Origin of the sequence: Neobacillus sp. NPDC097160, assembly GCF_044762155.1 — a bacterium.
Taxonomy (GTDB): domain Bacteria; phylum Bacillota; class Bacilli; order Bacillales; family Cytobacillaceae; genus Neobacillus.
Map to the genome: position 1 here is coordinate 1 of NZ_JBIWDU010000002.1, position 57,671 is coordinate 57,671.

55 protein-coding genes, 1 rRNA gene and 1 riboswitch are annotated in these 57,671 nt (G+C 39.8%); of the genes, 10 read left to right on the forward strand and 46 right to left on the reverse strand.

Going from position 1 to position 57,671, the window contains the following annotated elements:
• Together ACIQXV_RS01950 and ACIQXV_RS01955 are read right to left on the reverse strand one after the other, a co-directional pair.
• Positions 1 to 294, reverse strand: a 16S ribosomal RNA gene (locus tag ACIQXV_RS01950); the annotation flags it as partial.
• A gap of 267 nt (positions 295 to 561) precedes the next feature.
• Positions 562 to 1,437, reverse strand: a complete 876-nt coding sequence (locus ACIQXV_RS01955; RefSeq protein WP_402955268.1) for a nucleotidyltransferase-like protein — start codon at positions 1,435 to 1,437, stop codon at positions 562 to 564.
• 151 nt (positions 1,438 to 1,588) lie between these two features.
• Between ACIQXV_RS01955 and ACIQXV_RS01960 the strand changes: the two genes are divergently transcribed.
• On the forward strand, positions 1,589 to 1,942 hold the full coding sequence (locus ACIQXV_RS01960; RefSeq protein WP_402955271.1) for a YgzB family protein: 354 nt from the start codon (positions 1,589 to 1,591) through the stop codon (positions 1,940 to 1,942).
• A 107-nt stretch (positions 1,943 to 2,049) separates the two neighbouring features.
• Here ACIQXV_RS01960 and perR read toward each other — a convergent pair whose 3' ends face one another.
• The 7 genes from perR to ACIQXV_RS01995 form a co-directional block, all read right to left on the reverse strand.
• The gene (gene perR, locus ACIQXV_RS01965) at positions 2,050 to 2,487 is read right to left on the reverse strand and encodes a peroxide-responsive transcriptional repressor PerR (protein WP_402955274.1); all 438 of its coding nucleotides are present in this window, start codon (positions 2,485 to 2,487) and stop codon (positions 2,050 to 2,052) included.
• A gap of 102 nt (positions 2,488 to 2,589) precedes the next feature.
• Positions 2,590 to 3,144 carry a cob(I)yrinic acid a,c-diamide adenosyltransferase gene (locus tag ACIQXV_RS01970; RefSeq protein WP_402955277.1) on the reverse strand — a complete coding sequence of 185 codons (555 nt, stop codon included), beginning with the start codon at positions 3,142 to 3,144 and terminating at the stop codon, positions 2,590 to 2,592.
• A gap of 300 nt (positions 3,145 to 3,444) precedes the next feature.
• Positions 3,445 to 3,915, reverse strand: a complete 471-nt coding sequence (gene bcp / locus ACIQXV_RS01975) for a thioredoxin-dependent thiol peroxidase (protein WP_402955280.1) — start codon at positions 3,913 to 3,915, stop codon at positions 3,445 to 3,447.
• Positions 3,916 to 4,001: 86 nt separating this feature from the next.
• Complete coding sequence (locus ACIQXV_RS01980) at positions 4,002 to 4,304, reverse strand: ion channel (protein WP_402955283.1); 303 nt, start codon at positions 4,302 to 4,304, stop codon at positions 4,002 to 4,004.
• 166 nt (positions 4,305 to 4,470) lie between these two features.
• Positions 4,471 to 5,256 (reverse strand): ABC transporter permease, encoded by a 786-nt coding sequence (locus ACIQXV_RS01985; RefSeq protein WP_402955286.1) that lies wholly within the window; start codon positions 5,254 to 5,256, stop codon positions 4,471 to 4,473.
• Positions 5,257 to 5,259: 3 nt separating this feature from the next.
• Positions 5,260 to 6,051, reverse strand: a complete 792-nt coding sequence (locus ACIQXV_RS01990) for an ABC transporter permease (protein ID WP_402955289.1) — start codon at positions 6,049 to 6,051, stop codon at positions 5,260 to 5,262.
• Positions 6,044 to 7,060, reverse strand: coding sequence for an ABC transporter ATP-binding protein (locus ACIQXV_RS01995; protein WP_402955292.1), 1,017 nt, complete (start codon positions 7,058 to 7,060; stop codon positions 6,044 to 6,046). Before ACIQXV_RS01995 ends, ACIQXV_RS01990 begins: the two co-directional genes overlap by 8 nt.
• A 163-nt stretch (positions 7,061 to 7,223) precedes the next feature.
• Here ACIQXV_RS01995 and ACIQXV_RS02000 point away from each other — a divergent pair, with 163 nt between their 5' ends.
• The 3 genes from ACIQXV_RS02000 to ACIQXV_RS02010 all read left to right on the forward strand — a co-directional run bounded on the left by ACIQXV_RS02000 (position 7,224) and on the right by ACIQXV_RS02010 (position 14,747).
• Positions 7,224 to 8,519 carry a glutamate-1-semialdehyde 2,1-aminomutase gene (locus tag ACIQXV_RS02000; protein WP_402955295.1) on the forward strand — a complete coding sequence of 432 codons (1,296 nt, stop codon included), beginning with the start codon at positions 7,224 to 7,226 and terminating at the stop codon, positions 8,517 to 8,519.
• A gap of 315 nt (positions 8,520 to 8,834) precedes the next feature.
• Positions 8,835 to 13,304: a glutamate synthase-related protein gene (locus tag ACIQXV_RS02005; protein ID WP_402955298.1), complete on the forward strand. Its 4,470-nt coding sequence runs from the start codon at positions 8,835 to 8,837 to the stop codon at positions 13,302 to 13,304.
• A gap of 366 nt (positions 13,305 to 13,670) precedes the next feature.
• On the forward strand, positions 13,671 to 14,747 hold the full coding sequence (locus ACIQXV_RS02010) for an FUSC family protein (protein WP_402955301.1): 1,077 nt from the start codon (positions 13,671 to 13,673) through the stop codon (positions 14,745 to 14,747).
• Between the two features lie 209 nt (positions 14,748 to 14,956).
• Here ACIQXV_RS02010 and ACIQXV_RS02015 read toward each other — a convergent pair whose 3' ends face one another.
• The 5 genes from ACIQXV_RS02015 to fabL form a co-directional block, all read right to left on the reverse strand.
• Entirely contained in the window at positions 14,957 to 16,723 is a 1,767-nt protein-coding gene (locus tag ACIQXV_RS02015; RefSeq protein ID WP_402955304.1) for an ABC transporter ATP-binding protein, read from the reverse strand.
• Positions 16,724 to 16,800: 77 nt separating this feature from the next.
• Positions 16,801 to 17,331 (reverse strand): nucleoside tri-diphosphate phosphatase, encoded by a 531-nt coding sequence (gene ntdP, locus ACIQXV_RS02020; protein ID WP_335521962.1) that lies wholly within the window; start codon positions 17,329 to 17,331, stop codon positions 16,801 to 16,803.
• Between the two features lie 198 nt (positions 17,332 to 17,529).
• A complete protein-coding gene (locus ACIQXV_RS02025; RefSeq protein ID WP_402955308.1) occupies positions 17,530 to 17,787 on the reverse strand; it encodes a YgaB family protein in 258 nt (85 codons plus the stop codon).
• A gap of 222 nt (positions 17,788 to 18,009) precedes the next feature.
• Positions 18,010 to 18,237, reverse strand: a complete 228-nt coding sequence (locus tag ACIQXV_RS02030) for a gamma-type small acid-soluble spore protein (RefSeq protein ID WP_402955311.1) — start codon at positions 18,235 to 18,237, stop codon at positions 18,010 to 18,012.
• Between the two features lie 76 nt (positions 18,238 to 18,313).
• On the reverse strand, positions 18,314 to 19,063 hold the full coding sequence (gene fabL / locus ACIQXV_RS02035) for an enoyl-[acyl-carrier-protein] reductase FabL (protein ID WP_402955314.1): 750 nt from the start codon (positions 19,061 to 19,063) through the stop codon (positions 18,314 to 18,316).
• 116 nt (positions 19,064 to 19,179) lie between these two features.
• Here fabL and ACIQXV_RS02040 point away from each other — a divergent pair, with 116 nt between their 5' ends.
• Positions 19,180 to 19,365, forward strand: coding sequence for a hypothetical protein (locus ACIQXV_RS02040; protein ID WP_402955316.1), 186 nt, complete (start codon positions 19,180 to 19,182; stop codon positions 19,363 to 19,365).
• Between the two features lie 37 nt (positions 19,366 to 19,402).
• On the opposite strand, the gene mutY is transcribed toward ACIQXV_RS02040, so the two are convergent.
• Positions 19,403 to 20,494: an A/G-specific adenine glycosylase gene (gene mutY, locus ACIQXV_RS02045; RefSeq protein WP_402955319.1), complete on the reverse strand. Its 1,092-nt coding sequence runs from the start codon at positions 20,492 to 20,494 to the stop codon at positions 19,403 to 19,405.
• Between the two features lie 124 nt (positions 20,495 to 20,618).
• On the opposite strand from mutY, the gene ACIQXV_RS02050 reads away from it, so the two are divergent.
• The gene (locus ACIQXV_RS02050) at positions 20,619 to 21,599 is read left to right on the forward strand and encodes a metal-dependent hydrolase (protein WP_402955321.1); all 981 of its coding nucleotides are present in this window, start codon (positions 20,619 to 20,621) and stop codon (positions 21,597 to 21,599) included.
• Positions 21,600 to 21,931: 332 nt separating this feature from the next.
• Positions 21,932 to 22,102: a small, acid-soluble spore protein K gene (locus tag ACIQXV_RS02055; RefSeq protein WP_149869100.1), complete on the forward strand. Its 171-nt coding sequence runs from the start codon at positions 21,932 to 21,934 to the stop codon at positions 22,100 to 22,102.
• 286 nt (positions 22,103 to 22,388) lie between these two features.
• Here ACIQXV_RS02055 and ACIQXV_RS02060 read toward each other — a convergent pair whose 3' ends face one another.
• Positions 22,389 to 22,712: a YfhH family protein gene (locus ACIQXV_RS02060; RefSeq protein ID WP_402955326.1), complete on the reverse strand. Its 324-nt coding sequence runs from the start codon at positions 22,710 to 22,712 to the stop codon at positions 22,389 to 22,391.
• An 88-nt stretch (positions 22,713 to 22,800) separates the two neighbouring features.
• Here ACIQXV_RS02060 and ACIQXV_RS02065 point away from each other — a divergent pair, with 88 nt between their 5' ends.
• The gene (locus ACIQXV_RS02065; protein ID WP_402955329.1) at positions 22,801 to 23,478 is read left to right on the forward strand and encodes an SDR family NAD(P)-dependent oxidoreductase; all 678 of its coding nucleotides are present in this window, start codon (positions 22,801 to 22,803) and stop codon (positions 23,476 to 23,478) included.
• A 9-nt stretch (positions 23,479 to 23,487) separates the two neighbouring features.
• Here the strand turns inward: ACIQXV_RS02065 and recX are convergent, their stop codons facing one another.
• On the reverse strand, positions 23,488 to 24,297 hold the full coding sequence (gene recX / locus ACIQXV_RS02070; RefSeq protein WP_402955332.1) for a recombination regulator RecX: 810 nt from the start codon (positions 24,295 to 24,297) through the stop codon (positions 23,488 to 23,490).
• Between the two features lie 187 nt (positions 24,298 to 24,484).
• Here recX and ACIQXV_RS02075 point away from each other — a divergent pair, with 187 nt between their 5' ends.
• Both ACIQXV_RS02075 and ACIQXV_RS02080 read left to right on the forward strand, forming a co-directional pair.
• Complete coding sequence (locus ACIQXV_RS02075; RefSeq protein ID WP_402955335.1) at positions 24,485 to 24,619, forward strand: YfhE family protein; 135 nt, start codon at positions 24,485 to 24,487, stop codon at positions 24,617 to 24,619.
• A 108-nt stretch (positions 24,620 to 24,727) separates the two neighbouring features.
• The gene (locus tag ACIQXV_RS02080; protein WP_402955338.1) at positions 24,728 to 24,907 is read left to right on the forward strand and encodes a YfhD family protein; all 180 of its coding nucleotides are present in this window, start codon (positions 24,728 to 24,730) and stop codon (positions 24,905 to 24,907) included.
• A gap of 108 nt (positions 24,908 to 25,015) precedes the next feature.
• Here ACIQXV_RS02080 and ACIQXV_RS02085 read toward each other — a convergent pair whose 3' ends face one another.
• From ACIQXV_RS02085 to ACIQXV_RS02225, 29 genes are all read right to left on the reverse strand, one after another.
• On the reverse strand, positions 25,016 to 25,519 hold the full coding sequence (locus ACIQXV_RS02085) for a DoxX family protein (RefSeq protein WP_402955341.1): 504 nt from the start codon (positions 25,517 to 25,519) through the stop codon (positions 25,016 to 25,018).
• 329 nt (positions 25,520 to 25,848) lie between these two features.
• Entirely contained in the window at positions 25,849 to 26,535 is a 687-nt protein-coding gene (locus ACIQXV_RS02090) for a glycosyltransferase family 2 protein (RefSeq protein ID WP_402955344.1), read from the reverse strand.
• Positions 26,536 to 26,554: 19 nt separating this feature from the next.
• On the reverse strand, positions 26,555 to 27,844 hold the full coding sequence (locus ACIQXV_RS02095; protein WP_402955347.1) for a glycosyltransferase family 2 protein: 1,290 nt from the start codon (positions 27,842 to 27,844) through the stop codon (positions 26,555 to 26,557).
• Between the two features lie 181 nt (positions 27,845 to 28,025).
• Positions 28,026 to 29,021, reverse strand: a complete 996-nt coding sequence (locus tag ACIQXV_RS02100; RefSeq protein ID WP_402955350.1) for a homoserine dehydrogenase — start codon at positions 29,019 to 29,021, stop codon at positions 28,026 to 28,028.
• Positions 29,022 to 29,096: 75 nt separating this feature from the next.
• A riboswitch (SAM riboswitch) is annotated at positions 29,097 to 29,208 on the reverse strand.
• A gap of 75 nt (positions 29,209 to 29,283) precedes the next feature.
• Positions 29,284 to 29,955, reverse strand: coding sequence for a GNAT family N-acetyltransferase (locus ACIQXV_RS02105; protein ID WP_402955353.1), 672 nt, complete (start codon positions 29,953 to 29,955; stop codon positions 29,284 to 29,286).
• 4 nt (positions 29,956 to 29,959) lie between these two features.
• Positions 29,960 to 30,640 carry a GNAT family N-acetyltransferase gene (locus ACIQXV_RS02110; RefSeq protein WP_402955356.1) on the reverse strand — a complete coding sequence of 227 codons (681 nt, stop codon included), beginning with the start codon at positions 30,638 to 30,640 and terminating at the stop codon, positions 29,960 to 29,962.
• Between the two features lie 87 nt (positions 30,641 to 30,727).
• The gene (locus ACIQXV_RS02115) at positions 30,728 to 31,582 is read right to left on the reverse strand and encodes a carbon-nitrogen hydrolase family protein (protein ID WP_402955359.1); all 855 of its coding nucleotides are present in this window, start codon (positions 31,580 to 31,582) and stop codon (positions 30,728 to 30,730) included.
• Positions 31,583 to 31,700: 118 nt separating this feature from the next.
• The gene (argH, locus tag ACIQXV_RS02120) at positions 31,701 to 33,077 is read right to left on the reverse strand and encodes an argininosuccinate lyase (RefSeq protein ID WP_402955362.1); all 1,377 of its coding nucleotides are present in this window, start codon (positions 33,075 to 33,077) and stop codon (positions 31,701 to 31,703) included.
• Positions 33,078 to 33,283: 206 nt separating this feature from the next.
• Entirely contained in the window at positions 33,284 to 34,495 is a 1,212-nt protein-coding gene (locus tag ACIQXV_RS02125) for an argininosuccinate synthase (RefSeq protein ID WP_402955365.1), read from the reverse strand.
• A gap of 82 nt (positions 34,496 to 34,577) precedes the next feature.
• Complete coding sequence (gene argF, locus ACIQXV_RS02130) at positions 34,578 to 35,546, reverse strand: ornithine carbamoyltransferase (RefSeq protein ID WP_402955368.1); 969 nt, start codon at positions 35,544 to 35,546, stop codon at positions 34,578 to 34,580.
• Positions 35,540 to 38,767, reverse strand: a complete 3,228-nt coding sequence (carB, locus tag ACIQXV_RS02135) for a carbamoyl-phosphate synthase (glutamine-hydrolyzing) large subunit (RefSeq protein ID WP_402955371.1) — start codon at positions 38,765 to 38,767, stop codon at positions 35,540 to 35,542. The genes argF and carB overlap by 7 nt, the downstream gene beginning before the upstream one ends.
• Positions 38,754 to 39,830 (reverse strand): carbamoyl phosphate synthase small subunit, encoded by a 1,077-nt coding sequence (locus ACIQXV_RS02140; RefSeq protein WP_402956304.1) that lies wholly within the window; start codon positions 39,828 to 39,830, stop codon positions 38,754 to 38,756. Before ACIQXV_RS02140 ends, carB begins: the two co-directional genes overlap by 14 nt.
• A gap of 5 nt (positions 39,831 to 39,835) precedes the next feature.
• Entirely contained in the window at positions 39,836 to 41,035 is a 1,200-nt protein-coding gene (locus ACIQXV_RS02145) for an acetylornithine transaminase (protein WP_402955374.1), read from the reverse strand.
• Positions 41,035 to 41,832, reverse strand: coding sequence for an acetylglutamate kinase (argB, locus tag ACIQXV_RS02150; RefSeq protein ID WP_402955377.1), 798 nt, complete (start codon positions 41,830 to 41,832; stop codon positions 41,035 to 41,037). Before argB ends, ACIQXV_RS02145 begins: the two co-directional genes overlap by 1 nt.
• A gap of 12 nt (positions 41,833 to 41,844) precedes the next feature.
• Positions 41,845 to 43,074, reverse strand: coding sequence for a bifunctional ornithine acetyltransferase/N-acetylglutamate synthase (gene argJ / locus ACIQXV_RS02155; RefSeq protein ID WP_402955380.1), 1,230 nt, complete (start codon positions 43,072 to 43,074; stop codon positions 41,845 to 41,847).
• Positions 43,075 to 43,134: 60 nt separating this feature from the next.
• Positions 43,135 to 44,172, reverse strand: a complete 1,038-nt coding sequence (gene argC / locus ACIQXV_RS02160) for an N-acetyl-gamma-glutamyl-phosphate reductase (protein ID WP_402955383.1) — start codon at positions 44,170 to 44,172, stop codon at positions 43,135 to 43,137.
• A gap of 204 nt (positions 44,173 to 44,376) precedes the next feature.
• The gene (locus ACIQXV_RS02165) at positions 44,377 to 45,006 is read right to left on the reverse strand and encodes a response regulator transcription factor (protein ID WP_402955386.1); all 630 of its coding nucleotides are present in this window, start codon (positions 45,004 to 45,006) and stop codon (positions 44,377 to 44,379) included.
• Positions 44,978 to 46,075 (reverse strand): sensor histidine kinase, encoded by a 1,098-nt coding sequence (locus ACIQXV_RS02170; RefSeq protein WP_402955390.1) that lies wholly within the window; start codon positions 46,073 to 46,075, stop codon positions 44,978 to 44,980. Before ACIQXV_RS02170 ends, ACIQXV_RS02165 begins: the two co-directional genes overlap by 29 nt.
• 37 nt (positions 46,076 to 46,112) lie before the next feature.
• Entirely contained in the window at positions 46,113 to 47,210 is a 1,098-nt protein-coding gene (locus ACIQXV_RS02175; protein ID WP_402955393.1) for an ABC transporter permease, read from the reverse strand.
• A complete protein-coding gene (locus tag ACIQXV_RS02180) occupies positions 47,207 to 48,325 on the reverse strand; it encodes an ABC transporter permease (protein ID WP_402955396.1) in 1,119 nt (372 codons plus the stop codon). The genes ACIQXV_RS02175 and ACIQXV_RS02180 overlap by 4 nt, the downstream gene beginning before the upstream one ends.
• 21 nt (positions 48,326 to 48,346) lie before the next feature.
• Complete coding sequence (locus ACIQXV_RS02185) at positions 48,347 to 49,279, reverse strand: ABC transporter ATP-binding protein (protein WP_402955399.1); 933 nt, start codon at positions 49,277 to 49,279, stop codon at positions 48,347 to 48,349.
• A gap of 140 nt (positions 49,280 to 49,419) precedes the next feature.
• Positions 49,420 to 50,184, reverse strand: coding sequence for a type I 3-dehydroquinate dehydratase (aroD, locus tag ACIQXV_RS02190; RefSeq protein WP_402955402.1), 765 nt, complete (start codon positions 50,182 to 50,184; stop codon positions 49,420 to 49,422).
• Between the two features lie 3 nt (positions 50,185 to 50,187).
• Positions 50,188 to 50,703 carry a shikimate kinase gene (locus ACIQXV_RS02195; protein ID WP_402955405.1) on the reverse strand — a complete coding sequence of 172 codons (516 nt, stop codon included), beginning with the start codon at positions 50,701 to 50,703 and terminating at the stop codon, positions 50,188 to 50,190.
• A gap of 153 nt (positions 50,704 to 50,856) precedes the next feature.
• The gene (nikC, locus tag ACIQXV_RS02200; RefSeq protein ID WP_402955408.1) at positions 50,857 to 51,756 is read right to left on the reverse strand and encodes a nickel transporter permease; all 900 of its coding nucleotides are present in this window, start codon (positions 51,754 to 51,756) and stop codon (positions 50,857 to 50,859) included.
• 14 nt (positions 51,757 to 51,770) lie between these two features.
• Entirely contained in the window at positions 51,771 to 52,778 is a 1,008-nt protein-coding gene (locus tag ACIQXV_RS02205) for an ABC transporter permease (protein WP_402955411.1), read from the reverse strand.
• A gap of 158 nt (positions 52,779 to 52,936) precedes the next feature.
• Positions 52,937 to 54,553 carry an ABC transporter substrate-binding protein gene (locus ACIQXV_RS02210; protein WP_402955414.1) on the reverse strand — a complete coding sequence of 539 codons (1,617 nt, stop codon included), beginning with the start codon at positions 54,551 to 54,553 and terminating at the stop codon, positions 52,937 to 52,939.
• A gap of 49 nt (positions 54,554 to 54,602) precedes the next feature.
• The gene (locus ACIQXV_RS02215) at positions 54,603 to 55,571 is read right to left on the reverse strand and encodes an ABC transporter ATP-binding protein (protein ID WP_402955417.1); all 969 of its coding nucleotides are present in this window, start codon (positions 55,569 to 55,571) and stop codon (positions 54,603 to 54,605) included.
• Positions 55,552 to 56,565, reverse strand: coding sequence for an ABC transporter ATP-binding protein (locus ACIQXV_RS02220; protein ID WP_402955420.1), 1,014 nt, complete (start codon positions 56,563 to 56,565; stop codon positions 55,552 to 55,554). The genes ACIQXV_RS02215 and ACIQXV_RS02220 overlap by 20 nt, the downstream gene beginning before the upstream one ends.
• Before the next feature lie 193 nt (positions 56,566 to 56,758).
• Complete coding sequence (locus tag ACIQXV_RS02225; RefSeq protein WP_402955423.1) at positions 56,759 to 57,523, reverse strand: MerR family transcriptional regulator; 765 nt, start codon at positions 57,521 to 57,523, stop codon at positions 56,759 to 56,761.
• Positions 57,524 to 57,671: the final 148 nt, after the last annotated feature.

Below are 57,671 nucleotides of genomic sequence, written 5' to 3' on the forward strand. Positions count from 1 at the left end.
TACGCATCGTCGCCTTGGTGAGCCGTTACCTCACCAACTAGCTAATGCGCCGCGGGCCCATCTGTAAGTGTCAGCCGAAACCGACTTTCAGCTTTTCCTCATGTGAGGAAAAGAATTATCCGGTATTAGCTCCGGTTTCCCGAAGTTATCCCAGTCTTACAGGCAGGTTGCCCACGTGTTACTCACCCGTCCGCCGCTAACCAATGGGAGCAAGCTCCCAAAGATTCGCTCGACTTGCATGTATTAGGCACGCCGCCAGCGTTCGTCCTGAGCCAGGATCAAACTCTCCAAGAAAGTTGATTAGCTCAAAAAAGTTACGTTGGCTTAGCTTCATAAGAAGCTAATAATTTATTGTTTGTTGACGTTTTTGTTTGTTTAGTTTTCAAAGAACAATTTTTATCACATGTCGTAAGCGACTTTATTAATATAACACAAAGCTTTTTACATTGTCAATAACTTTTTTAAAACCGCCACTCGCGAAAGTTTTTTGAGATTGTTTCGCAGCGACGGTTATTAATATACCAAGTAATCTATAAAAGGTCAATACGTTTTATTGTTTTTTTAAGATAATTTTTTATTCACCTGATAACAACGGTGAAAAACCCCGTGCCCCTTTGTTTCCACATTAACAACATCTAATAAATGTTTTTCAATCAAATACTCGAGCAGTACTGCCATATCAACAGAGTAAGGAATTAATTCTATTTCGTTCATGATCTCATTAAACAACCAATATTCCTTACGACTTAGAACATCCAATAAATGCGCAGTTCCGATATTTGTTCTGGAATGAATCATAAACTCACTTGCAAGGAACAGAAGTTCAAGTCTTTTCTCAAGCGTTTCTTCGCTATTCACGAGTTCTTCATATAACTTAAAGATTTCCGGTTCTATTTGCTTTACTTGATGCCAAACAGTAAGTTCAGGATGAAGACCATTTTCTATCACGGCTAATCTTGCAAGATGGTGTAAAGAATGTACAACATGATTATACGCATCTAAAAATTGTTTACCTTCAAATAGCGCTTTTCCATCTACATAACGACGAATTAGTTTTGCAAATTCTAATCCCATTTTGATCTTTCGTCCATTAAAAGGAAATTCCCGCAGTTCCGTTTTTAAATTGGCAACATATTCGTTCCGATCAAAAAGGATTTTGGCCTCATGAATCCATTCAAATATTTTTCGATTCGTGCCAAGTAATAGCCATTCCTGGAGCTGTGATTCTGCAATGACGTGCATGGCAGCCTTCTTATTGCTATACGTATAGTGTTTAATAAATAATGGACGGTCTGCCTCTTTAACGATGATTAATAATATGACATCAAATGTATCTGTAATTTGACTTGATTTTTGCTTTTTTTCAATCACCATGACTCCAAGTGTATTTGATTGACTCGCCCTTTCTTGGTAAATGGGCCGAAGGATGTCTTCCATTCATCATTCCTCCAATTTTTTCAGGTAGCTTTATATGTTCGACATTGAAACCTAATTTCCTTCTTTCATCTAAGACAAATTTCGACATTCTTTGCGTAGTGTTTTTTCTTAGAATATAAATTATGGTATAGTTTCTCTAGGAGGGAGTTATATGGCAAAATATTCGAGTAAAATAAATAAAATCCGTACCTTTGCATTATCTTTAATTTTTGTTGGGTTTATAGTTATGTATGTTGGAATCTATTTTCGTACTTCACCAATTATCATGACCATCTTCATGCTTTTTGGTCTACTTTTTATTATTGCGAGTACAGCCGTCTATTTTTGGATTGGAATGTTATCAACTAAAACGATCCAAGTAAAGTGTCCAAACTGTGGGAAACACACAAAAATGCTTGGCAGGGTGGATATGTGTATGCATTGTCGTGAACCATTGACCCTAGACGCTAAACTTGAAGGACATCAATTTGATGAATCGTACAATAGTAAAAACACAGGAAAATAAAATGAGGATGACCAAGACCCTATCGGCTTTTAGCCTTAAAGGTTTGTGTCACCCTCATTTTTTTCTTATCCAAAAAGGAATTTTCATTTGGCCATTGACCCAACGAATTAATGCACTTCTTTACTTGCACATTCTGGACAGGAACCGTAAATTTCCATACGGTGATTTTCAATTTTAAAGCCCGTCACATGCGAAGCAAGGTGTTCCACTTCATCAAGGCCCGGATAATGAAAATCAACAATTTTGCCGCACTTTTCACAAATAACATGATAATGGTGCGAGGTGACAAAATCAAAACGGGCTGATGCATCACCATAGGTTAATTCCTTTACAAGACCTACTTCACGAAATACTCGTAAATTATTGTAAACTGTTGCCACGCTCATATTAGGGAATTTCCCTTCAAGGGCTTTATAGATTTCATCTGCTGTAGGATGTGACATCGAGTTTATTAAATATTCAAGTATCGCATGACGTTGCGGAGTAATTCGCACCCCAGTATCTTTCAAGGTATCCAACGCTTCTTTTAACTGATTCATCGTCATGCACCTTCTTTCTAAAAAATATTCTTAGATTATAATTGTTATAATTAATTTTACTAAGTTATTTATACTTTTGTCAATATTGTAATCTCATATAAGAATAAATTAACTTTTTGAATGCAAGGCATGTTCGCTTGCCCCTAATTTCTGATTAACATAACGTGCAGTTACAAACAATAAATCCGAAAGTCGATTTAAATAGGCCAATACTAATGGATTCGCATCTTCACCCAACGAAACCGCACATCTTTCTGCCCTCCTTGCAATTGTTCTTGCTACATGAAAAGCGGCACCTGCTGGATGACCGCCTGGCAGGATGAAATTGGTTAATGCTGAAAGTTCTGTGTCCCATTCATCAATGTGGTTTTCTAATTCCTCAATATCCGTAGCAGCAAGTGACCACTTCACTTCTTTTCCTTTTGGCGTAGCCAATTCCGCTCCCACATGAAAAAGATTTGTTTGTATTTTATGATATACATTTTCAATTATTTCTTTCCCTTGAAATTTTTCCTTATATAAGTGACTCAATGCAAGGCCAATCATTGAATTAGTTTCATCACAGGTTCCATATGCTTCTACCCGCAAATCGTCCTTTGCCACCCTGGTTCCATATATAAGGGAAGTTGTTCCCTTATCACCCGTCTTTGTATAGATTTTCATTTTTATTCCCCCTTTAAAAATAATAACGTTGTTAACATAGCTTTTATACTTATGTATTCAAAGTCCTACTTCTAATATGTTTTTATCCTTTTATTATAAAAAGTATTTATTATCTTCATCATAACACCTGAATTTATATTTATATAACTCGAAATTGTGAAAATCCTCTTTCCACAAAAAAAAGGGTCACGATGGACCCAAAAAGTTTATCTGAGGAGGTATGCCCTAATAAAATGATATTCAATTTGCCGGTTCTTGCATTGGACAAATGCCTTTGCTAAAGAAAATGGGCCCTAAAAATTAACTTAGATTTTCACGTATGTATGTTAACGCTTCCTCAACATGCCCTTTCACTTTGACCTTTCTCCATTCTTTTACCAGTCTGCCCTCTTTATCAATAATAAAGGTAGATCTTTCGATACCCATATATTCTTTACCGAAGTTCTTTTTTAACTTCCAAACACCATAGCTTTCAGCAACTTGATGATCAATATCAGCCAGAAGTAAGAATGGCAAACAATATTTATCAATAAATTTTTGATGGCTTGACACTGGATCTGGACTTACTCCCAGTACTACTGCATTCACATCAGTAAATTGTTGAATCTGGTCACGAAAATCACATGCTTCAGTTGTACAGCCAGGAGTCATGTCCTTTGGATAAAAGTAAAGTACAACGTTTGTGCCACGGAAATTCGCTAAATTTATTGTCTCTCCATTATTCGCTTCTAACTCAAAATTAGGAGCTTCCATCCCTATTTCAACTGTCAATTTTTATCACTCCAATTGTAAAATATTCCTTTCTACTAGCGTAACCAATCTTTTCAGATAAAACAAATATATTGCAAAGAAATGGTTTATTTTTCCCTGTTTAACATGACTCTAGCAACAAATGCCGCGGGCAGTGTATAACCAATTAATGCCTCGATCACGGCAATAAATCTTCCGATTCCTTGTGGTAGCACATCTCCATTGCCTACAGAAAAAAGTGTCATAGCGCTAAAATAAAAACTTGTTTCAAAGATGTTATTAAGATGATGGGCGTTCACTTCTTTAAGCAGTGGCATCCCGATTAAATTAAATAGAAGATAAATTAATCCAAAACCAATGATAATGGTTAGATAGACTGTTCCTAAATAAAGAAAATTTTCAACCGACACAAATTTCCCTCTAACCGTGTTAGGAATAAATAACGTTCGTAAGCTCATAAAGATGCAAAAGATAACGATAGGAAGCAAAAAATAGAACACTTAAGACCACCTCTTATTCAGCGTAAGTTATTCTATTTCTATGCTTGCTTGGACAATAAAATATCCAGGTATCTTGTTAATTCCCTGCCCCCCTGTATTTCTTTACCCCTTGATTCCACAGGAGTACCGACAGGATAAAAAAGATGACTCCGATTACCGGTGTTAAAAACGAATACCAATACCACTCCTTTTTTTCAAGAAAAAAGGCAGCAGGGTACACACCAACAAAGGCAAACGGCAAAACCCAGGTTAATACAAACCGAATGACATTATTATAAATATTCACCGGATATCTGCCATAATTGCTAATATTATACATCATCGGCATAAGGGATGTCCGTGCATCAGCCCAAAAGCTAATGCAAGCAAGCATAATGAAAATCCCGCCATAAACCAGCGCCCCGCCAATGACGAAAATAACGAATAAAAAAGGATCATACCAATCCACCTTCAGTCCAAGCCGATAACCGGCATAAACCATGATGGCCAGTCCCGTAATCGACCCTAATAATGACTCCAATTCCAGTCGTTCTAGGATGATTTGAAAAAGACTATGGATCGGCCTTGTTAAAATCCGGTCCAATTCGCCCCGCACGATATAACGTTCATTAAAATCCCAAATATTAAAAAAGGCAGAAAAAACGGCAAATGGAACAAGAAAAAATCCATATATAAAAATAATTTCATCCCTGCTCCATCCATGCAGCAAATTAGTGTGCCCAAAAACGACAAGAATGAAGATAAGATTAATTGCCTGTGAAAGCAAATCAGAAAAGAACTCGACGAACAAATCTGCACGATATTGAAATCTTGTTTTTAAATATTGCGACATATATTGAAAAAACATCGAAATGTAAAACATGGCTTAACCCCCTTGAATAATCAGCTGTTTTTTTGCCGAACGCCAAAGCAGATAAATCGGCAAAGTGAGAATGATCACCCAAATAAATTGCTGTCCAATTGCGGCAATTGCCTGCGGATGTGAAAAGCCTTTGGTAAAGATCATACTTGGGGTATAACTGATCCCTTGAAAGGGTAAATATTTCATGATATTTTGTGCCCATCCCGGAAAAAAGCTGATAGGAAGAAGTAGTCCGGAAAACAAATCAATAACCACTCGCTTCGCCCGGATTAGACCTGAATTATTATATAAGAAGAAAGTGGTAATTCCCGTTAATAAGTTTAGCTCTGTATTAATGAAAAAACTTAACAGTGTAGAGACAACGAATAAACCCCAAACACTTGGTTCCCCCGTAAATTGGATTGGAAAGACAAAATACACAATGATAAGCCCTGGAGCCGAAAAAAAGAATAGTCTAAAAATACCTTCCCCTAACCCTTGCATTGTTTTCATTCCAAGATAGTTATAGGGTCTAATTAATTCAATGGCTACTTTACCTTCCATTATCTCTTGTGCCATTTCACGATCAAGGTTGTTGAAATAAAAGGCTCTTGCCATCCAGGATACTGCCACATAGGAGGTCATTTGAACAACCGTAAGCCCCTCTATTTGCTCCTTCCCCCCATAAATGGCGGTCCATAAAAAATAATAGGCGCCAATATTAATGCTATAAATAAGAATCCCTGTATAATAATTTGTCCTGTAAGCAAGCATCATGAGAAAACGGATTCTAATCATTTCTAAATATTTATCCAACTTCCACAGCACCCTTTTCATAAATATTACGAATGATTTCTTCTGTCGAAGTTTCATTTATTTTTACGTCTTTAACTGTAAAAGCTGCGACGACCTTCGCAATAACCTGTGAAATAAGTTCATCGTTATCATCCAAGGCCGCTGAATAAATTTGCTCCTTTTCGTCCAAATTCCATTCAAGCGGCAGACCAACAGTAAGCTTCTTGAGCGCCTCGAAATTAACGTTCTCCAAAAATTGAAATTGGAGTTCCTTTCGATCTCCCCATTTCTCCTTTAATTCCCTAAGTGCGCCGTCATAGATTACCTTGCCTTCATCAAGCATAACAACCCGCTCACACAATGCCTCTATATCGGAAAGGTCATGGGTTGTCAGTAGGATCGTAGTATTGTATTTCTCGTTAATTTCCTTTAAAAATTCACGAATTTTTAACTTCACTAATACATCAAGGCCGATGGTTGGTTCATCTAAAAAAAGCAAGGGTGGGTTATGAATTAATGCAGCTGCAAGCTCACAGCGCATGCGCTGGCCAAGAGACAATTTACGAACCGGCTTATCAAGCAGCGGTTCTATGTCTAATGTTTTAATCACGTGGTTCATATGGTCATCATACTGTTCATCGGATACCTTATACACCTTTTTTAAGAGGCGAAACGATTCCTGAACTGCAATGTCCCACCATAATTGGGAGCGTTGGCCAAACACCACTCCTATTGTCTGGACAAATCTTTCTCGCTCTTTATGAGGATTCATTCCATTCACGATGATTTCCCCGGAAGTAGGAGTTAAAATCCCGGTCAGCATTTTAATTGTAGTTGATTTTCCTGCGCCATTCTCACCGATATAACCTACCATCTCGCCTTTTCCTACGGAAAAATTTATATCGTTTACCGCTGGCACTACTTTATAATTCCGCGTTAACAAGTCTCTAAAAGCACCTTTTAAGCCAGTCCGGCTGGAATAGGCTTTAAACTCTTTTCGTAATTTTTTTACTTCAATCACATTTTCCATTGTTTTTTCCTCCTGAAGCATTGCCCTAATTAATTAGTTTAGCCAAATCGTGATGGCAACACAACTTTCCCGTATTCAGCAAATTTTCGAAAATATAAAACACATAGAAGTCAAAAAAAATAGTGCTAAAATAAGAAAGAAAACATTTAAGGAGGAAACCCCAGTGCATTTTACAAAGTCAGAACAAATACATAATGAAGCAATAGAACATATTGTCGGTGGAGTTAACAGCCCATCAAGATCCTTCAAAGCGGTTGGCGGCGGTGCTCCTGTTGTAATGGAGCGTGGACAAGGAGCTTACTTTTGGGATGTCGACGGTAACCAATATATCGATTACCTTGCAGCATATGGGCCAATTATTACCGGCCATGCCCACCCACATATTACGGAAGCAATAAAACGTGCCGCAGAAACCGGCGTCCTTTACGGAACTCCAACACCACATGAAGTAAAATTCGCTAAAATGATAAAAGAGGCCATTCCGTCTCTGGATAAAGTTCGTTTTGTTAACTCTGGGACAGAAGCGGTAATGACCACAATCCGTGTTGCCAGAGCCTATACCGGCCGTGATAAAATTATCAAGTTTGCCGGTTGTTATCATGGTCACTCTGATCTCGTCCTTGTTGCTGCGGGTTCTGGTCCTTCAACACTTGGAACACCAGATTCCGCCGGAGTTCCAAAAAGCATTGCCCAAGAGGTGATTACGGTACCATTCAATGATATCGAACCACTTAAAGAGGCGTTAGAAAAGTGGGGCGACCAAATTGCCGCTGTTTTAGTGGAGCCGATTGTCGGAAACTTTGGGATTGTCGAGCCTAAACCCGGCTTCTTACAGCAAGTCAATGACCTTACCCATGCGGCAGGTGCACTAGTCATTTATGATGAAGTGATAACAGCTTTCCGTTTTATGTATGGCGGTGCCCAAGATTTATTAGGCATTTATCCGGACTTAACTGCGCTTGGAAAAATAATTGGCGGCGGCCTTCCAATAGGCGCTTACGGTGGACGTAAGGAAATTATGGAAACAGTTGCACCACTTGGGCCAGCCTATCAAGCCGGAACAATGGCCGGTAACCCCGCTTCCATGCTTTCCGGTATCGCTTGCCTTGAAGTGCTAAAACAAGAAGGAATATATGATTATTTAGATCGATTAGGTGCGATGCTGGAAGATGGAATCTTAGCGGCAGCCAAGGAATATGATATCCAGATTACCATTAACCGATTGAAGGGTGCCTTCACCGTTTATTTTACAAATGAAACGATTGAAAACTACGAGCAGGCTGAAAACACTGATGGTGAAATGTTTGCAAAGTTCTTTAAGCTGATGCTAAAGCAAGGAATTAATCTTGCACCATCAAAATACGAAGCATGGTTCCTGACCATCGCTCATACAGAAGAGGATGTTGAAGCAACATTACACGCAGTAAGAAATGCATTTTCTTCGCTAAAGTCCGAATAAATATGCATTTTTTATGCACACAAGGGAGTGGAAATCACTTCCTTTTATTTTTAACTTTGATTGAAAACGGTTACATAGACAACTTTATCCCGTGAAACCGTCAGTTTTTTTTTCATTTCCCCTATCCAAAATAATGTATATTTATTTGATTTCTGAAAATTCTTATGATATTATTAGATTATTATTTTTCTTTTAGCCCTTTACTATAATACCTCGTTAAAGTAACAAATTTTTTACACTAAAAAAGTATTTCTATTCTAATAGTTTCATAGGAGGTGAAGCGGCTTTAGCGGTGAACCGATGAAGCCCAACTGAATGACACAAAAATGGACCCCTTCCCTATTTAAAGACTTCCATAAACATGAACACGATGCATGTGGAATAGTAGCTTGCCTTGAAAAGAGCAAAATCCCGACAAGAAAGAATATTTTTGACTGTATTGATGCTCTTGTGACCATGAATCATCGCGCCGGCTTTATTAACGGTGAAGGTGATGGTGTGGGAATCCACATGGATATTCCAACCGATCTTTGGAAGGAAAAGCTTTCCAAGAAAGGCCTCGATCCGCAGCTTGCTGAAAAAGAAGAATTTGCTGTCGGCCATGTCTTTATCAGCCAAAAGGTTAACTGGGAAGCAACGAAACAAGAATTAGTAGAAAAGTTAGCCTATCATGATTTAGAGTTAGTTTTTGAAACCATTGATGTTACTGACTCTTCCGCCCTTGGTCCAATCGCCATCCAGGAAAACCCTGTTTTTTGGCAATTTGCTTGTCTTTCACCTAGAAAAAACCGAGAATTAACGAAGATTCTTTTCGATACTTTAATTGATTTTGAAATCAATGAACATGTCCATGTAGCCTCACTAAGCCAAAATCATGTTGTCTATAAAGTAATGGGTGCCGGAGATATTCTTCCCCGTTACTATCTTGACTTAGCAAATCCACTAGTTGCATCAACCATGACATTAGGTCATAATCGTTATTCTACGAACACTCTATCAAGCTTTTTCCGGGTACAGCCGTTCAGTGTCCTTGGGCATAACGGAGAAATCAATACCATTTCAAAACTGCGCGATGAAGCGCGAATGATAAGGGTACCGCTTGTAAAGGACGGTAGTGACTCACAGGATTTAAGCCGAACCATGGAAACATTAATTTGCCGTGAAGGATATACTTTATTTGAAGCAATGGACCTCTTGTTTCCGCCAATTATTAATGAAATTAAAGCCTACCCTGAACACCTGCAAGATTTATATACGTATCTTCGTGAAGCATGGGGACACTTTGCCCAAGGACCAGCAGGAATTATCTCGCGTTTCGGAGATGAAGCAGTATTTAGTGTTGATGCACTTGGCCTCCGTCCTCTTTGGATGCTGGAAACAGAAAGCTCATACTTATTTTCCTCTGAACCTGGGATCATTCCTTCCTCAGAGTATGTAAACGATCCAAAGCCATTGGCACCCGGTGAGAAGGTTGGGTTTAAGTGGAACGATAAAAAATTAGAGGTTTACGAGCAAAATCGTTATCAAGAAGAAGTATACCAGCGCTTTTCTGTGCGCTTAACTATTGGCGAATCAAGGTTCCGTTTACAGCCGCCATCCTTAACTAAAACCGTTACAATGAATTATCCTGACAAAATCCATAATGGACAATATAAGGCCTTTGGATGGGAACGGGATCATATTCAGTTAATCGAGCAAATGGCTGAAAAAGGTGTGGAACCAATTCGTTCCCTAGGTCATGACGCTCCACTCGCAGCCCTAAACCCTGAACGAGTGAATATCGCTGATTATATTAAAGAAAGTGTTGCTGTCGTTACCAATCCGGCAATTGACCGCGACCGGGAAACAGAGCATTTCTCTACGCGTGTCATTATTGGTAAGCGGCCAACATTATTTTTAAAAGAAAAAACAGTAACGGTAATGGAGTTAACTGCACCACTTCTATTAGAAGGTAAAGCCGGCTTTACTTGTTCAGAGAGCATAGGGCAGCCTAGCTTTGATCAAGTTGTGCAGCATTTCCAAGAGAAAAAACTAGCCACATATCTATCTACTACGGTTAAAAAGGACGAAAATGTAGAACATGCTTTGGAAAGACTTTCAATGGAAGCTGTTCAGGCTGTTCATGCTGGGAAAACATTACTAATACTTGATGATGCAAAATCCCATCAAGAGGATTTTTATTGGATTGATCCTCACCTTATAACGTCGGCAATTGACCAAGCGCTAGTCAAGGCTGAATTAAGAAGAGAATGCTCTTTGCTGTTACGCTCAGCCTCCATTCGCTCGCTCCACGACATTATTACTGTCTTTGGACTTGGAGCAGATTTGATTAGCCCATATTACATGTTCTTAACGGTTCTTGACGAATCACCAAAGCCGTTACTGAACCTTTATAGTGCTCTAACGAAGGGCCTGGAAAAAGTAATCTCGACAATTGGTATCCATGAGCTCCGCGGTTACGGAAGACTCTTCTCAAGCATTGGTTTACATGAAGAAATTGCTAATGTTTTAAACATCGTTAACTTTTTTGGTTCAAAAGAAATTGAATCAGATTTTGAAGCGATGAAGCTCGATGCTTTTAAAAGAGCTGAAGATTACCAGAATGAAAAAGAAAGAATCGGTAAAACCTTTCACCTCTTCCCGCGTATTTGGAAAGCAATCGGTGAGGTAGCAGCAACGGGCGACTACAGTGTTTACCGTGATAAAATCTCAGAGCAAGAAACAGAAAATCCAACCACCATCCGCCATTTGGTTCAGCTAAAAAAGGGTAATAAGCAATTAGCTCCAAGTGATGTCAATCTTCATGTCGGTGATCATGATTTACCGTTTATTATTTCTTCGATGTCATTTGGTTCGCAAAATGAAACAGCATTTAGGGCCTATGCTGAAGGGGCGGATCGGTTAAATATGGTCAGCCTTAATGGTGAAGGCGGTGAGATCAAGGATATGCTCGGCAAATATCCGAAAACGCGCGGACAGCAGATTGCATCTGGCCGGTTCGGAGTTAATGCGGAACTGTTAAACTCTTCTAATCTATTAGAAATTAAGATTGGCCAGGGGGCGAAGCCTGGTGAAGGCGGTCACTTGCCTGGATCAAAGGTTACAGCAAAGGTTGCGGAAGCACGTAATGCAACGCTTGGTTCTGATTTGATTTCACCATCAAACAACCATGATATTTACTCAATCGAAGATTTAGCGCAAATGATTCTTGAATTAAAAACAGCTAATGACCAGGCAAAAATTGCTGTAAAGGTTCCAGTTGTGCCAAATATCGGAACAATCGCAGTAGGTATTGCGAAAGCTGGTGCAGACATTATAACCTTAAGCGGTTTTGATGGTGGTACTGGTGCTGCAAGGATCCATGCTCTACAGTACGTCGGATTGCCGGTAGAAATTGGTGTAAAGGCTGCCCATAATGCCCTCTTAGAGAGTGGACTCCGCCATAAAGTAGAAATATGGGCCGATGGCGGCATGAAGAGTGCGATGGATGTTATCAAGATCATGCTTCTCGGGGCAAACCGGGTCGGTTTTGGAACATTGTCAATGCTTGCAATCGGCTGTACGACCTGCCGAGGCTGCCATTTGGATACATGCCATGTCGGGATTGCCACCCAAATTGAATCAGAGGCACAAGCGAAGGAACATGGATTAAGACGCTTTGTTCCAAGACAACTCGAATTAGCCGTGCAAGGAATCATGAACCTTTTTACAGCTTTTGGTACAGAATTAAAAGCTCTCGCTGGTTCATTGGGAATCAGAAATTTGCAAGATGCTGTTGGACATTCCGAATTATTGGAGCAAGTAAAGGGAGAGCACCAGCTTAGCCTTTCCTATCTGTTAAAACCTTTGGAAATTAGCCAATTTGTAAAAGTAGGAGCTTCGAAATCAATCGAAGAAGTTCAAATGCAGGTAGCGGCGGGAGCTGAATATCTTGATTCAAGTGTGGATCAGCTCCTTTCCTCACGCGAATTCGAAAGTGTGACGTCTGAGCAAAGGGTGTTAGGGAGCCGTGTTTCCTGTCACCGTGTCCGCGGAAGATTAGATGGTTCCTACAAGCAACTGCCGTCTGTACAGCTTAAGTATAAGAAAGGTTCCATTCCAGGAAACGGCTTAGGCGCTTATAATAGTGAGGGCATCGAGATCACTGTCAATGGAGGCGGTCAAGACGGAGTCGGAAAAACTTCCTTTGGCGGTAATATTCATGTTCTTAAGTCTAAAGGAAAAAATGGTCTTATGCTTAATGGTTCTGTAGGAAAAGGTTTTGGATATGGCGCTCAAAAAGGGCTGCTTGTTGCTCAAGGAAATGCCGATGCCCGCGCTGGAATACGTCTCTCTGGAGCTGATTTAATTATCGGCGGCGGGATGAAAAAACCGCTCCCAGCAACAGAAGCCGGAAACATTGGCGCAAATTCTAATATTAAAGGATTTGCCTTTGAATATATGACAAACGGCCGTGGATTAGTGTTAGGTGACCCAGGACCTTGGATTTGTGCCGGTATGACCGGTGGTGTCGTTTATGTCCGCCATCAGCCTGAAATGGGGCTGACGAAGGATGCGATTAAAAGACGTGTTGCCAAAGGTGCAAAAGTATCTGTCATTGAATTAAATGAAAAAGGCATACAGGATATTAACGAGCTTTTAGGTCAATATACTAACCTGCTTGAGCAAAATGGCCAGTCCGATGAAGCAAACCAGCTTCGTAGCCTTTTAACCTGCCCGGAAAATCACTTTGTGCAAATTCTTCCTGTTAAAGAACAGGCAGATCCATCAGTTTCTACAGAATAAGAAATGCGCAAACGCCCTGGTCAGCAGCGTATGGCCTGGAGCGCTCCAACTGAGATAAAGGAAACACGAAGAGCCGGAGGCGATTCGATGTTGACTTATCGTAGGGCGGAGAGCGAAGGACACTAGCTGCTAGGGCGCTGGAGCTGGACAATTCTCAAAGTCAATATTTATACTTTCTTATTTAATGATATTGAACGTCCGCTATTATAGCGGACGTTTTTTGGGTACATAAATTTGTAACAATTTGAATACTAATTTCATATACTTTCTCTTGATTAAATGGTTAAATCCATGTATAGTACATATTTGTTCTTTAATGAGCAAAATAAAAAAATAATCATTATATTTGAAAGGAACTCATTTGGAATGAAGTTAGGTGCCCGCATTTTTAAAACGGGAATAGCTATTGTTTTATCCCTCTATTTAAGTCAGTTGCTGCATTCACCTTCGCCGGTATTTGCTGGGATCGCTGCTATATTTGCGATTCAACCGACCATTTACCGCTCCTATTTGACGATTATTGAACAAATTCAAGGAAATATCATTGGTGCATTGCTGGCAGTTATTTTTGTACTTTTATTAGGGAATCATATTATTGTTATCGGTTTGGCTGCTATTATTGTCATTATTATTAATCTTAAGCTTAAACTAGAGAATACAATTGGACTTTCGCTGGTAACATTAATTTCGATTATGGAAACACAGAGTGGAAGCTTTATTCAGTTTGCTGGTATCCGGTTCTCGACCATCATGATAGGAATATTTTCGGCATTTTTAGTCAATCTCGTGTTTATGCCGCCAAAGTATGAAAATAAGCTTTATTTTAAAATCGTCAATACAACTGAGGACATTATTAAGTGGATCCGCTTAAGTGCACGTCATGACTATGATCATCAACTTCTTAAAACAGATATTAAGAAATTTAAAGAAAGCATCCATATAATGGATCAGTTTTATACGTTGTACAAGGAAGAGCGAAGTTATTTTAAAAAGAATAATTTAGAAAAATCCAGAAAGCTGGTTATTTACCGACAATTTAATTTAACAGCCAAAAGAGCGCTGGATACATTAAAAAGACTGCATCGTTTTGAAAATGAGCTGCTGCATCTTTCAGAAAATTTTAAGCAATCGGTACAGGATCAGTTAGATAGCCTTATTTATCATCATGAACAGGTTCTACTCAGATTCATTGGGAAAATTCCCACCCCACCTCCGTATGCTGAAGAAAATGTTTACTTGAATAAAAAGGAGCTATTTGACTTCTTTTTAGCCGATCAAAGGGAATCTTCCGACGATAATAATCCGCATCTTTTTCATACGATGCAAATCATCGCCTCCATTATTGATTATGGAGAGCAAGTTGAACATCTTGACACCTTGATAACCAGCTTTCATTCCTATCATCACAACGAAGTATCGATTGAAGAAGAAAATCATGAATAATAAGAAAAGCGGAAGCGCCCTGGTCAGCGGCGTATGGCCTGGAGCGCTCCAACTGAGATAAAGGAAACACGAAGAGCCGGAGGCGCATTCGTGCTTGACTTATCGTAGGGCGGAGAGCGAAGGACACTAGCCACTAGGGCGCTGGAGCTGGACAATTTTCAAAGTCAAAATTATACTTTCTTATCTAATAAAAAAGAACCCGAGGCAGATTATTCTGCTTCGGGTTCTTTACTATCTAGTTGCTGCACCTGAAATAAATTATAATAATTTCCTCGCTTGGCCATTAGTTCCTCATGTGTCCCGACTTCAACGATTTGGCCGTGTTCAATCAGGATAATCCGATTGGCGTGTGTAATCGTCGACAACCGATGAGCGACAATAAAGGTTGTTCGATCCTTTGCCAGTTCCTCTAACGATTCTTGAATTAAATGTTCGCTTTCTAAATCCAGCGCTGACGTTGCCTCATCCAAAATTAAGATTGGCGGATTTTTTAAAAATACCCTGGCAATCGCTACACGCTGTTTCTGACCTCCGGAAAGCTTCACACCTCTTTCACCGACCTTGGTGCTGTAACCATCTGAAAGGTTAAGGATAAATTCATGGGCATTTGCTGCTTTAGCCGCCTGATATACTTCTTCTTCTGTGGACTCGGGCTTTCCTAATAAAATATTGTCCCTAACTGATTCGCTAAATAAAATATTATCTTGAAAAACTACCCCAATTTTATCTCTTAGCGTTTGAACCTTAAACTGTCGGATATCCACGCCATCTAAAGTAATTCTTCCTTTTGTCACATCGTAAAAACGGGGTATCAGGCTGACAAGACTAGATTTCCCACCACCGCTCATCCCGACAAGCGCAATTGTTTCTCCCCTTTTGACATCTAAATTAATCTTTTTTAAGACCATTTCATCTTCTTTGTCATAAGAAAAAGAAACATCTTCAAAAGAAATATCGCCCTTTACCTCACTGCAGACTCGGGCATTTGGGTCATCAATAATGTCATATTTCTCATCTAAAAATTCAAATACCCTGTCCATTGAAGCAAAGGATTGCGTGATGGTGGTGGATGAATTCACCAACCTTCTTAATGGGCTATACAGCTTGTCGATATAGGCAAAAAACGCAACCATGGTACCGAGTGACAATTCATCCTGAATAACCAGATAGGCAGAGTAACCAATGACAATCAAAGGGGCAATATCTGTAATCGTATTAACTGCCGAAAATGACTTTGCATTCCAGCTTGTGTGCTGTAATGCTTTATCTAAAAAGTTTTTATTCTGTTTATCAAACTGTGTTTGTTCATATTCTTCAATGGCAAAGCTCTTGATGACCGGCATCCCCTGCACTCGTTCATGCAAATAGCTCTGGACCTCGGCAAGAGCTTGCGAACGTTTCCTTGTAAGGCTTCGGAGCTTTCCAAAAAAGAACCGAATGGAAAAGGCGTAGAGAGGGAATAGCAGAATTGATACGACTGTTAATTTAACATTCATGTAAAACATAAGAATAATAGCAATAATAATAGTTGCAATATCAAGCCAAAGGTTCATTAATCCTGAAATAACAAATGTCTTTGTCTGCTCCACATCATTAATCACACGTGAAATAATTTCCCCTGCCCTTGTGTTTGAATAATACTTAAAGCTTAATTTTTGAATATGGGTGTACATCGTATCGCGAATATCATATAAAATTTTACTTGCCGTCCACTGGGCAAAATATTGGCGGTAATATTCTATCGGTGGTCTTAGGATGACAAAAACAACAATCATGACACCCATAATGAGCATTAGTTTATTAATTTTCTCATCATGGGATAAGCTGTGATTCCCAACAATATCATCAACCACGTACTTAATCAGCATGGGAATGATCAGCGGGATGGAAAATTTAATAACCCCGATTATGACCGTGCCAATAATCTGCAGCCGATATGGTTTTACAAATTGAAGGTACCTGCGAATGCTGCTCAAGTAAATGTGCCCCCCTTACATTTTATTAATCAACATACGAAAACCTGTTGATAAAAAATCAACAGGTCATTAGCTATCTAACGTCTATATGTTAAATAACGTTCATACCAAATATCTATAAAATCTGGTGCAAACGGGCCATTTCTCTGCCGAATCCATTGAATCAATTTTTCCACATTTCTTTTTAAAATTTGATCAATCACATCTGGATAATTCATTTCACGGCGATGGCGTTCATACTCATCCTCGTCTAGTAAATTAAAGGTCATATCAGGATACACCTTGATATCAAGGTCGTAATCAATATACTTTAGTGCTTCACCGTCAAAAATAAACGGAGAACTAAGATTACAGTAATAATAAATGCCGTCTTCACGAATCATTCCAATTACATTAAACCAGTACTGTGAGTGAAAATAGCAAATTGCCGGTTCCCTTGTAATCCATGTTCTCCCATCTGATTCTGTAACAAGTGTGCGGTCATTTCCACCAATTACCAAATTCTGTGACCCTTTTAATACGGTTGTTTCTTCCCAGACGCGATGGATGTGCCCATTGTGCTTATAGCTATGTATTTGCATTGGTTCACCTTCGATGGGTACGCCCATGTTCTCCCCTACCTTCATTCCTGAACGCTTTGCAACCTATTCTTAAACCCTTAATAATTTTCGACAAGAGGTAACAAAGTAAAATTCCTATTTTTTATTATTATAACGGTTAAGAACAGAATTTAAAACAAAAGAGCCACAATTAGGTGGCTCTTTGTAAAAATTTGCGAATTTTTTTCAGCATTTTTAGTTCTGAAACTAGATAGAAGCGGTTAAGTTCATTTCTCGATAGGAATTAATGACCTCTTCTGTCTGCTTTCCAAAAATTAATTGAATCTCTTTAAGCTCTTTTTTCATCAGTTGAATGTCGTTTTGGACACTTTCAAGGTCAGTAGCATTTTGCAATGTCTGGAGTTCCTCTTCGATTTGTTGACAACGCTCAAGCTCAGTTTGAAGGTACAATAATTTTTCCATTGTCGCCATTTGTTCGGAAACTAATCGGTTAAACTGATCCATTTCCCTCACCGCCTTATTTTTAAGCTACTATATGTATTCTGTAATAACTACTTTTTTCCTTTGACTACTTCTGTAAAACTAGGGGAAGTTTTGTCGAAAAAGCGAAAAGCGGAAGTGCCTTGCTCTGGGGCTGCAGCTTAAAAAGTAGAAAAGCTAAAACACTTTGAATTACAGGAAGAAGGCACTCTTTAACGAAAAAGAGCGCCTCCTATTTAAGTATGATTAGTCTTGACCAAATTGACCTGCGTTTTGGTTTTTACGAGCTTCTGCAGCTTGGTTTTGCTTTTTTACTTCTTGTGCATTTGTTTCGCTCGCAAATTCAGTACCAAATTGACCAGCAGCACCTGCACCAGCACCTGCACCTGCACCTGCTTGAGCATTTTGTTGTCTTACTTCCTGGATGTTCGTTCCAGCTGAAGTTTTGTTAGGCTGTTGATTGAAATTTGCCATAGTTATCACCTCCACGAATATAATGTATCCCTGCTCCGTGGAGATTATCCCTAAAATTTTATTATTTAAAAATAACTTATACGAGTAATGAAATTCCTCCATCAACAATGATGGTTTGCCCCCTGATCATACTCGATTGATCTGATAGAAGGAACATGACGCTATTGACCATGTCGTCAATTTCAACCATTCTTCCAGCTGGGGTTTTTTCTTTCGCTTCTTGAAGCAGCTCTTCTCGATTTGGAAAATGCTTTAATGCTTCAGTATCAACTGCACCGCCGGAAACAGCATTGACAATAATATTCTTAGGTGCCAATTCTACTGCTAAGTATCTTGTTAACGCTTCTAGAGCTGCCTTAGAAACACCCACTACCGTGTAATTTTCCAAATAACGAATCGACCCAAGAGAACTGATGCTGACAATTTTTCCGCCACCGTTTCTTTCCATCAATTTTGCTGCTTCTTGGGCACAGAATAACAGGGCTTTACTATTAATATTCAAGGTCCAATCCCAATGAGACTCTTCTAGTTCCATAATTGGGCGCTGCACGCCCGAAGCAGCATTATTGACAAATATATCTAAACGGCCATACTCCTGTTCGATTTGAGCAAACATATCTTTTATTTTAGCGACATCACCCACGTTGGCTTTTACAATTAAAACCTTTCTCCCTAATGCTTCAATTTGTTCAGCAACCTCAAGGGCAGACTTTTTACTTCTTGCATAGTTTATGACAATATCATATCCTGCTTCTGCTAACCTTAGTGCTGTTGCCTTGCCAATTCCTCTACTGCTTCCAGTAATTAGTGCCACTTTTTGTGTCATTTTTTCTTTTCCCTTCTTCATTCAAGTAATGGTACTATTTTATCTTTTCCACGTATAGAAGACAATTAAAATAAGACACTAAGGGCAAAATAACAATTGAGAGGCGGGTGAAAGGTATGTATGGTGGACGTGATATGACGGAGCTATCGATGATGGCTAAATCTGATTGGCAGGATACCGAGCTTGCTTTTTTTCATCATTCCTTGCAGCAAATTGCCCCCTATTTAAATAGTGAAGGGCAGACTATCCATCGCGAAATTATCGAAGAAATTGAAAATCGCGGCGGCATTAATCAGCAATAAGAGAAATAGACCGCAGGTTTAAGCAGCGGTCTATTCTTTAAAGACTTTGATATAGTTTGAACATTTTTTGATATGGGACAGGGAAAGCATATTCTTTCATTTCTTCAAAGGAAACGAGCTTCCACTCCTCTGTTTCCTGAAATTTGGCGTTAATTGTCCCAGTGTATACCTTCATATTCCAAACTAAATGTGAAAACACATGATCAACTTGACCGATGGTCTGCTCAAGTTTGATTTCAAATTCATGGTTTTGATTAAAAAGGTTAACAGCGTCCTCCCGGCTGTTTTGTATTGGATGATGGAGCTCGATAGTGGGGAACTCCCATAAATTCGCGAGCAGCCCATTTGCGGGGCGCTTGTGAATGACTATTTTTCCAGTTGAATCAGTTATTATGGCTGCAGCAAGTTGAACGTCACGTGTTTTCGCCTTTTTCGTTTTGACCGGCAGCTCGTTCTGCACTCCTTCAAAAAAAGCGTGGCAATGATCACTTACCGGACATAATAAACAAGAAGGAGATGTAGGTGTGCAAACTAATGCCCCTAATTCCATTAATGCCTGATTAAACGAGGATGGATCTTCGTGGGAAATTAATTCACGGACTGCTTTTTCAAAAATCTTCCGAGACGAAGGTTTAGCAATATCTTCCCAAATCGTAAGAATTCGTGATAAAACCCTCATCACATTTCCATCAACGGCAGGCTCTGGGATTCCGTAAGCAATACTTAAAATCGCACCAGCGGTATAGGGCCCGACCCCTTTCAGTTCAGCAATTTGCTTCGGTGTATTTGGCACTTCCCCGTTGTATTTTTCCTTTACTTCCTTAACCGCAGATTGCAGGTTTCTCACCCTTGAATAATATCCAAGCCCCTCCCATGCTTTAAGCACTTTATCTTCATCTGCATCAGCCAAATCATCGATCGTAGGAAACCAGTCAATAAAACGATTAAAATAAGGAATGACTGTATCTACTCTTGTTTGCTGCAGCATAATTTCTGATACCCAGACTTTATAGGGATCCTGGTCTTTCCGCCACGGCAAGTCACGCTGTTCATTTTTAAACCAGGAAATTAAATCATGTTGAAAAGCATTTATATTGATTTTTTCTGAATTTTCTTGTTCAATTAACATAACTTTTTTGCCTCCATTTTGTTAAACAATACGAAAAAAGGAAATATAATAATAAGACATTTTCGTTTTACAATAATCTAGATTGGTTATTTTGACAAGAATTTATTGAAGGAGGATTTTCCTTTTGGATACAGGAACTCATGTTGTAATGGGCATTGCCCTTGGCGGTCTTGCAACCCTTGATCCATCCGTTGCTGCTAGCCATGCTACTGCAACCAGTGTGTTAATTGCCACGATTGCAGGTTCGCAAATACCGGATATTGATACTGTATTAAAATTAAGAAATAATGCGATTTATATTCGGAATCATCGTGGAGTTACTCACTCTATACCAGCTGTATTATTATGGCCGCTTCTCATTGTAGCTGTCGTTTATCCTTTTTTTCCGGACGCCAATCTATTCCATTTATGGGCTTGGACGTTTGCAGCTGTGTTCATCCATGTATTTGTTGATATCTTTAATGCCTATGGTACTCAAGCACTAAGACCCTTTTCATCGAAGTGGGTCGCTCTAGGGGTCATTAATACCTTTGATCCGATTATTTTCGGAATTCATATCATCGGGATTATTATTTGGCTTATAGGGGCAAACCCGGGTATTACCTTTTTACTGATGTATGCCGTCATTATTGCTTATTATATCAGGCGTTATCAAGCAAAGAAAAAAGTTTTGTTTGAGGTAAGAACCATTATTCCCGATGCTACTGATATCATTATTGCGCCGACAATGCGATTTCATCAATGGAGAATTGCTGCCATGAATAAACAGCAATTTTTTGTAGGAAGGGCAGCTAAGGATCAAGTGGAAATCCTGGACCGTTTTAACCGTGTACCAGTACCTAAAACACCGGTCATCGAAGCGGCCAAAAAGGATAAGAATCTTTCAGCGTTTTTATCTTTTTCTCCTGTTTACCGGTGGGAAGTCGATGAATACAATGATTTTTACGAAGTCCGTTTTATTGATTTGCGCTATCGCAGTAATGGCCACTACCCGTTTGTGGCGGTTGTCCAATTAGACTGTGACTTAAACCCAATCAGCTCTTATACGGGCTGGGTGTTTAGCGAAAAGAAATTACGGAAAAAATTGAGTATTATTCCTAGTTAAGAAAAGCGCAAGCGCCCTGGTCAGCGGCGTATGGCCTGGAGCGCTCCAACTGAGATAAAGGAAACACGAAGAGCCGGAGGCGATTCGATGTTGACTTATCGTAGGGCGGAGAGCGAGGGACACTAGCCGCTAGGACGCTGGAGCTGGACAATTCTCAAAGTCGAAATTTATACTTTCCTATTTCTTATAAAGCGATGACATGTGGTCATCGCTTTTTTGCCATTTTCTTTTAACATAAGCCTCGTTCAAAGCGTGAATACTAACAGTACGTGGTAAGCATTGAGAATGCTTTGCTTTTCACGTTTTTCTCATTCCCTAATTGGAGGTAAAGCATGAGAAATAAAGAAACAGGATTCCCAAATCAAAATAATAACAAGCTTGAGGGAGAGCCAAGAGCGAAGGCAGAATATGCTTCAAAGAGAGCTAATGGTACAATTAATACCCATCCACAAGAGAGGATGCGCGCCTCTGGGGAGCGCGATGATGAATCCCCTCAATACTAAAAGAAAAGTGGAAGCGCCTTGCTCAGGGGCGGCAGGCATAAGACGAGCCGGCGAGAAGGCTGCTCTTTAGTCTTCTTGACGGATTGACCGAAATGTGGAGGCGACTGTTTTGGGACGAAGGCGTAAGACGACCACTGCAAGAAGGCGCTTTTTGCCTTCTTCAGGGACGGCTTACGACTCGAGTCCCAAGGAGCCGCAACTAGACACGCTTATGACCCCGAGCCCCTAGACGTTAGAACTGGACAAAAAAAGAAAAGCCAGAGAACGAATTCTCTGGCTTCTCTCTTTATTTTAACCATTTTAACAAAGAAATCGGTAGTGCCTCTTCTTTTCCATCGCCTTTTAGCCTGTAACCCCAAGCAAAAACGCCATTCATATAATCAATTTTAAAATATTGGCCAGGATCCCCTTCAATCTCATAAATTTCCCCTGGTTTAAATGAGTCCGGGTTCATTAGATATGCCCTTGCCATTTGTACCTTTCTTTCAAGGACAGCAAATTCATTTACCATTCCCAATTGCTCTGCTTTCCTTGCCTTTTCTTGAAGGGTCGCAATCTCTTGTCTTAATTCATGTTCAGTCAATTCACTATAACGTTTCTCCTGCTGCATCACATTCACTCCCATTTACCCTTTTATTTTAGTATAGTAATATTTGTACATTTAATAAAGGTATAACATATTTAAAGGAGACTAAACAATGAGAACAATCATTATTACTGGAGCAGGATCGGGTCTAGGTAAGGAATTGGCTCTTCTTTTTTCGCAAAAGGGCTATAACCTTTTGTTAGCAGGGAGGACAACTGAAAAATTAATTTCGGTAAAACATGAAATTGAGTCGGCTGGAGGAAAAGCAGATATTATTCAATTAGATATTCGAAACAATGCAGATGTTATCCAGAAAATGGAGGAAATTAGCGGGACATACAAAATTTTCGGCTTGATTAATAATGCGGGAGTTGGTCACTTTGGACCATTTACGGAAATAAATGAGCAGCAAATTGGCGAAATGTTAGATACGAATGTTCTAGGAACCATCTTGATGACAAAGGCAATCCTGCCTTTTCTAAAACAAAATGGCGAGGGGCAAATAATGAATATTATCTCAACCGCCGGTTTGCGTGGAAAATTGAATGAAGCGGTGTATGTTGCAAGCAAGTTTGCAGTTAGGGGATTTACCGAAAGCCTGCAAAAGGAATACGAAGAAAGCAGTATTAAGTTTAATGCTGTCTATATGGGCGGCATGAACACCCCATTTTGGGATGAAAGCGACCATATTAAAGATAAATCCCGCCTCAGATCGGCAAAGGAAATCGCAGAAATCATTATGGATCAATTGGATCAAGATTCAATCATAATAGAAAACAAAAACTCATGACGTTTATTGTCATGAGTTTTCTATTTCCATTAGGAACCGTTCAATTAAATCCATCGAAAAGCCTTTCCGATATAAAGCTTGTTTCATCTTTTGTTGATACTCAAAACCATCGAATTGAGAAAATTTCCGATGGGCCTTTTCACCTTGATATCTGATGGCATCCATTTCCTCATCAGCCTCTTTAGATACTTCTGTTTCATTCATAGCAATAGAAATCACTTCAAAGGAATACCCCTTTCTAAGCAGGACATTCTCAAGCTTTTGTTTTAGAACTTTGATTGATTCCTTTGCATTCTTTTGAAAAAACTTCTCACTTATCTTAGCAGCCTTTTCAATTTGCTGCTCTAAAGGGTATTCCTTTAGCGCTAGAAGAAGAGTCCTCTCTTCAATTCCTTTTTCCTTTAATTCCATTTTAATTACATTTGAGCCTTTATCGGTCGTATTGGCTTGCGTCCTAACGTAGGCTAAAGCAAATTCCTCGTCATTAATGTATTTTTGAGCGGTCAATCTATGTATGACTTCCTCGATGATTGGTTCGTCCAATTCTTTTTTAACAAGGTGATCCTTTATCTCTTTTTCAGATCTCATTCTTCTAGCCAAATAATTGACGGCTACATTGTAAGCCTTGCGAATGTCGTCTTGATATTGAATTTCCATGAAAGAAAAATCATCAAGCTCCATTCCTTTTTTTAATTGAAATTTGATTAATACATCGCTGTCGACACTAAACGCAAATTTCTCACCCTTGCCATAATCCATGAACACATTAAAACGATCTTGATTTTTCTGCTGTGTGGTGATTTTTGTAATAACGGCCATTTCATTCACCTCAAAATTACTTTACCATATTTTTCACAGCCAGCACGATTTAAAAAATTTTTTACCAAAAATCCGTATCATTCCATTCCAAAAAGGCAAAAATGGAAATAAGTACATATAGTGCTTTATATTTTTTCCAATTAGCTTGATGACGATTGACTATATTATGTTGAAAGGAATGAGCAAAATGGCAGAAAAGAAGAAAAAAGATAAGGATAGAGGTAAGTATACACTTTCAAGCATGCAGGAAGTATCTTATCAGCGGGAATTTAAAATGGCAGATCGCGCCGGCGGCTTTCATGATAGAAAAACAAGGCTTTAAATTGATTTAAAGTTTTTTCCACTAATGAACCTCTTCCTAACTGTAAAAGCTAGTATTGGGAGCGTTTCTTGCTCCTTATCGTTTTTACAAATGAAAGGGGTTTTTATAATGGGTCGTTCACGTGGACATGGAAGCCGCGATAAAAACAAAGCGTCACTTCCACAAGTGCCGAAAAACATGAAATCAGATGGAATCGATGTAGAATATTCACAAGAATTAGCGGATAACGCAGACTTGGAAGCACAGGCACGTTCAAATGCCGCTAACCAGCGCGTAAAAAGTCGTTAGAGGTAAAAAAAAGTCTTCAAACAAAGAGAAGCAGGATTGCCCTGCTTCTCAAGCTTATTAAAGGGGGAAACTTGTAAGTTCTATCGAGAGGTTTACATATAGAACTCGTTACTGCTGATGATTCATTTTAACGCCTTTTACATGAACCTTTTTGAAATAGCCCTTGATAAATGGTACTGTGTAGCGGTCAAGACCAAAGAGATAAGCACCAGTTCCTGCGAATAATAAAATCATTGCTGCAGTATAAAGAATTGGGTTTGTGCTAGTTGTTCCTGCAAGCATAAAGTTTAAGTTCATGAAGGCTCCGGCAATTAATGCTGGGATAGTAGCTAAACCAATGATTAATCCTAAACCAACCAATAATTCTCCCCAAGGGATTAAAACGTTAAAGATATGAACATTTGGTACTGCGAATTGTTGTAAGAAATCTGCGTACCAGCCTTGGACTGCTGGATGATCACCAGTTGCATTTGCAAGTGCTCCTTTTAAGAATCCACCTGCGTCAAATCCGCCTGTTAATTTATGATAACCTGCCTCAATCCATTGTAATCCAAGCCATACCCTTAATACTGTCCACACAACTGCTGCTTGAGGGGTTTTATACCATCTCATCACAATCATCTCCTATTAATTTTTGTGAAATAATTCACAAATTAATGTAAAAATAATTTCTTTCCCCATTTCGACTAGGGGCGATCAGCTAGCTGTTTCTTGTAGTGAAGGTTTGTGAATTGTTTCACTATCTTCTCTACACTTATAATATACTCTGCCGTTATTAAAATGACAACGACTTTCACAGTTTCTTAACATATTAATGTTAGAAATTTGAATAGAATGTGAACTTAATAAGTTGCTAATGTTAGAAACTCAAAAGACGGCATCTAAAACGTGATGCTGTCTCTTTTTTAGTCCATTTCATCTCAGAGCCTCTCCTTATTTTCTTATGTCTTGCTTTTTGACACGATTGACTGATAATCATCTGTATAACCGACTAAGTCGCCCCATTCCATCAAATCTTCATCAGAAATCTTCCAAGTGTGTTGTTCTGAGTCTTGGCGAATGACAGCAAAATGGCGGGGATCGGTAGAATAAACTTGATAACCTTCTTTTTTAGATTGATCAATAAAAAAGTAATCTTCGGCACGATTCACCTTTTCAAAGCGGACATAATAAAATATATCTTTACGGAAAAGTAAAGTCGCACCGGCAACAGTATCCGTAACTGAGTTTTCAGTACCTTTAACATGTATTAATGCCTTTTTATTTTTGAAATAAATATAGTACGAGCTTTTGCCGACAATCGAAACCTTTTTATTATTAAACGCATCCATTGAACTGGAAATATATTCAGGACCGTAATAGTCATCATCATCAAATTTCGCTATAATGTCATAGCTTGCGTTCATTACCCCAAAATTTAAGCAGTCGCCTAAGGCTGCTTTTTCATGTAATTGAAATACCTGTACATTTGGATAATTCCTTGCCTTTTTGATCCATCGGTCAATATCTATCGTGTCTTTATTCAAGATTATAATTAACTCTTTATCCTGCCAGGTTTGCTGTTGATAATTATTAAAAACATTATCGATACTTTCTTCTCTTATGGTGCACGTTATAATGGAAACCACTTTTTCACTCCTTCTATGATTATGATTTTATAACTTGATTTATAAAGTTTGTTAAATTAGGATAGTCGCTTAGACTTTTTATATCATTAAGGAGCTCTTTTCGATCCTCTGAGCCGAAGCCTGCAGCCCCTAAGATATTGAAATGACGGATATCGACCTGGAGCATAAGAATAATGGTTTCAAGGATGAGGATGAATTTTTCTTCGAATTTTTGAAATTGCTCCGGCCTAGATTTTCCAAGTATTTTATATTCCCTTAGGATATTATTCATCGTTAATAAATCCGTGAGTCCAGAAAGCTCTAATCCTAGAATGAGGATATCAACATCATGATGTTTTATCGTAAAAAGGCCAAAGTTCCCGACTGCCTCTCTCCATTTGCTTTCCCCAACCGGATGCTCCTGATGGTAGGTGAATAATTGATCGCTGACAATATTTTGAGCACCCATTTTGTATAATCGGTATCCTAATTCCCAATCTTCGTAACCGTAATGGAAAAACTCTTCATCAAATCCTCCTGCCTTAACGATCATTTCTTTCCGTATAGAGACGTTCCCTGTTAGAAAGGCCATCCATGGAAATGCAAACCCTTCTAAATCTGCACTGAAATTTCGGATAATCTGCCGAAACCATGGAAATGATTTAAACGCTAAATCCCTATAGGTTTTTCTTGCGAAATCGCTTTTCTCTAATAATGAATATGGTTCATCATAATGGGTTTTACGATTTTGGAATCTCGTATATATTTCTTTATTATTTTTTGTTAAATCTGCAATGGTGTCTATTTTTTGCTCAGAGAAACTGGGGAAAACACATGTATATAGTGCTTTGGAATGCATAACCCCTGACAAAATCACGTTATTTTTGGATTGATGATACTTATAGTGATTTTCAACAAAATCAGGTTCCGTGATCATTTCCGCATCTAGAAAGATCAAAATGCTTCCCCTTGCAGAACGAACACCTAAATTTCTGACCTTTGCTCTTCCCAGCTTTTGATTACTATGGATATATTTAAAGTGATAGGGCGGAGAGTAGCCTTTTAGTTTTTCTTCCGTTTGGTCTGTTGAGGCATCATTAATAAAGATGACTTCCATTTTTGCAGGATTAAAGGTTTGGAGTTCAAGTGAATAGAGGGAAAATAGATTAAGTGGATATTTATTTTGTGACGGCATAATAACACTGACTTCAATGTCTTGATCAATTTTATTTACCGATGAACCTTCAGTGTTACTTTTTTGGGGACTTTGCATCATCTCTTTTTGTGTACTTTCTTTTTGTGTACTTTCTTTTTTAAAACTTCCTGACATGACGCACCCCTTCAATTTTTGTTTTATCAAATAACTAGTCCATTTGGTCGAGCTTTTACACAATATGTTTACCATTTAGTTTTGACTAAACTTGAGCCCAGTTTTGTTAATTTCGTTTATTTTTTATTGAAAGCAAAGAAAAAAAGAGCTTGAGGACTCTTTTTTTCTGGAGAAATTTCTATCATGTTGTTAATGCCGTTAGTCGAGGGGCTGGTGCATTGTTTTTACACACATAAACCAAATCTTCGATGATAGCACTTGCAGTTGGAAACATTCCAGCACCTGGTCCTTGCAGCGTGATTTCACCCACAATATCAGAGTGGACACTGACAGCATTCTGAACCCCTTCCACATGGTAAAATGGATGCTCCTTTCCAACAAGGACCGGCTTTATGGTTGCTTTAATCTGATTTCCCGACTTACTTATTTGGGCAATATGTTTATACCGTAAGCCTAATTCTTCAGCTTTTTCAATTAATTCACTTGTAATAGCGGTAATCCCTTCACGCTCAACATCATGCCAGTTTGGTTCCTCTCCAAAGGCAATCCGGCTAAGAATCATCGCTTTATAAAAGGCGTCATAGCCCTCAATATCATTTGTCGGGTCAGCTTCAGCAAATCCGTTTTCTTGGGCTAAGCTTAGTGCTTCGGCAAATGACTGCTTACCCTCCCGCATTTCGGTCAGGATAAAATTCGAAGTTCCATTTAAGATTCCTTGAACCTGTTGAATGCGATTGATGTTTAATAATTGTCTAAAGGTTTGAATTACTGGGATTCCCCCTGCTACCGTTGCTTCAAAACCAACCGATACATTATTTTTTTCTGCCAGCTCGAGCAGCTCTTGTCCATGATGGGCAAACATCTCTTTATTCGCTGTAATAATGTGACATCCCCGTTCGATGGCCTTTTTCAAAAATGAAAATGTTGGGTCCTTGTCCACGATGGCTTCAATGACAATATCAAGCTCCGGCATATTTAGAATGTCTTCAAAATCTGTAGTAAGGAGAACATCCTCACTGACGTTTCTTTCCTTCTGCTTATTTTTTATTAGGACAGCGGCAACCTCAACCTTTTTACCCAATACCGCTGTTAATTCCTCCGCATGTGATTGAATCGTCCGATAAACACCTTCCCCAACTGTTCCAAAACCTAGGATTGCCACTTTTATTACAGTCATTGTCCATCCACCCCTATTTAGATATTTTTTTTAAAACAGGAAAAGCCCTCTTCATAAGAAGAGGGCAGAATCCTCCTCTTATCTGTCAGGTTAAAAATAACCTGCAGGAATTAGCACCTTTTCAAGGAATACCTTGAAGGTTGCCGGGCTTCATCGGGCCTAGTCCCTCCGCCGCTCTGGATAAGAGTTGTATTTAGTTTCATTAATTTACCAAGTTATAAAGAGAATGTTAGCTGAATCTTCTGTCAATGTCAATAGATTTTTATAACGGTAATAAAGCGATTGATTCTATTGTCGTGATTTTTTCAATCATCTGGAGCCATTTCTGCGGTTTATTGGATAAAACCGAATAGTAAGTAGTCAGAAAATCCTTTACTAAAGCGGCTGGTAATTGACCAAACTCATCATCTGTTGGCATGAAACACAAATCAAGTCCCTCTACAGCCTCCCCAGTATTTTCCCAAGAAGGGTGAACATAAGTAAGATCAAGGCGCTTATAGCCTAAATGCGACAATACTTCCCGGCGCACATAGGGGTCCATCACCTTAACGCCGCCAAATTCGTGATGTTCTACTCGGTAAGGATCATAGATTTCTGCAAACATTCCGAACAACACTTTGCCATTTTCTTTGGCAAGCTGGTTTAAATCCTTTAAACGGTTTTGCGCTAAAAATCGTCCAAGCCCTAATCCCGGTTCGCTGATAATGGTAAAATCCGTCATAGCAATATTCCAATCGGGGTAATATCGGTATTCCGTTGCTCCGACAACTTGGTCTGCTTTTGTGGCAACAAACACACGAATGCTTGGGTCTTCCAACGGTTCTTTCCAATGGTCATATTCCAATACTTCTTCCGGTGGGAAAATTTCTTTCATTAAATCATGAAGCTTTTTAAAATTGGGATCTCCAATACTGGTTATTCTTTTATATTCCATCGGCTTATACGCCCCCTTCTTGTGATTTAAACGGGTTCTTCCATTCCATTAAGGCTGCATTGTTGCAGGACTCTTCATCATCGAGATAATTTTTTGCAATGCCGACTGGTACACGGCCGCACCGTAGCAAAAAGCTAATGACGGGATCGTCTAATTCTCCACTAATGACCGCTGTTAGATACTCATTGGGGGTCATTTGATCAACCACATTATGATAGCCTGGCATCCTGCCTCCGCCCAGCAGTCGGGCATATCCCTTTTCAATGACTATATGGTACATCGCTTGCATCATTAATTTACCTAGCCCTAGTTTCCTGTATTGTGGGCGAACACTGATATCGACAATATACAATGTATCGCCATTCGGATTATGGCTGCGGATGTACCCGTTGTCGGTGATTTCTTCCCAAGAATGATTGAGATTATTTGGGTCAAACTCGACACAAAGACCTGTGAGCGAACCAGCCAGTTTCCCTGCAATTTCACAGCATAGCGCACCATCTGGAAAAATGGTTACATGATTCGTTAGCTGCTGTTTATTCCACCATAATTCGGCTGGGAAAGGCGGTGGAAAGCATTCAGACTGGATTTCAATGAGCTGATCAAAATCATTTTTGGTGTAATTGCGAATGATCGCCTTTACGGGCTGACCCTGGTCATATACATAAAATTCACTTCGATACACGGTTTGGTTTCACACCCCTTGTTATATCTAGCTACAACATTCATCTGCTAGTGGGCTTCGCTAAAAGTAAGCCCCAAGTTTTTCTAATTACCAATCGGTATAAAGGTCTGTTCTGCGGTCACGCCAGGTTGTGACCGAGCCGTGCTCGCGAACTTTATATAAAAGTTCTAAATCCAGATCGGCTGTTACAACCATATCATTATTAATTTCCCCTTCTACCAATATGCCTTTTGGCGGAAATGGGATATCATTTGGGGTTATTATTGCCGCCTGGCCAAAATTTGCCCGCATAAAATCGACTGTTGGCAGTGAACCGACAGTTCCTGTTAAGACCACATATACTTGGTTTTCCACTGCGCGGGCATGGCTTGTATATCGTACTCTATGAAAACCATGACGATCATCTGTGCAGGATGGACAGAAAATGACATCGGCACCCTTAGCTTTTGCCATGCGGACAATTTCCGGAAACTCAATATCATAGCAAGTAAGCAGTGCAATTTTTCCTTTATCCGTTTCAAATATTTGAAACGAATCCCCTGGCGCCATATTCCACTCGTTCACTTCTGTTGGGGTAATATGCAGCTTAGCTTGCTCACCGATCCTCCCATCTGGATAAAATAAATGAGCGGTATTATAGAGCTGATCATCCTTTTTAATAACATGTGTTCCTGCAATAATATGCATATTTGTTTGTTTTGCAAAATTCGAAAAGAGTTCACGGTATTGTTCAGTAAAGCTTGGCAGGTCGTCGATCGTTAGACTTTGCCCCTGTTCGCTGCCAATGGAGAGGAGCTGGGTGGTAAAGAATTCCGGAAACAGGACAAACTCCGCACCAAATTCTTCAGCCGTTTTTATGTAATGCTCGCATTGTGCGGCGAATTCCTCAAAGGATTGAATTGTATGCAGATGGTACTGCACAACAGATACTCTTAGTTTCATTTTTCTCCTCCAGTTTTGATTCTTTTAAAGGAATTATCTAATATTTTAGTATTTTATTCAAACTTCATCCCTTAATTAAATAATTAAAGCCCGCCAAGTAGCGGGCATTTAACATCAATTATTCTTGCAGTTTCCCTTCGGCAAGCGAGATTTGCTTCATCACCTGTTCAGGGGCTGTTCCGCCAAAGCTGTTTCTGACGGCAACTACATGCTCAGGAGCCAGTACTTTATAAATGTCTTCTTCAAATAATGGACTGAATCCTTGATATTCTTCGAAAGTTAAATCTAGCAAAAATTTATTAGCCTGAATCGCGTATAAAACAATTTTTCCAATCACTTCATGAGCTTCTCGGAATGGTAACCCCTTTCGTACTAAATAATCGGCAATGTCTGTGGCATTGGAAAAATCATTATTAATAGCTTTACGCATTACATCTTTGTTGACGGTCATCGTCTCGATCATTGGTGCTAACAGCTTTAATGAGCCTTCTAGTGTCTCCACTGTATCAAACATGCCTTCTTTATCTTCCTGCAAATCCTTGTTGTACGCGAGCGGCAAGCCTTTTAAAACGGTTAATAGGCCAATCAAATTACCATATGTGCGGCCGGTTTTCCCTCTTAGAAGCTCAGGAACATCCGGGTTTTTCTTTTGCGGCATAATACTTGAACCTGTGCAAAATGAATCATCCAGCTCCACGAACTGAAACTCCTGGCTCGACCAAATGACCAATTCCTCAGAAAGTCTTGAAATATGGGTCATAATGATGGAACCAATCGATAAAAATTCAAGTATAAAGTCGCGGTCGCTAACGGCATCCATGCTATTTGGATACACCGTTTCAAACCCTAGCAGCTCGGCTACACGCTCACGGTTAATCGGGAAGGTCGTCCCGGCCAATGCCCCGGAGCCAAGTGGAAGCCAATTAATTCGTTTAAGCGAGTCTATTAATCTCTCTTTATCGCGTTCAAACATCCAAAAATAAGCCATTAAATGGTGGGCAAAGGAAACCGGCTGGGCACGCTGCAAGTGTGTGTACCCCGGAAGTAACGTTTGAACATTCTCTTTCGCCTGCCCGATTAATGCTCCCTGGACATCCTCAAGCAATTTAATTAATTCCGTTGTTTTTGTACGTAAATAAAGATGCATATCCGTTGCCACTTGGTCATTTCGGCTGCGGCCCGTATGAAGCTTGCCGCCGACAGGGCCTATTTTTTCAATCAATAATTTTTCGATATTCATATGAATATCTTCATCTTCTACTAAGAACTCAACCTCATTATTTTCTACCATCTGTTTAATCGATAGAAGACCATCCTTAATTTTTTCGACATCCTCTACTGGAATAATGCCGCATTCCCCTAACATTTGTACATGGGCAAGGCTGCCGGCAATGTCCTCTTTTGCTAGTTTTTGATCAAAATTGATAGAAGCAGTGAATTCTTCCACCAATTTATTCGTTTCTTTCGTAAAACGTCCGCCCCATAGCTTAGACATGTATGTTTTCTCCCTTCAAACTGGGCAAATTTTAGTATTTATAAATTTTATCGGCGAATTTCGAGTGGATATCGGCGAATTTTTGATTATATCGGCGAATTCGACCACTATATCGGCGAATTTTCAATTATATCAGCGAATCGCAAAATACCTTACATTTAATAGAAGTTTGCCCCCGAAATTTAGCTTCGGGGGCACTGTCCAAATTATTTTACAACCGATTCTTTTTTATTTACCTCTGAATATACTTTCGTTGGTAAGCCCCAAAGCTTAATAAAACCAACTGCTGCATTATGATCAAACGCATCGCCTTTTGCATAGGTTGCTAGTTCCTCGTTATACAAGCTATGCGGCGATTTTCTGCCAACAACGGTATAATTTCCTTTATGAAGCTTGACACGAATCGTTCCGGAAACGGTCTTTTGCGTTTCATTAATAAAGGCATCAAGGGCCGGTTTTATTGGTGAATACCAGAGGCCTTCATAGATAATTTTTGCCATCTGCTGTTCAACCTGTGTTTTAAATTGAGTGACCTCACGAGTTAAAGTTAAAAACTCTAATTCTTTATGCGCATTGATTAAAATTAACGCTGCCGGATTTTCATATACTTCACGTGATTTAATGCCTACTAATCTATTTTCAATATGATCGATTCGGCCAACACCGTGCTTGCCTCCAAGCTCATTTAAGGTTTCGATTAATTGAACTAATGGCAGCTGTTCGCCATTAAGGGCAACAGGGACACCTTGTTCAAATTCAATTTCTACATATTCCGCTGCATCTGGTGTTAATTCAATCGGATTCGTCCAATCAAATGCTGCTTCCGGCGCCTCTTCCCATGGATCCTCAAGCACACCTGCCTCACAGGCACGCCCCCAGATATTAGCATCAATCGAAAATGGATTGTCTAAATCAACAGGAATCGGAATACCGTTTTCCTCGGCATAGGCAATTTCTTCATCACGGGTCATGCCCCACTCACGAACCGGAGCAACTACTTTTAAGCTTGGATTCAATGCTTGGATTGATACTTCAAAACGAACCTGGTCATTCCCTTTTCCAGTACAGCCGTGTGCAACAGCTGCAGCGCCTTCTTTTTCTGCAACCTCCACTAATAATTTTGAAATAAGCGGTCGAGAAAGGGCAGAGGATAGCGGGTATTTTCCTTCATATAAACAATTAGCTTTTAGGGCTGGTAAAATATATTCCTTCGCTAATAATTCCTTCGCATCCACGATATAGGCTTTAACGGCACCAACATTCAGTGCCTTTGTTTTGATTGCCTCTAGATCCTTACCTTCACCAACATCAAGACCTAAAGCAATAACATCATAACCATATTTTTCTTGGATCCATTTAACGGAAACCGATGTATCTAAACCACCGGAGTATGCTAAAACAATTTTTTCTTTCGTCATCTGTATTCTCCTCATGTTTTTTATGAATTTTTATTCAAACAATAGAATTATTATACAACAATTCTCATAAAAAATGAAACAATTAAGTTAATAAAAGTTTTAAAATTGCTTTTTGTGCATGAAGGCGATTCTCTGCTTCATCAAATACGACTGAATGAGAGCCATCAATGACCTCCGCGGTAACCTCTTCGCCTCGATGAGCCGGTAAACAGTGTAAAAAGATAAAATCGGCTTTCGCATGCTTGCATAAATTCTCATTAACTTGGAAGCCTCGGAATGCCTCTAATCTTAATGCAGTTTCTTCTTCCTGACCCATACTGGTCCAAACATCTGTGACGATGACATCCGCATCCTTAATAGCTTCAATCGGATCATTTGTTACCACAATTTGACTACCTGTCAATTTACCAGCCTGAATGGCTTTTTCGGTAATTTTTCCATTAGGCAAATATCCGGCTGGACTTGCGATGCTTATATCCATTCCTACTTTGACCGCGCCCTCCATTAATGAATGGGCCATATTGTTATTGCCGTCACCGATATAACACAGCTTTAAGCCGGCTAATTTACCTTTATGCTCTAAGATGGTCAGCAGGTCTGCCAACACCTGGGTTGGGTGCTGGAGGTCTGTTAATCCGTTTATAACAGGTACAGTTGCGTGACTAGCTAATTCTTCGACCGAATCATGTGAAAAAGTTCGAATCATAATACCGTCTACATAGCGGGATAATACCTTCGCTGTATCGGAAATACTCTCTCCCCTTCCAAGCTGGATATCTTTCGAGCTTAGGAAAATGGCATGGCCGCCGAGCTGCAACATGCCGACCTCAAACGATACCCTTGTACGGGTTGAGGATTTTTCAAAAATCATTCCTAACACCTTTCCGCTTAAATGCGGCTGTGGTTTACCTTGTTTTTGCAATGCCTTTAATTCCTGTGCCATATCCAGCATGTAGAGGATTTCATCTGTGCTGAAATCGGAGAGTTGTAAAAAATCTTTCCCTTTTAATTGTGTTTTTTCTATTTCACTTACTTTATAGGTTTCTACCATGTTTTTGCACCCCTTTTTTCTAAATCGTAAAACTCACGGACTGTTAGAACTTCAGAGTCTGATAAAAATTGACCACGTAATCCGATGATCGCCTCAACTGTATCTAAATGTGTAAACACAGGGACTTTGTAACGTACAGCATGCTCACGAATTTGAAAACCAAATTTTTGCTTTTGTCGTCCTTGGTTCGGAATATTAATGACAGACTTAATGGGCTGGTTTCTGAAAAGTTCATTTACTTCTTTTTCATCCTTGACTACACATTCAACAGGAATCCCATTGTTTTGAAAATACCTCGCTGTTCCCTCTGTCGCAGCAATCTTATAATCGAGTTGGCAAAGTTCTTGAACAATAGAAAGACTTGCCGGTTTTTCTCGATCAGATATAGAACAAAACAGATAATTTTCTTCTGTATTTTCCCCAAGCGCGGGAAACGCTTTTTCAAGTGCTGCTTGATACGTTACGCCCATCCCAAGAACTTCCCCTGTGGACTTCATTTCCGGGCCAAGCACATGATCCACGCCTTTCAGCTTACTTGATGAAAATACGGGAGCTTTGACGGAATAGTAATCCGGCTCAGGGAGCAAACCTTGAACTTCAGATAAATCGGTTAACTTTTCTCCTAATTGGACTCTTACAGCCCATTCAATCATTGGAATACTTGTTACTTTACTAATGATCGGCACTGTTCTTGACGAACGTGGATTTACTTCTAGCACATATACCTCGTCATCATAAATAACAAATTGAATGTTCATCATGCCGATCACTGGTGCTGATGCAGCAATTTTTTCTGCATAATGAATGATGGTTTCTTTAGTTTTTTCAGACATCGAGATTGGCGGGAACACCGAAATACTGTCACCAGAGTGAACACCGGCTTTTTCAACATGCTCGAAAATTCCCGGAATAACGATTGTGCAGCCATCACTGATCACATCAATCTCAGACTCAAGCCCAGGCATAAATTTGTCGACTAATAACGGCCACATCTCAGCATGAGAATTTTCCTCCAGCTGAATGATATACTGCTTTAATTCCTCTTCTGAAAAAATCGTAAACATCGCTTGACCGCCGATAACGTATGATGGCCGTACTAGAACCGGGTAGCCAAGAGTAGCCGCAGCCTCAATTAGTTCTTCCGGCTGGGAAACGGTTTTACCTTCGATATGCGGGATATTTAAGTCTTCTAAAAGCTGATAAAATTCCTTTCGATCTTCAAGAAGATTTATATTTTCAACTGTTGTCCCTAAAATGTTGACGCCCTCTTCTTTTAACTCATGTGCCAAATTAATTGCCGTTTGTCCGCCGAACTGAATCAATACACCTTCAACCTGCTCTTTTTCAATAACATGAAGGACATCTTCAGCAGCAAGTGGTTCAAAATAAAGGCTGTCAGCTATAGAATAATCGGTACTAACAGTCTCCGGATTGTTATTAATGACAACTGCCTCATAGCCTTTTTTCTTGATGGCTTTTGCGGTGTGGACGGAGCAGTAATCAAATTCAATGCCCTGGCCAATCCGAATCGGACCTGAGCCAATAACGAGAATCTTTTTCTTGTCCGTTATTTCTACTTCATCAAAGCCGTGCCAAGTCGAATAGTAGTAAGGAGTTACAGCATCGAACTCTGCAGAACAAGTGTCAACCATTTTATAACCTGGCTTCCAGTTGAGTTCTTTCCACTTGTTTCTGACCTGTTTTTCCGGGATCGTAAACATTTGCGCTAACAGCTTATCAGCAACATTATTTCGTTTTGCTTCTTTCAGCAGTGTTATGGGAACATTACTCCATTGATAGGAGGCTAGTTCTTTTTCTAACGCAACGATTGAGCTAATTTTGTGCAAAAACCATGGGTCAATCTCGGTCAACTGTTGAACTTTTTCAAGTGAGATCCCTCTTCGGAATGCTTCAGCAATAATAAATAATCGTTGATCATTGGCCTTTTCAAGCAGTTCAAAAAGGACTCCTTCACGTAATGATTTATTTACATCTCGACAAAGTCCATAAACGTTCATTTCCATCGACCGAATTGCTTTATTTAATGCCCCTTCAAAGGTCCGGTCAATCGCCATGACCTCTCCCGTTGCTTTCATTTGTGTCCCAAGCGTCCTGTCTGCTTCAGGAAACTTGTCAAACGGAAAGCGGGGCAGTTTTACCACAATATAATCAATCGCCGGCTCAAATGAAGCAAAGGTGTTACCTGTTATCGGATTGATAATCTCATCGAGGTGATACCCAATGGCACATTTGGCTGCCATTCGGGCAATCGGATAACCGGTTGCCTTTGAAGCAAGTGCTGACGAACGGCTTACCCTTGGGTTTACTTCAATGATGTAATATTGGTTCGATTCCGGGTGAAGGGCGAACTGGATGTTGCAGCCACCAATAATCTTTAGTTCTCTGATTACTTTTATCGAAACGTCACGGAGCATTTGATATTGAACATCTGTTAATGTCTGCGATGGTGCGACAACAATGGAATCACCTGTATGAACACCGACAGGATCCATGTTTTCCATGTTGCACACAATGATGCAGGTATCATTTGCGTCCCTCATGACCTCATATTCAATTTCTTTCCAGCCCTTAATGCTTTTTTCGACTAAAACTTGTTGAATTGGACTTGCTGCTAAGCCCTTCTTAAGGACGATTTCGAATTCTTCATTATTGTAGGCAAAGCCGCCTCCTTCTCCACCAAGGGTATAGGCTGGGCGAATAATAACCGGAAAGCCAATTTCTTTAACAAAGGCTGCCCCTTCTGCAAGGCTGTGAATGATCGCTGATTCCGGGATCGGTTCACCGATTTCAAGCATCAGGTTGCGAAACTTTTCTCTGTCCTCACCATTTTTAATCGATTCAACGGAGGTGCCAAGAAGTTCCACATTGTATTTTTCTAAAATGTTTTGTTCAAAAAGCTGAACGGTTAAATTCAGACCCGTCTGGCCGCCAAGGGTGCCAATCACTCCATCCGGCTGTTCTTTTTGAATGATTTTTTCAATGGTTGCCACGTTTAGCGGTTCGATATATACCTTGTCGGCAATGGCCTCATCCGTCATAATTGTTGCCGGGTTATTATTGATTAAAACGACCTCGATCCCCTCTTCTTTTAGGGCGATACACGCTTGGGTACCGGCATAATCAAATTCTGCTGCCTGGCCAATGACGATCGGGCCAGATCCGATGACAAGTACTTTTTTCAGGTTTTTATTTAACGGCATAGACTTTCTCTCCTAATGAAGCTAACTGTTTTACGAAATCTTTTAAAATATATTCTGTATCGCTTGGCCCCGGATGGGCTTCCGGATGAAATTGTACCGTTTGGATTTGATAGCTTTGATGCTTTAATCCTTCTATCGATTTGTCATTCACATTTCGGTAGGTGACATCAAAAACGTTCTCATCAATACTGTCATCAACGACAACATACCCGTGATTTTGGGCAGTAATTTTTACCTTTCCAGTGTTAAGCTCCTTAACCGGATGATTGCCGCCGCGATGGCCATAGGCGAGTTTCGTGGTTTTGGCTCCATAGGCAAGAGCAATAAGTTGGTGTCCTAGGCAAATTCCGAGTGTCGGGTAGGATTGGGTAATTTTTTGAATTTCAGGGAACCACTTTTTAAGTTCCATTGGGTCGCCAGGTCCGTTGCTTAACAGGACACCTTCCGGATTAATGGCTTTAATTTTTTCAAAAGAAGTATTGTAAGGCACAATCGTCACCGCACAATTTTCTTCTAATAGGGCATTTAGAATGGATTTTTTATAGCCAAAATCCATTAAGACTACATGCGGTCCGCGGTTTTTGAAAAATTGCGTCTTCTTCGTTGATACTTTTTCTACCCATAATGGCAGCTTTTCTGCTGTGGAAAAGTTTGCTTCCTTTGTATTGCTTAAGTAACCTTTGACTGTCCCGCGGCTGCGAATTGTTTTGACAAGAAGTCTTGTATCAACCCCCGCAATTCCGGTAACCCCTGCCTGTTTTAGTTTTTCTGAAAATTTATTAATTGATTGATAATGGCTCGGTGTTTCACATAAATCACCTATAACGACCCCCGATAAGGCAGGTGTAATACTTTCATCATCCAGTGCATTGATTCCATAGCTTCCGATTATCGGATAACAGAAGGTTATGATTTGACCGGCGTACGAAGGATCAGTGATGATCTCCTGGTATCCGGTCATGCTCGTGTTAAAGACTACTTCTCCGTGTGAATCCATTTCTGCACCGATTAGGACTCCTTCAAATACTTCTCCCGTTTCCAAAGTAAGATATCCATTCTCCAAAATACTCACTCGCCCTTCTCTATACTTTGGAAAGCACTTTCCAATTTGTTCGCAAATTCGTTGATTTCTTCTTTTGTGACGGTTAACGGTGGTAAAATCCGAATGACATTCGGGCCAGCTGTTAAAATAAGTAGGTTATTATTAATTGCCTTTTGGACAATTTCTAAGGCATTCGTCTCGATGACCAATCCTTTTAGCAGCCCAATTCCGCGGATTTCTTTTATAAAAGTGTATTTTTCCTTCAGGTCTTGGAGTTGCTGATCTAAGTACACCGTGATATCGGTAACATGTTTAAGTAAATTACTTTCAAGTATATGGGTAACGGTCGCAAGTCCCGCTGCTGTCGCCAATGGATTCCCGCCAAATGTACTGCCGTGGCTGCCTGGTTCAAAGCCCTTTGCCGCTTCTTCTTTGGCAATGATGGCTCCGATTGGAAATCCTGAGCCGAGACCTTTCGCAATGCTGATGACATCCGGTTCGATTCCGTATTGCTCGTAGACAAAAAGGGTGCCTGTTCGACCGATTCCTGTTTGAATTTCATCGACCATCAGCAGGATGTCGTTGTCTTTACAAATTTCGGCAAGTTTTTTCACCCAGTCCTGGTTTGCGGGAATGACGCCGCCTTCGCCTTGGACTAGCTCAAGTAGTACTGCAGTCGGTTTGATTGTCTGAAGCTGATCAAGCGCCTCGCTGTCATTGAACGGGAGGTAGCTGAATCCCGGCATAAGTGGTGAAAATCCCTGCTGGATTTTTTCCTGACCAGTGGCCGTTAAGGTCGCTAATGTTCTTCCATGAAATGATTGCTCGAATGTAACAACTTCAGCCGAGCCGCTGCCCTTTACCTTGTTTGCATATCTTCGTGCTAATTTAATGGCTGCTTCGTTTGCTTCCGCACCGCTGTTGCAGAAAAAGACTTGATCACCACAGCTGTTTGCCGTAAGCAGCGCTGCAAGCTGCTCCTGGTTCGGGATGTTGTAGAGGTTTGAGCAGTGCCATATGTTTTGCAATTGTTCTTCGAGTTTTTCTTTAACTGTCTCGGGCACATGGCCTAGGTTACAGGTAGCAATCCCGGAAGTGAAATCTAAATATTTGTTTTCTTGATCGTCCCAAACGTAACTTCCTTTTCCTTTAGCTATGGTGACGGGGAAACGCGCGTACGTTGGCATTACCGATGAGATATGAGAGACAGAAGTATTAGTTGGCATTATGCAATCACCTCTTCTAAGACAATTTTTGTTCCGACGCATTTTCCGTTCGAATAATCTATTAGACTATTTTTTTCAAATCCGTTTATGATTCCAACCTCTGGGATGTTATGAACTAAACCATCAATAGCTGCTTTTACTTTTGGAATCATACCGCCGTAAATCGTTTGATTATCGATCATTTCTTCGATAATGACTTTTGAAACTTTGTCGAGCTTTGTCTTGATACCGTTCTTTTCAACTAAGATTCCGGGTATATCACTAATAAAGCAAAGATTGGCTTCTAAAGCTTTGGCAACAGCTGAAGCGGCAATATCACCGTTAATGTTGTAGCGTTGACCACCGGAATCAACCCCGACTGGGGAAATTACGGGAATATATCCCTGATAGATAATACCTTTAATGATGCTTTGATTCACTTCGACTACTTCACCAACAAAGCCTAATGTTTTAGCATTCTCTGTTGGCACTGCCTTCAGTAGGCCGCCATCGACACCACTAATGCCAACGGCACTCCCTCCTACTTCGGCAATATTTCGGACAACTTGCTTATTTACAGATCCACTTAGGACCATTTCGACTACATCTAATACTTGGTGGTCTGTTACTCTGAGACCATTCACAAATTTGGTTTCTACGTTAAGGCTTTTTAATAATGAAGTTATTAACGGGCCGCCGCCATGGACAATAATGGGTGCCCACTCTCCAAATTGGTGCATTTTGACCACATCTTCGAAGAATGACCTTGGCAGATTATCTAATACACTTCCGCCGCACTTAATGACTAAATATTTCATTTTCCTTCCTCCTTAAGTACGGTAGGATGCGTTGATTTTTACATAATCATAGGTTAGGTCGCATCCCCAAGCAGTTGCGCTGAAATCGCCTTGATTTAATTCAACATGAATGACAACATTTTCATTTTCTAAATAGCCTTTTACTTCCTCTTCAACAAACGGGCAAGGCAAACCTTTTTCAAAAACCTTGTATTCGCCTATGGAAACCTCTAATAAGTTAGGTTCGATTGGAACTCCACTGTATCCAGCAGCTGTTACGATTCTTCCCCAGTTTGGATCCGTTCCATAGATGGCTGTTTTTACAAGATTAGAAGAGATGATTGATTTTCCAACTGCTCTTGCTGCTTCCAGACTAAACGCCCCATCAACTTGCACTTCAACTAGCTTAGTTGCGCCTTCACCGTCACGGGCAATTTTTTTAGCAAGTGATTCACAAACGATTTGTAATCCTTGTTTAAAAATGTCCCATTCTGGATGATCCTTTGTCAGTTGGTTATTCTCTGCTAAGCCGTTTGCCATTACCAACACCATGTCATTTGTACTCGTGTCCCCGTCGACTGTGATCATATTGAATGTTGTATTCGTTACTTCTCTTAATGCATTTAGAAGATCTTCATGGGCAATATTTGCATCTGTGGTGACGAAACCAAGCATTGTCGCCATGTTTGGATGAATCATTCCTGAACCCTTGGATGTTCCACCGATACTCACTTTTTTACCATCAATGGTAAACTGAACGGCAATCTGCTTTGTACAAGTATCTGTTGTTAAAATTGCTTGTTTGAAATTTTCTTCATGTTCATACTCTTTCTGGAGAATTTGCTTAATGCCAGTTTTGATTTTATCCATTGGCAACAGTTCACCAATAACTCCTGTGGAGGTTACTGCAACTAGATGTTCTTGAATTCCAAGTTCGTTAGCGAATTCTTTTTGCATTTGAAGTGCATCAGCAATTCCTTGCTCACCTGTACAAGCATTTGCATTACCAGAATTCACGAGAATCGCTTGAGCTTTATTTTCTTTTGCAATACTTTCTTGCGTAACCAATAATGGAGCTGCCTGGAAAATATTTGTTGTATAAACACCAGCTACTGTAGCTGGTACTTCCGAAACAATATAGCCTAAATCGAGTCTTTTTCTTTTAATGCCACAGTGTATTCCGCCAGCTTTATATCCCTGAGGCAATGTTATACTCCCAACTTCTATAACAACAATTTCCTTTAATGATGTTGCTTGCGCCAATTTTATTTCCCCCTTATTATTCCCCTTGGTCGTATAACTAGGTGACTAACAATTTATTTTTTATGGATACAATGGAATATCTGTGAGTCCTGTTCGTTCATCCCAGCCGTTCATGATATTGGCGTTTTGAATCGCCTGACCTGCCGCCCCTTTTACTAAATTGTCAATGACAGAAATTATAGTTAAGCAATTTGTTCTAGGATCCACATGAAGACCTAGGTCACAAAAGTTTGAGCCAAGTACTTCTTTTGTAGCCGGTACCATTCCTTCCGGTCTGACTCTGACAAATGGTTTATTTTTATAAAATTCACTGTATATATGGTGAATTTCCTTTGTTTTAATATTTTCTTTTAGCTTCACGTATATCGTACACATTATTCCCCTTGTCATTGGTACCAGGTGAGTAGTAAAGGTAATCGTGATAGGATTTCCCGATTCATCCTGTAACACTTGCTCAATTTCCGGAATATGCTGATGTGCTCCTAGTTTATAAGCTTTTAAGTTTTCATTTATTTCACCGTAATGCGCGGTTAATGAAAGCCCTCTTCCCGCACCGGACACTCCTGATTTGGCATCAATAATAATGGATTCGTAATCCGCCAAATTTGTTTTCAAGATGGGCAATAATCCAAGAGTGGATGCTGTAGGATAGCAGCCCGGGTTCGCGATTAGATTAGAAGTTTTTATTTTTTCTGCATAAATTTCACTTAATCCATAGGTTGCTTGATTTATATATTTCTCATCAGCAGGTGAGTGCTTATACCATGATTCATATTCCTTCGCATTTCTTAGCCGGAAATCTCCAGACAAATCTACACATTTTTTACCTTTTTCTATTAGTTTCGGAGCAAGCTTACTACTCACCCCTGATGGTGTTGCAAAAAATACAAAATCATTTTCTTCACTTAATCTATCAGGATTGAACGTTTCAAGTGGTTCAACAATAATGTTAGAAAGATGTGGATAAACATCGCTAAATCTAAACCCTGCTTGGGAGTTAGAAACTACAGAACCAATCTCCATAAAAGGATGCTTATTTATTAATCTGACTAACTCAATTGACCCATAACCTGTTCCACCGATAATCGCAGCCTTCATTTCTTCAACTCCCATGTTGCTTATATAATGAATTATTATACATACATATATATAATTATTCAATATTAAAATGACTTAATTTTTTATTTAGACTGAAAATAATAACCTTTTATATTGAAAACGCTTACATTATTGATTTTATAATTATACAATATTTATGCATAAAAAAAGCTCCTGCTTTAGCAAGAACTTTGATTTGATTTATTAAAAATTCTTCAAATAAAAAATCGCCAGCTGCGTCCGATCCCTAAGCTTCAATTTTTCAAGTAGCCCCGTTGTATAGTTCCGTATTGTTCCCTCACTTAAATAAATCCGTTCCGCAATTTCCTTATTGGATAGGCCTTCAGCAATAAGACTTAAAATTTCTTGTTCACGATCAGATAACCCCAACTTTAAGGGAGCCTTCTTCCCATCCTTAAGCATTGTCGAAAGAGCACTGGCAACTTCTCTTTCTAAAACGATATTCCCCATCCCCACTGCCCGAAGGCTTTCAATGATGCTATCAGATGGTTGGTTTTTCAAGATATACCCTTCAGCGCCGCTTTTTATCGCCTCTTTGATATAATCATCATCCTTAAAGGTTGTTAAGATTACTACTTTAATATTATTGAAATGTTGCTTTATTAGTTTTGTACCCAATACACCGTCCATAACAGGCATGCGAATATCCATTAAGACAAGGTCAGGGCGCTGCTTTTGACACATTTCAAACGCTTCCTGACCATTTACTGCGGTTCCCGTAACCTCAAAATCTGCTTCAAGTTCAATTAGAATCTTCAATCCATCACGAATTAATGCATCATCATCAACGATTAGAACCTTCAAAAATCCCACTCCCTTCTTGCTTAGGAATTAAACACACAATTAAAAAGCCAGCACTTGCAGAGATCGAAAGGCTGCCACCAACATTTCTAACCCTTTCCCTCATACCGCTAAGTCCAAGCCCATCCTTAATTGTTTTACACCCTACCCCATTGTCTTTAATGTAAAGCCTTGTATATTGATCTGTTATTTCAATTTGTACATACATTTTTGTTGCATGCGAATACCGCGATGCATTCGTTAGTGCCTCTTTTAAATTCGTACTCAATAATTCTAGATGACTAGCAGGTATGGTATTAATATCACCGCTCAATTTAAACTCAACTGGGCAAAAACCGAAATGGTCTATAATGTTTTTTATATAGTCTATGCCTAAATGTTGTTTTGGCTTGATATTATGTACAGTATCGCGAAGTAACTCGACCGATTTTGCCAAACCCTCAATTGATTTTTCAATCATTAGCAGTGATTTCCCTTGATCCCTTGAATGAAGTTTGTATGCCGCTTGTAGTTGAAACAAGATCCCTGCAATGCTGTGCCCAATACTATCATGTATCTCCTGGGCAATTCGATTCCGCTCCCTGACCTCAGCAATATTCGCTACTTCTTTTGACGAATGCAGCAGCTTTGCCTTTGTATCTTCAAGTTCATACCGGAGCCGGCGCTCGTTATCGACTGTTTGTTTAAAACGTTCTCGCTCTTCCTTCCCATAACGAATAACAAAAGCTAGTAAACTGCTAATAAGAACGATTAAAAGGTTGGTTTGAAGCAAATCACTTAATCTAAGTAAATAGATCATACTGAAAACCGTTACACCCACTCCAACATATATTCTTTTTAACATAAAGTCATAGCTGCAAAGTGCAAATAATATGGAAAAACGGAAATCCATCGTAACGGCTGCACATGTGAGCAGCAGCGTTACGATGGTTAAATAAACAGAAGCGAAATATCTTTCTTTAAAAATATTAACAGCTATTATTACCAGGAGAATTAAGAATTGTTGGTATGGTATATCCTGATTGATAATTATTTCTAAACAAAGGTATAGGAGAATCGCTACCTTAACGATATAATTCATGTCATCCCCTGCCTGTAATCTTTTCCTTCATTATACTTTATTTAGCAATATCTGCCTTTCTAAATGTGCCTAACAGGAAGAAAATAAAGGAGAAAACGATTAATATTAATACTTCTTTTCCAAGTGCAAATAGCGACTGTCCCTGCAATAGTTTTTCTATGCCTGTAATCACCCATGATACTGGTGTGAAGTTACTTAAAGTCTTGATGATATCCGGCGCAAATTCGAGTGGGAAGTAAGCACCACCGAGCATTGCCAGCGGTGCAACCAAACAAATACCGATTAAGCATGCTTGAATGATATTTTTCGAAATTGAGCTGATTGCCACTCCGAATGATACAGTCACTAATGAAAACAGTAGCAACAAGACAAAGATAGAAAATCCAGCACTGCCGAGATACAGTTTGTAAACATATTTTAAAATCAGAAGGACAAAAGAAATTTGAATAAAAGAAACACATAGAAAGCTGCTAACAATTTGAAGCATGTAGGTTTTAATTTTTACAGGTGCTGTAAGTGTTCGATAGAGTGTGTGGTTATTCTTATTAAAAATGATGAACAATCCAACAATTAAGGAGGTGTACAACATTGATATAATCAGGTAGCCCAACACCGATCTTGTTCTTTCTGCTCCTTCATTAACGGCTAACTTGTGGTCAAGTTGAATCGCACCATGCTGATCGTAATTTGTGAATTCAGTGTAAAAGGAATCAGGATTATGCTGCGCCGCCTCCACAACCATCTTGGCATGATTAAGCCATTGCTCTAGGAATGCACTTACCGGCTTAGAGAAGTTTGACTCTTTGACAGAATAACTCGTAATCCCTCCATCTTTCCCTTGAATAAGGTCATCAGTAAACCCCTTTTCAATCACAACAACATAATCAACCTTTAATATTTTGAGATCATTGCTTATATTTTCCTCTTTAACGTCCCGAATTTCTGCTTTAGTTTTTAGATTCCGTACCAAATCAGCTGTAAACTTCGTATGATCATGATCGATTACCGCTACCTTTACAGTTTGTTCCTGACCAATAAAGCCCAACGACATAAATGCAAGTGGAAACAGCAAGATAAAGAAAATTTGAACTTTATTGCGGAAAATTCTTTTTAAAGTATTTACAAAAATAGTCATGCCACTCTCCTCCTTCCGGTTATAAAAGTAAGGGTAACAACAATAATTGTATAGCAAACTAGGCTTAAAATATTCGATTGCGCGAAGGTACCTTCATAAATATTCGTGAATAACGTCTTTTGCGCATAGGTGTTCGGTGAAAGGTAACTTAGCATTTCAATTACTTTCCCATCCATTCGCGAAAATCCACCGGCAACTAACGTTAGAACAGTTCCAACAATGAAGATACCGAGCGAAGACGCCATTGTGCTTTTTGACAAATACGCTAAAATCATGCCCAAGGCGACGGAAATAGTTGAAAACAAGAAGAGTACTAGCAGAATAATCCATAAGCTGCCATCCCAATTTGCTTTAAAGGCAAATTTAGAGATAAGAAAAATTAATATGGAAATCCCAAACAAGGTCATCGTACTTCCTGTTAATTTTCCAAGAATGATTTTACTACCCTGGATTGGAGCGGCGATCATACGGATATTTGTGTGATTTCCCATATCCTTCGTAATCGCAAATACCCCAAATATGGCTCCGAACAGCAGCGATTGAAATAAAGCAGTTAGCGCATAATAATCAATTCCGCGTGGTATTTTTCCTTCTGTCACTAACTTTACTTCTTTAATAATAGAAGGGTTGGAATTAGGCTGTAGCTGCTTTCCATTAAGCTTGATGAGTGTGTTTCCAATATTAAAAGTGCGAACAAAACTCTCTAATACTGGCTGCACGTAGGAGTTTTTCTCCTTGCTGTAAAAATTAATTTTCACTTGTTCGCCCTTTTTGAATTGGTCGGAGGTTCCTGTTGAAAGATAAATCAGCCCTTTTAACTTTCCGGACTTGACTTGATCTATGCCACTTTCAAGCGAATTAACCTTTTTCACTTCCAATATGGAGCGTGTTTCTTTTGCTGATAAAAATTCAGTCATCGAACTGTTTAAAATCCCGTCATCTTTAGTAAAATAACCAACATTCATTGGATCGATTTTCTTTGGCGTATAGGCACTATCAAGTGCCTTACCAAGAATAAGGATCATTAGAATAGGCAGTAAAATAAACGCAGTCATTGCTTTAATATCTCTTACATTACGAATAAACGTATAGTAGGCAATGGATAATAATTTCATTGAATTCACCTCTTCCTTCTCTTAATCTCGTAGGGATCTTCCTGTAAGGGTTAGGAACACGGCTTCTAAACTCGGTTTTTCCACATTCAAAGATAGAATTTCTATTCCAACCTCCGTCAAAAGATTGATCACACGACTGACATTATGTTCTCCTTTTTTCCCAATCACTTCTAAGCTGTTTCCTTTGATGCTGCATTCGCGAATGCTAGAGATTGATTTAATTTGTTCTACGACTGTGTAATTGATAGAAGATAATTCAATAACCAATTTTTCCTCAGTGGAAACGAGCGAGGTTAGTTCTTCCTTCGTTCCCTGGGCGATGACCCTGCCATGATCGACAATGGCCACTCGCGTACATATTTCTTCAACCTCTTCCATGTAATGGGAGGTATAGATAATCGTCGACCCCATTTTGTTCAATTCTTTGATTGATTGCAAAATATGATTCCTTGATTGCGGATCGATTCCCACAGTTGGTTCATCCATAATAATGAGCTTTGGATGATGCAAGATAGCACAGGCAATATTTAATCTACGTTTCATCCCGCCGGAAAATCCTTTTGGTCGATCCTTCTGTCTATCAGTAAGCCCTGTAAATCGGAGTGCTTCCTCGATTCTTTCCTTTAAAAGACTTCCCCTAAGGCCATAAAGCCGGCCGAAGTAATCCAAATTTTCATACACTGTTAAATCTTCAAATAAGGCGATCTCTTGGGGAACAATACCAAGTTCCCGCTTTACTTCCATTTCATGGCGTTTAATTTCTTGCCCTAGAAACTTTACCTCTCCGCCATCATATTGGGTAAGACTCGAGATAATACTGATTGTCGTTGTTTTACCCGCTCCATTTGGCCCCAATAGACCAAAAATTTCTCCTTCGTTTATCGCAAATGTTATATGATCTAAAGCAAGGAAATCACCATATCGTTTAATTAGATTGTTCACTTCTAGTAACATGTTCCCAACTCCCTTTTCGTTTTTCTAATGTAATCATATTCGAAATCACTTGGCTCTTATAGTGACTGGAGGAATAAGTTCATGTGACAATTGTCATATTTGTGGATGCAAAAAAGCACCCCAAGGAGTGCTTTTTGCATTCATATATTTGCATGTAACAGTTTTAGTACTCTTCGTAATTCCAGAACATTTACCTGTCCTGGAGCTGAAGTTTTATTTGCCGCTCCAAATGTTAATGCTGAGCCAAATAATTCCCCGGCTAAACGACTGATAACCCCTTTGCCCCCCATTGACATTGTTATGATTGGTCTATCCGCGTACTGTTCGTTCATTGTGTTGGTTGCATCCAATAATGTTAGCACATCAGCGGCACATGTTGGCATTACCGCCATTTTCGGGAGGTCCCCCCCCAATTCCTGTGCTTTCCGTAATCGTGACACGATTTCTTCCTTCGATGGTGTATTTTCAAAATCATGATTCGAAAGGATGACGTACACCCCATACCCATGGGCAATTTCAATTAGTGTTCTTACTTCTTTTTCATCATTAAATAACTCTATATCAATGAAATCAACCAATTCTGTTTCCGCAACTAATTTATTTAACTCTATGTAATATTCACCGCTAATTTCCTTTTCGCCGCCCTCTTTAACACTGCGGAATGTAAAGATTAACGGTATATCAGCTAGGATAGCACGGATTTCTTCCGCGGCTTCCTTTACTTTCCCGATATTTTCAACGTGTTCAAAAAAATCTACCCGCCATTCAACAAGATCTAAATCTAGTGTTTTTAAATGGGCTGCTTCAGCCTTTAATTCCAATAGGGTTTCTCCTACCATTGGGACACAAATTTTTGGAGCTCCTTCACCAATTGTCAACCCTCTAACGGTTATTGTTTTTATCATGTTTTACACCTTCTCATTTACAGCATGTATTATTAAATCAGCAATTTCTTCTGGAGCTTGGTCATCCGTATTCACCTTCAAATGATGCTTTGCATACACTTCCTGCCTTTTAATAAACAGCTCTTCCATTTCTGCTAATGACTTTCCTTGCATTACTGGGCGGCTGTCAATAATTAGGCTGATTCTTTCCTTCCATTTTTCAAAGGACAAATCTAGAAAAATAACAAAACTAGAAGACAAGCAAACCTTTCGGATGTCTTCTTGCAAAAAGGCACCGCCGCCTAAAGATAAAATCTTTCCTTTCTGTTCGCATAGACTGGTGATGACACTTTTTTCTTTATCTCGAAAGGCCTTCTCTCCAATTTTTTCGAAAATTTCCGAAACCTTCATATCATAATGTTTTTCAATTTCTTCATCAACATCAATAAATTTTCGCCCCAGCTTTTCAGCAACAAGTTTACCAATTGTAGTTTTTCCTACTCCCATAAACCCGATAAAAACAATGCTTTTATTAGCCAAACCCTTTCAATCCCCCTTATGATAGAACAATAAGTCAAAGTGATTTTTCTGAATTTTTTTTAATTATAAGCCTTTCCAACATCAAATAACAATATTTCAATTCGCCCACTTTTTAGATCTTTGTAAAAAAATGAGAGACCCCCGTGGAGTCTCCTAGTTTTTCATTTTCGGATCCAGAACATCCCGTAATCCATCCCCCATTAAATTAAATCCAAGTACCGTCAGCATAATCGCCATCCCCGGAAAAAATAGCGTCCAAGGGGCATTTGTAATGTAATTTTTAGAATCGGCAAGCATTTTTCCCCATTCAGGCTCAGGCGGCTGGGCACCCAGGCCGAGAAAACCTAAGGCAGCGGCTTCGATGATTGCTGTTGCAATCGCTAATGTGGCTTGGACAATTACCGGAGAAATACTGTTAGGTAGAATGTGTCTTAAGAGAATTCTCGTATCCTTCATTCCAACTGCCCGTGCTGCCATGATATATTCCTCTTGTTTCACACTTAAAACCTTTGATCTGACAAGCCGGCCAAAATTAGGGATATTAATAACCGCAATCGCAATCAAAGCATTTTTCAAAGAAGGTCCTAGAATCGCAACAACAGCAATCGCTAAAAGAATACTTGGAAAGGCAAGCATGACATCAAAAACACGGGAAATAATCGCATCGACCCAGCGGCCATAGTATCCCGCCACAATACCAAGCAATGTTCCAAAAACAACAGACCCTAACACCGAGAAAAATCCGACCCATAAAGAAATTCGTGCACCATAGAGCACTCGCGAAAAAATATCTCGTCCAAAATCATCAGTTCCGAACCAATGCTTACTTGATGGTGCCTGCATCCGATCTGCCAATACCTGTTCTTTAAAGCCATACGGGGCAATCAAAGGGGCTATAATGGCTATAATGATAAAAAATATAACTATACATAATCCTGCAAGTGCTAAGCGATTTTTATAAAAGGATTGCCATGCCTCCTTCCACGGAGGTACCAACTTTTCCTCGGCAGGTATCATCGAGATGTCTGCCGTGTTTTTCGCTAATTCTGCCACTCTTGATCCCCTCCTTATTTAGTAAACTTAATTCTTGGATCCACTATGACATATAATAGGTCAACTATTAGATTGATAAGTACAAAGATAGCTGCAATGATTAAAATTCCGGACTGAATGACTGGATAATCACGATAGCCAATGGCGTCGTATAAATAACGGCCAATACCCGGCCAGCTAAAGATGGTTTCTGTTAGGATTGCTCCTCCTAAAAGCAGCCCTGTCTGCAATCCAATAACCGTGAGCACAGGAATAATAGCATTTTTAAGTGAGTGCTTGTACACTACCCAAAACATTCTGAGGCCTTTCGCTCTAGCTGTACGAATGTAATCGGATTTCATAACCTCAAGCATGGCTGCCCGGGTCATCCTTGCAATAATCGCCATCGGGATGGTGGCGAGGGCAAGGCTCGGTAAGATGAGATGCTTGATTACCGTGACAAATTGATCAAATCTGCCCTGCATTAATGTATCGAGCATATAAAGATTGGTTATCGCTGTAATAGGATCCCTGACGTCCTCTCTTCCCGTTGTCGGAAGCCAGCCCAATTCAATAGAAAAAGCCCATTGCTCCATTAAACCCAGCCAAAAAATCGGCATTGACACGCCAATTAAGGCAAGAACCATGGCTACATAATCAAACCATGAATTTGAAAACCAGGCGCTGATAATCCCGGCATTCACGCCGATAATGATGGCGATTACCATTGCTACAACGGTTAGTTCCAATGTAGCAGCCAGGTATGGCCATATTTCTTCGTTAATCGGTAATCTTGTCTCCAGTGAAATACCTAAATCGCCATGAAGCAATGATTTAATATAATCGACATACTGTATGTACCACGGCCTGTCCAGCCCTAATTGCGCTGTCAAGTTGGCGACCGCTTCTTTCGTTGCCCTTTGTCCAAGTATCACTTGAGCTGGATTTCCCGGAATCGCATGAATAATGGCAAAAACAACAAGGGTCATCCCAATTAAAACCGGAAATAATGCAAGAATACGCCGGACTGTATAGGTTAACATAATAACTCACCTCTTTTTATAAAAAGAATTATCTGGTACTCTGAACCTCTGAAAAAGGTATCCTTTAGGCCTTATTGGAACCCGCCCCCCGAAAAATGGAGACTGATGTTAAGAAAAGGGGAGGCACCACACTGCTCCCTCCCCTTCACTCTTAAAGATTATTTAAATTCCACTTTACTTAAGCATTCAGACCCTGTTGGATGTGGTACGTAGTTCAGTACGTCCTTTGATGCGGCCAACAGTGGTGTTGAGTGGACAAGTGGCACCCATGGAGCATCTTCATGGATGATTTCTTGTGCTTTTTTATAAAGCTCGTTACGCTTCGCTTGATCTGTTTCTGTTTGCGCCTCAATTAAGATGTCATGCAGTTCGTCGTTGCTGTAGTAAGCGTAGTTGTTGCTGCCGATGGCGTCTTTATCGAGCAAGGTGTAAATAAAGTTATCAGGGTCGCCGTTGTCGCCTGTCCAGCCAAGCATGAAGGCATCAAACTCCCCTTTGGTTGCTTTTTCTAAATAGGTGGCCCAGTCAACCGATTTGATTTCTGCTGTTACCCCGATTTTGCTTAAGCTTTCTTGGATTACCTCAGCAACCTTCTGTGCTTCTGGCATGTATGGACGAGCAACAGGCATTGCCCATAATTCCATTTTAAATCCTTTCTCATACCCTGCTTCCTTCAATAGCGCTTTTGCCTTTTCTAAATCATAAGGATACTCCTGAATCGCATCATTATAGCCTTCAATGGAAGGAGGCATTGGGTTTTTGGCAGGAAGTGCTTTGCCGCCATAGAAAGCATCAATGATGGCCTTTTTATCAACAGCGTAGTTAATGGCCTGACGAACAAGCTTATTGTCAAATGGTTTATGGGTATTGGTTAATCCAATATAACCAACGTTCATGGAAGGTCGTTCGATAATTTGTAGTTTGTCGTTAGATTTAACTGTTTCCTCATCCGAGTTATTCAACCCGTCCATGACGTCGATTTCACCTTTTGCAAGGGCGTTAAGACGTGCAGCATTTTCTGGAATAACACGGAAAATGATTTTGTTTAACTTCGGTAAGCCCTTTTGCCAGTAGTCTGGATTTTTTTCAACGACAATCCGGTCTTTCTTTTTCCATTCAACAAATTTAAATGGACCTGTTCCTACTGGATGACTTCTGAAATCGTCGCCCCACTTTTTAACTGCCTCAGGGCTAGCAATTCCAAATGGTGACATCGCCAGGTTTTTCAGGAACGGAGCCTGAGGACGTTTCAATACAAACTGAACTGTGTTAGCATCAATAGCTTTAACTTCTTTAATGACGTGCCCTTCATCTGCTTTATAACCGCCAAACATCGTATAGTAAGGAAATTTCTCGTCATTCCCATTCATCCAGCGGTCAAAGTTAAAGACCACCGCGTCTGCGTTAAAATCAGTGCCGTCATGGAATTTCACTCCTTGATGCAGTTTGAATGTGTACGTTAATCCATCATCAGAAGCTTCCCATTTTTCAGCTAGCCCCGGCTGGATGGTTGTATCCTTCTCCCCATATTCGAGCAAGGTTTCAAAAATATTTTCTGTTACTTTAAATGCTTCCCCTTCGGTTGTGGTAATTGGGTCCAAGGACGTGGAGTCCCCGCCACGGCCATACACGAGTGTATCCTTTTTGGAACCATTACTAGTACCAGGATCTTTTTTTCCATCAGTTTCATTATTCGTTTTGCTGTTGCAGCCAACTAAAAACATGCTGATGGCTAATAGAGAAATCAACAGCCATTTAAAAGACTTTTTCTTCATAAGCTTTTATACCCCCTAAATCTTTTTTATTTATCATACATGCGGTAAATCACTCATTATATAAGTGACATGCCACAAAATGACCATATAGATCGCTTTCCGCAGGTCTAGCCGTTTTACAAATATCCATCACCTGTCCGCATCTGGTATGAAAAGCACAGCCAGAAGGAGGATTTGCCGGACTTGGCAGCTCCCCCTCTATTAAAATCGTTTTCTTCTTTAAATCGGGGTCTGGAACCGGCACTGCTGAAAGAAGTGCTTTCGTATACGGATGCTTTGGATTTTCATATAGTTCCTCACTATCAGCTAATTCTATTAATCTCCCTAAATACATCACACCAACACGATCACTGATATGTCGTACTACACCTAAATCATGGGCGATGAATATGTACGTTAGCTGAAATTCCCTTTGGATGTCCTTCATTAGGTTAAGCACCTGTGCTTGAATCGAAACGTCGAGTGCTGAAACAGGTTCATCGGCAATGATTAACTTTGGTTTTGTCATCAATGCCTTAGCAATCCCTATGCGCTGGCGCTGACCGCCGCTGAATTGGTGCGGATACCGCTTTGCGTGATAGCTGCTGAGGCCTACTACCTCCAGCATTTCTCTTACCAGGTTCCGGCGCTCCTCTTTCGTTCCGATTCCATGGACAATCAGGGGCTCTTCTAAAATTTGCTCGATAGAATGCCTTGGGTTTAAGGATGCATAGGGATCCTGGAAGACCATTTGAATATCCCGGCGCGTTTTTCTTAATTCAGACTTTGACATACTGGTAATCTCTTTATCTTCAAAAATAATTCTTCCATCGCTAGCCTCAATTAAGCGCATAAGCAGGCGCCCGGTCGTTGACTTTCCGCAGCCGCTTTCCCCGACAATGCCTAATGTTTCTCCCTTTTTCACATAAAAAGATACATCGTCGACCGCCTTGACTTCTCCTTGCGTCCTTCCAAAGAGACCTCCCGTAATTGGAAAATACTTTTTCAGGCCATTTACCTCAAGAAGTAACTCCGACATGTTTGTCACTCCCCTCCTTCAATGTATGAAGCAAACAGCGCACTTCATGTCCGTCTTTTTCCATTTTATATAATTCCGGTGCTTGCTCATGGCATGCCGCAAATACCTCAGAACATCTTGCCGCGAACCGGCAGCCATTCAAAACGGTTCCAGGGGCAGGGACCGTTCCAGGAATGCTGTATAAGCGGTCTTTTTTCCCTCTTAAATCTGGTACGGATTTAAGCAGTCCTTTAGTATAAGGATGCTGTGGATCCTTTAAAATTTTCCTAACGTCGCCCTGTTCAACGATTTGACCGGAGTACATCACAATCACCCGTTCACATATTTCCGCTACCACACCTAAATCGTGGGTAATCAAAATGATTGATGTGTTTGTTTTTTGATTTAAGTCCTTCATCAAAGCAAGAATTTGTGCTTGGATGGTGACATCAAGAGCCGTTGTAGGCTCGTCCGCAATCAACACCTTGGGATTGCAGGCCATCGCCATCGCTATCATCACCCTCTGCCTCATTCCTCCTGACAGCTGGTGGGGATACTCTTTAAGGATTCCTTCTGCCCTTGGAATACCTACGAGCTTTAATAATTCGACACTCCGGACCTTTGCTTGTGATTTAGTGAGGTCTGTATGTAACCGGATCGCTTCCATCAGTTGATTGCCAACTGTGAATAAGGGATTCAATGAGGTCATTGGTTCTTGGAAAATCATCGATATCTGATTTCCGCGGATTTTTCGCCATTCCTTTTCCGAAATATTTTTCAAATCTTTTCCTTCAAAAATAATTTCTCCGTTCTCAATTTTTCCGGGTGGAGCTGGAATCAGCCCCATGGTCGCTAATGAGGTGACACTCTTCCCACTCCCGGATTCGCCGACAATCCCAAGAATTTCTCCATCTTTTAATTCAAAGCTAATACCGTCCACTGCTGGGACAAATTTTTTTCCTGATTGAAACGACACCTTTAAGTCCTGTATGCGAAGAATAGGATCTTTATCCACATTTACACCTACTTTAGCTATTCTATTAAGTACTCATCAGCAGACTTCCTATTAAATTTAGTGAATTTTATGACTATTATTACATACACGCTATCGGGGATTTTGTCGAAATTTGGCAGGAAGTTAAAAAATTTTAAAAAAATTGCCTGACACGTTTCGCGATTTAACACGAATAATGTCAGGCATCGAATGATTATTTTTTTATCCCAGTATAAATATGAATTGCATCTCTTAAAAATTCTGCTGTCCCTGGCTGTACTTTATCATAGTAGGCTGTAAATCTTTCATCATCGACATACATTTGCGCAAGGCCGGCATGGGCCTCCTTGCTATACTCGTTCCAATAGTAACATAGCCATTGTTTGTGCAAATCAGCGGCTTTTTGCGCTAACTCACCTTTAGGGTCACCTGTTTTATAAGCCTCAGCCAAAGTTTCCGTTACTTGTTCCGCCAGTGCGGTAACCTCATCATGCTGCTCCTGCGTCATATTCATGACTTTTGCATTCGATTTATCAACTGTGTCGCTGCCATATTTTTCACGAATTTCTTTGCCATACTTTTTCTCGTTATCTTCAATCATCTTTTTCTTAAAGCCTTCGAATTTTTCTTTATTAGACATTTCCATTCTCCCTTCTGCTAAGGCAATTGTTTTATTCACATTGGCAATTAACATCTCTAGTTGTTCCTTTTTTTCGAGGAGTTTCTCACGGTGATCTCGAAGTGCAGCAGCGCCATCGAAGTTTGGGGCAGTAACAATATCCTTAATGCTATCTAAGCTCACACCTAATTCTCGGTAAAATAGAATTTGCTGCAGGCGATCCACCTCCGTCTGACCATAGATTCTATATCCTGATGAATTGATTCTTGCCGGCTTAAGAATGCCAATTTCATCATAATACCTTAAAGTCCTGGTGCTGACCCCTGCTAAATGTGCCAACTTTTGCACTGTATACTCCATGCAATCACCTCCTCACAAACAACAATACACCTTTACGCAACGTCAATGTCAAAAACATTTTAGCCTAATTTTTCACATGTTGCCCTTTTTTCACATGGTGCCTGACACCATTACTCCTATTTTCACACTTGTAAATTCGTTATTGGTG

Excerpts from the sequence above, each read along its gene's own strand:
- ACIQXV_RS01955 (WP_402955268.1), bottom strand. The coding sequence starts at position 1,437 with ATGGAAGACATCCTTCGGCCCATTTACCAAGAAAGGGCGAGTCAATCA.
- ACIQXV_RS01960 (WP_402955271.1), top strand. The coding sequence starts at position 1,589 with ATGGCAAAATATTCGAGTAAAATAAATAAAATCCGTACCTTTGCATTA.
- perR (WP_402955274.1), bottom strand. The coding sequence starts at position 2,487 with ATGACGATGAATCAGTTAAAAGAAGCGTTGGATACCTTGAAAGATACT.
- ACIQXV_RS01970 (WP_402955277.1), bottom strand. The coding sequence starts at position 3,144 with ATGAAAATCTATACAAAGACGGGTGATAAGGGAACAACTTCCCTTATA.
- ACIQXV_RS01985 (WP_402955286.1), bottom strand. The coding sequence starts at position 5,256 with ATGTTTTACATTTCGATGTTTTTTCAATATATGTCGCAATATTTAAAA.
- ACIQXV_RS01995 (WP_402955292.1), bottom strand. The coding sequence starts at position 7,060 with ATGGAAAATGTGATTGAAGTAAAAAAATTACGAAAAGAGTTTAAAGCC.
- ACIQXV_RS02005 (WP_402955298.1), top strand. The coding sequence starts at position 8,835 with ATGACACAAAAATGGACCCCTTCCCTATTTAAAGACTTCCATAAACAT.
- ACIQXV_RS02010 (WP_402955301.1), top strand. The coding sequence starts at position 13,671 with ATGAAGTTAGGTGCCCGCATTTTTAAAACGGGAATAGCTATTGTTTTA.
- ntdP (WP_335521962.1), bottom strand. The coding sequence starts at position 17,331 with ATGGGCGTACCCATCGAAGGTGAACCAATGCAAATACATAGCTATAAG.
- ACIQXV_RS02025 (WP_402955308.1), bottom strand. The coding sequence starts at position 17,787 with ATGGATCAGTTTAACCGATTAGTTTCCGAACAAATGGCGACAATGGAA.
- ACIQXV_RS02030 (WP_402955311.1), bottom strand. The coding sequence starts at position 18,237 with ATGGCAAATTTCAATCAACAGCCTAACAAAACTTCAGCTGGAACGAAC.
- fabL (WP_402955314.1), bottom strand. The coding sequence starts at position 19,063 with ATGACACAAAAAGTGGCACTAATTACTGGAAGCAGTAGAGGAATTGGC.
- ACIQXV_RS02040 (WP_402955316.1), top strand. The coding sequence starts at position 19,180 with ATGTATGGTGGACGTGATATGACGGAGCTATCGATGATGGCTAAATCT.
- mutY (WP_402955319.1), bottom strand. The coding sequence starts at position 20,494 with ATGTTAATTGAACAAGAAAATTCAGAAAAAATCAATATAAATGCTTTT.
- ACIQXV_RS02055 (WP_149869100.1), top strand. The coding sequence starts at position 21,932 with ATGAGAAATAAAGAAACAGGATTCCCAAATCAAAATAATAACAAGCTT.
- ACIQXV_RS02060 (WP_402955326.1), bottom strand. The coding sequence starts at position 22,712 with ATGCAGCAGGAGAAACGTTATAGTGAATTGACTGAACATGAATTAAGA.
- ACIQXV_RS02065 (WP_402955329.1), top strand. The coding sequence starts at position 22,801 with ATGAGAACAATCATTATTACTGGAGCAGGATCGGGTCTAGGTAAGGAA.
- recX (WP_402955332.1), bottom strand. The coding sequence starts at position 24,297 with ATGGCCGTTATTACAAAAATCACCACACAGCAGAAAAATCAAGATCGT.
- ACIQXV_RS02075 (WP_402955335.1), top strand. The coding sequence starts at position 24,485 with ATGGCAGAAAAGAAGAAAAAAGATAAGGATAGAGGTAAGTATACACTT.
- ACIQXV_RS02080 (WP_402955338.1), top strand. The coding sequence starts at position 24,728 with ATGGGTCGTTCACGTGGACATGGAAGCCGCGATAAAAACAAAGCGTCA.
- ACIQXV_RS02085 (WP_402955341.1), bottom strand. The coding sequence starts at position 25,519 with ATGAGATGGTATAAAACCCCTCAAGCAGCAGTTGTGTGGACAGTATTA.
- ACIQXV_RS02095 (WP_402955347.1), bottom strand. The coding sequence starts at position 27,844 with ATGTCAGGAAGTTTTAAAAAAGAAAGTACACAAAAAGAAAGTACACAA.
- ACIQXV_RS02100 (WP_402955350.1), bottom strand. The coding sequence starts at position 29,021 with ATGACTGTAATAAAAGTGGCAATCCTAGGTTTTGGAACAGTTGGGGAA.
- ACIQXV_RS02105 (WP_402955353.1), bottom strand. The coding sequence starts at position 29,955 with ATGGAATATAAAAGAATAACCAGTATTGGAGATCCCAATTTTAAAAAG.
- ACIQXV_RS02115 (WP_402955359.1), bottom strand. The coding sequence starts at position 31,582 with ATGAAACTAAGAGTATCTGTTGTGCAGTACCATCTGCATACAATTCAA.
- argH (WP_402955362.1), bottom strand. The coding sequence starts at position 33,077 with ATGTCTAAGCTATGGGGCGGACGTTTTACGAAAGAAACGAATAAATTG.
- ACIQXV_RS02125 (WP_402955365.1), bottom strand. The coding sequence starts at position 34,495 with ATGACGAAAGAAAAAATTGTTTTAGCATACTCCGGTGGTTTAGATACA.
- argF (WP_402955368.1), bottom strand. The coding sequence starts at position 35,546 with ATGGTAGAAACCTATAAAGTAAGTGAAATAGAAAAAACACAATTAAAA.
- carB (WP_402955371.1), bottom strand. The coding sequence starts at position 38,767 with ATGCCGTTAAATAAAAACCTGAAAAAAGTACTTGTCATCGGATCTGGC.
- ACIQXV_RS02145 (WP_402955374.1), bottom strand. The coding sequence starts at position 41,035 with ATGCCAACTAATACTTCTGTCTCTCATATCTCATCGGTAATGCCAACG.
- argB (WP_402955377.1), bottom strand. The coding sequence starts at position 41,832 with ATGAAATATTTAGTCATTAAGTGCGGCGGAAGTGTATTAGATAATCTG.
- argC (WP_402955383.1), bottom strand. The coding sequence starts at position 44,172 with ATGAAGGCTGCGATTATCGGTGGAACAGGTTATGGGTCAATTGAGTTA.
- ACIQXV_RS02170 (WP_402955390.1), bottom strand. The coding sequence starts at position 46,075 with ATGAATTATATCGTTAAGGTAGCGATTCTCCTATACCTTTGTTTAGAA.
- ACIQXV_RS02175 (WP_402955393.1), bottom strand. The coding sequence starts at position 47,210 with ATGACTATTTTTGTAAATACTTTAAAAAGAATTTTCCGCAATAAAGTT.
- ACIQXV_RS02180 (WP_402955396.1), bottom strand. The coding sequence starts at position 48,325 with ATGAAATTATTATCCATTGCCTACTATACGTTTATTCGTAATGTAAGA.
- ACIQXV_RS02185 (WP_402955399.1), bottom strand. The coding sequence starts at position 49,279 with ATGTTACTAGAAGTGAACAATCTAATTAAACGATATGGTGATTTCCTT.
- aroD (WP_402955402.1), bottom strand. The coding sequence starts at position 50,184 with ATGATAAAAACAATAACCGTTAGAGGGTTGACAATTGGTGAAGGAGCT.
- ACIQXV_RS02205 (WP_402955411.1), bottom strand. The coding sequence starts at position 52,778 with ATGTTAACCTATACAGTCCGGCGTATTCTTGCATTATTTCCGGTTTTA.
- ACIQXV_RS02210 (WP_402955414.1), bottom strand. The coding sequence starts at position 54,553 with ATGAAGAAAAAGTCTTTTAAATGGCTGTTGATTTCTCTATTAGCCATC.
- ACIQXV_RS02215 (WP_402955417.1), bottom strand. The coding sequence starts at position 55,571 with ATGTCGGAGTTACTTCTTGAGGTAAATGGCCTGAAAAAGTATTTTCCA.
- ACIQXV_RS02225 (WP_402955423.1), bottom strand. The coding sequence starts at position 57,523 with ATGGAGTATACAGTGCAAAAGTTGGCACATTTAGCAGGGGTCAGCACC.